The sequence below is a fragment of the Paenibacillus amylolyticus genome (assembly GCF_050990605.1).
Lineage (GTDB): Bacteria > Bacillota > Bacilli > Paenibacillales > Paenibacillaceae > Paenibacillus > Paenibacillus amylolyticus_H.
The window spans coordinates 1384116-1441786 of sequence record NZ_CP158832.1 but is presented as its reverse complement, the minus strand read 5'-3'; the positions used below and the strand labels follow the sequence as shown (position 1 = coordinate 1441786).

Below are 57671 nucleotides of genomic sequence, written 5' to 3'. Positions count from 1 at the left end.
CGGGATGATCCACGAGCGGCTGCAAAATATCCAATCCACGAAAGGAGTCAAACAATCGCTGTACCAGCGTATGACGCTCTCCTGAGGTCAGATCATCCAGCTTCGGGTCGGTGAGAACTTTGCGTTCTATCCCCTTCCACAGTTCATCATCTCCTGCTGAAGAGGTTAAATCGAGCCCAGCCCTGATTTCCCTGCGCATCATCTGAAACTGTTCTTCACGATCCAGTATTCTATGGGTTGAATCCGTCATAGTGCCCACCGATCCTGATTCTGAATTCGTCCCGTTTGCTTCAATTCTTCTTCGCCATCTTGTACCAGCATGGCACATAATCTCTTCACTTCACGTTGGAAAATCGGAGAACTAAGCATGACTTCTTCCTGACTAAGCTGCTTCCAGGAAGGGATATAGGGCAACACTGCATCCAGATGCAGACTAGGGCGCGGGAGTGCATTGACAACATTGTCCCGATATTTGTTAACCACAAAGCGTGAACGCTCCAACATACTTTCGTACAGATCTGGCTTCGTACGTTCAGCATGCTGTAACCATTGTCCCCATCGATGCATGGCGGATATATCATCCTCAACCAGCCACACAAATGCATCTGCTGTATCAAGCACCCCTTCACTACGCCCATCCCAACCGGAATCCCCATCCAGAATCAGCACGTCATATTGTCCACAATCCGTTAAATAACGAAGCAGATTCGATGTATCTTCACGAGTCATTTGCAACAGTTCTTTCCGATTCGATAATGGCCAGAACACATCGGCTTTCAGTGCTTCATGCCGGACCACATATTCATCCACGCCTTTCAATAGTGCCTGTAACTGCTTGCCGGATTCCTTTCTGCCCACCTTCAGATCGTATAACAGGCGTGACAATCCCGTCTCCGCATCAGGCTGGCGCTGCCCACTTCTAGTTAGTCCCTTTTCCAGAAAAGGGAGCGTACTGTCCAGCGTCTCCAGATTCAGATAAAGAACAGCATATCCTGCGAGTCCCAGTTGCTTCGCCATATGCAGGGCTACCGCTGTTTTGCCACTTCCACCCGAAGCGGATACTACACCGAGGGAGAGAGTTTCTTGGCCCGGATGGTGTACCTTCTTGCGGCGTGGTTGCCGGCAGGCATGCATCACAGCATCCAGTAAAGCAGGCAAGGGTTGGTATTTCATCAGCCGCTTGGCCTCTTCCACCTCTTCCATGCCTTCACTCAGCATTAGCCAAGGTACACCTGATCCTTCTCCCCCGTTATTAAGCCAGTCATTCAGAAACTCCGGTTCCGCAATAACCAGATCTGGTAATTCCCGACCTTCTCGCTCATTCATATGCTCCCGGAAGGAATCCCCCTGGGAGAATGCCGTGAAACGCACATGAAGACCAGACGAATTCCCCTGCACATAATCCAGCCATGCGCTAATGTAATCTCTATCCTTTGAAACCAGAACAACCTTCAGTACAATCAAATTCCCCTTCCCTCCCTGTCAAAAAGCACAAAAAAGCACCGTCCAATAACCGCATGAATATGCAGTATATGGACGGTGCTTCCGTCACGTGCTATGAATGTATGGATAATATAGCATACAATTTCTGGGGGAGCAAGGGATTTATTCTAACCTTTCATCCTTAGGATTCATAGGGTGAATCAAACTCAATAATGTTACGATCCGGATCAAGTACAAAAATCTGTGCGAATCCAGCCACACTGTCAGGTCTCGCTTCATACTCAATTCCCTGCTGCTCCAGCCATGCTATAGTCTCTGAATAACTGGTGACCCAGATCGCAAAGTGGCCGTCTGTAGTATCAATACCAGCTTCCCGCAACGTGTGACCCTCCGGGTGCTGTAACAGATGAAGCTGCTGGCTACCGATGGCATACCATGTACCTGTGGAGCGAAAAGCCGGACGTTCAATCTCCTGCATTCCCAGTAACCCCGAATAGAATTTTTTCGCAACTTCCAGATCACGTACAGCCAAACTAACATGGTGGATGTGTGCATATTCAATCATCTTGTATATCCCCTCTCTAATTATACATGACTATACTATAACACCTTGAACCTTGATCATAGTCTCCACTAAAAAGAAACACCCCTGACTCTGATCCGCTAAGCCTCACGGCTCACACAGATCCAGTTCAGAGGTGCTGCAAACGATATGCATTGATGCTCCCTTAGAGCATTGAGTTCATCTTCAACGTATCACTTGTCATAACCAAATTACTTAGCGCTATCCAATGCTTCTTGTGGAATCTTGATCTCTTCCACTTGATCATGGTTGGAGAACGTACTGGTCATCTTCATGTCCATCGTCATTTTCTGTTCATTCTGTTCCATCTCCATGACCATGGTTACATCCGTACCTGCCGGCAAATACGTTTCTTTGTTGATCATGTATTTCATCTTCATGCTGGTGATATTCATCTGATCCAGCATCGCTTGCATCTGAGCATCCGATCCATTTTGCTCCATTACGGCTTTGGCCAACTCTTTTACATTATCGCCGGATACGTCAGCGTTAATTACATAATTGTTGCCTTCTTCGGTTACTTCAGTATCTTCTTCGATCTTTTTGAATTGCTCTAATTCACCTTCCGGATTCATGCTTGCTTCCATCTGCTCAATCAATGCAGCAGTTTGAGCTTCAGGAATCGCAACCCATTGGTCCCCAACTTGGGAGTAGATTTTATCCGAAGTGATATACTGCTTCACGTTCTGAGCTTCCTGTCCCGACATTTCCATATTCATCTCTTGATAGATCATCATTGGATCTTTGATAATATCCATCTTGAGCGATGTTTTAACCTGTTGATCCTGGGACTGTTCACCAGCATCCAGTTTCAGATTCTGATCAATGTTTGCTTCAGTGGTGAAGCTTTTCATTTCTTTCGTTGCTGCATTGGTTTTGGTAATCAATTCGTCCAAGGTAGGGATCTTTGTTTCCTGCTCCGCAGGTGTATTGCCCTCGTTGGATGTTTCGTTGTTAGTGGCTGGCGGCGTTGCTGTATTGTCTGTGTCGTTACCGCATGCTGCCAAGCTTACTGCTAATAATGCCCCGATAAATAATGTAGTCCACTTCTTCAAATTGTTGTCCTCCCAAATTAGATATGATCTGTAGTCATTACCCAATTATTTCCGTTATTAATCATAAAAATCGATCTTTGATCTCCGGTGTAGGCAACATGCATGCTTCATCCTTGCCAAACCAGCGATAACGGTTGCGAGCAACCCAGTTATAGACTGCATTGCGAATAAATTTCGGTACAACAATGAACACATATAATAATGGATAAGGAAACTTCAGACCTTTAGCCAATCGCAGTGCGGCGGTTGAACGTGTATAGTATTTTCCATTTTCAATCAGAACAAAAGTATCCATACTGTCTGTTGACAGATTACCCTTCACTAGCAACGCCTTGGCTACATCCGATTGGAGCGAGGCAAAATGATATTTCCCTTCCGGGTCACGTTTGATAATCCATTTGGTTAAGCCCTGGCAGAAGTGACAGACGCCATCCACCAGTACGATGGGATGTCCCTGATGCACATCCGTTTGAATTGCTGTCATATTGGCTGCCTCCTAATTGTTGCGATTAGAGTAACTTACCCAATCTGAGCCTTTTTGTTCACTAATTCTAAATTTATTTCTAGAGGTAGTTCAAAAAGTCCGCTTTTGATTACGAAGGATGCCTGCTGGCATCATCAGCATCGAATATGGAATTCAGCCGAAATAAGCGGGAGGCTTACGAGGTATGTTTCCTTCGGAAACATTGTAGTTGCTCACGTAGTTCTCCCTACGCTCCGCTACTCCATTTCTAGCTTCATCCCATCTTCTCGGTACTGAAAACCGGTCTTTTTGAACACGCATTAATGGGAAATAAAAGAAAAAGAGCGCAGGCATTGTGCCCACGCTCGTATCTTGTCCGACAATTACTCAGCAATTGCCTTTTCCATCCATTGGTCATCGATCATTTGTTGGTGCAGGTCACTTGCCCACTGGTCCATACATTTGCAAATGAAATCTTTGCGACATACTGGACATGGCGTTTTCTGCAGACGGCTGATATTGGTCATCTTCCATTCCGGAGAACGGGAGTAGAATACACGGCATTTTGTACCGTCTACCAAATTCATTTTGAATTCGTACAATCCGTCTTCCTTGTTACCATAAGCTAGTTCTAAATCTGCAATACGCGGTCTATAAGACATGGATATCACCTGTTTAATTCAAATTTGGTTCATGCAATGACACTACTCAGTACTAAGTTATATTAAAGAAAATTCAGTTCAATGTCAACTCGCGCATGTCTACCCGCCAAACAGAATATCCAGAATCGTCCCTACCTGCCCTTGTTTTTTACCTTTCAAAACATCCGGATCAAATACTTCAACATAGCCGCAGGAAGCACAAGCCACAAACAGGTAGTGGTTATGCTGTATATCGAACATCTTGCTCAGACCTGCTCCTGACATGGAAACTTCCTTAATGTTACAATCCGTGCCCCTGCATTTCGTACACACAAATCGGCGCTCAATCATCTCTTCAATACTCATCTTCGTTCCCCCTTTATGGAATGTGTAGCATGAAGTGGGAGTGCAATTATGTAAAAAGTACGCGATCTGACATCTAATCCCCTGCATCCTGCCCTTATATTATAATCAACACAAAACCCTGCCGATAGCCAGCAGGGCTTTGTACTCAAACGAACATCAGGTATCTGGGATAACCTGCTCTATATGTTCTCTTTACTTACCAGGAGTCAAATCTTAGACTACGTTTAAAACAACATCAATGTTGCCACGTGTCGCTTTGGAATATGGACAGAACTCATGCGCCTTGCGGGCCAATTCCTCTGCTTGACTGTGATCTACACCAGGCATACTAACGTCTAGACGAACAGACAACTGGAAACCGTCATCCGCAGGGTCTTTACCAATGGATACGTTACTTGTAACGACCACATCCTCCAATTTCACACCTGCTTTGCGTGCTACATTGGCAAGGGCACTTTCATAACATGCTCCATATCCAGCGGCGAAGAGCTGCTCAGGGTTGGTACCTTCACCACCGGAGCCACCAAGCTCTTTTGGCATTTTCAGATCATGCTTAAGCACACCATCCGAAGAAGTTACTGAACCTGTACGTCCACCTTTAACTGTCGCTACTGCTGTATATAAAGCTTCCATTAAGAATCTCTCCCTTATCCATATAGTTTAACTGCCTTGCTTTCAATTTAAACTTCTGGCTCATTTTGAAACGCATTTTATATCTTTATAAGCTTTTACAACTTAATTATTTTCATGCATTTCAACGCCATGGCTGAATTTTCCCTAAGGTTGGGTAATAAACGAAGGGGCATCTTCAAATTAGAACCAAAATTTTGTGTCAATCCATAAAAGTTGCACTAGACAAAAATTATTGAAGGAGTACAATGTAACAATAAACATAAAAATTTAGATATATCATGCGCGGTTTGTCACGCATTAATATTCCAAAGTCAGGTGATTATCGTATGAGTAAAAAAAATCCGTTCAACGCTCCTTCAAGAGAATCAATGTCTACTGCGGGCATGGCCCCTTCCCTTGGAGAAGCACATCATTCCATGAAAGTTCCGCAGAATGCTGCGTGGTGGAAGAAATTCCTCGCCTTTGTAGGCCCAGGATACCTCGTGGCCGTAGGTTACATGGACCCCGGGAACTGGGCAACAGATATCGCAGGCGGCTCGCAGTTCGGGTATACCTTGTTATTCGTCATCCTGCTCTCGAACCTGATGGCCGTTGTACTTCAATCGTTGGCTGGAAAGCTCGGAATCGTCACTGGACGGGATCTGGCTCAAGCCTGTCGTGAACGCTTCAGCATGCCTGTTGTCATGATGTTATGGATTCTGTGCGAGCTTGCCATTGCAGCCACCGATCTGGCTGAGGTCATAGGTTCTGCCATCGCGCTAAAGCTGTTATTTAACATTCCCATGTTGTACGGCGTTATCATCACCGCCGTTGATGTACTCCTGATTCTTGTGCTGCAAAACAAAGGCTTCCGCGCCTTGGAAACTCTCGTCATTGTGCTGATGGCGACCATTGCCCTCTGCTTCGGGATTGACCTGTTCCTGGCGAAACCGGATATGGGTGGTGTTCTCCATGGTTTTGTACCCAATGTCGAGATTCTGCAAAACCCAGCGATGCTCTATATCGCCATTGGTATCATTGGAGCGACCGTGATGCCGCATAATCTGTACCTGCATTCCTCTATTGTGCAGACCCGTCAGATCGAACAGACACCACAGGGTAAAAAAGAAGCTATTCGGTACTCGACCATGGACTCTACAATCGCTCTGACACTGGCCCTGTTCATCAATGCAGCCATCCTGATTGTATCCGCTGCTGTATTTCACAGTGCAGGCATGACGCAGGTTGCCGAGATTGCAGATGCCTACCATCTGCTGACACCTCTATTGGGTACAACGGTTGCAAGCATCCTGTTCGGTGTGGCGCTGTTAGCATCAGGTCAGAATTCTACCCTTACAGGTACACTCGCTGGACAGATTGTTATGGAAGGTTTCCTGAACATTCGAATTCCAGCTTGGCTGCGCCGACTGGTCACACGTCTGATCGCCATCATCCCGGCAGTAATTGTCACAGCAATTGCAGGAGAACACGGCACAGAAGAACTGCTCATTTTGAGCCAGGTTGTGCTGTCGCTTCAATTGCCTTTTGCGGTAATTCCCCTCGTGATGTTCACAAGTGATAAAAAAAGCATGGGTGCATTCGCCAACAAATTGTGGCTCAACATCATCTCATGGGTCATTGCCGCGATTATCGTTGTGCTGAATGTATATCTGATCATTCAGACAATCCGGTTGTTCTAATCTCGTTCTCGATCTCTTCTAATGGACTAAATATTAAAATGGCTGATCAACCCCGGTATTCGATACCCAAGTTGATCAGCCTTATTGTTGCAATACAGCAACATGGTTCCTTCTATAGTTAAACTCTAATAAAGAATTATCTAATCCTGATTTGGCACCAGTAACGGCAGGAGTTGATCCAATGAATCCACAGTCCAATCCGCGCGTTCGTCATCCGATCGGTCTGGCTGGAATCTTCCGTAACCCTGCATAATTCGAATCGTGCGCATGCCCAGCTTCCGAGCAGGTAAAATATCGTTATCGATCCGATCGCCGATCATGACGGCTTCCTCCGGTTCACAACCGGCCTGCTTCAAGGCCACAGCGTATAACTCAGGGTCCGGCTTGGACACTCCTTCTTCAGCCGAACATGCCAGAACATCAACATACTTCCGCAAGCCGTAACTCTCCAGTCTCTCTTCCGTTCCAGGACTCTGATTGGCAATAATGCCAATGCGATAATACCGTGACAACTGCTGAAGAACGGAATCCGCTGAAGGAAAAGGACGTTCAAGATCTTTTTGAAACTTCAGCTTGTCCTGAATCTGTTTCTGGTGTCCCTCGTCTTCAACGAATGTGCGAATCGCCACTCTCATAGGCCATTGTTCATATTTCTGATAACAGTCGGCGAACAGTTCGCGCACCGCCTCAATCTTCACCGGATAGCCCAATGCACAGGCTTCGCGAACGAACTGTCCAATAATATCATCAACCGGCTCCCATTCATCCACCAGCGTATCTCCAACATCAAAAAACAACCATTTCAATCCACCTACATCCGGCACACCAATTCCTCCTTGTAAGCATAAAAAAGAAGACTCACCATCTTGCATGAGTCTCCTCAAACTTCCGTTTATCGATACATTCAATTATAACAGGCACCTTACACCTGAGCAATCACAAGCTATGGCATTAACCATTGAGGAGAAAGCCAACTTCCCCATTGAGCGAATATACAATCCGGTCTGCGCCCATGCCCCGATAGATGCCCTTTGGATGACTCTGTTCCGTAATGACGCACAGGGATTTCGATGTCCATGAACGGCAGATCTGTAAATAACGACAGGTCAGATTCAGGCTGTTCTCGAAAATAAACACGTTGCCTACGCTGCCCTGCGGCAAAAACCATTTTTGAGCTGCAGCCGTATTCATGCGAATGACATGCTCAACCCCGATTCTACGGAGTCTGCGCTCTTCCCCTGCACTGTTGGTTAGAACGGCAAACGGCATTTTTTTGTACATTAGCAATTTGATAAATTTGCGTCCTGCTTCATTTGGAGCAGTCACTAAGATCATCTCAGTATCCATCATTCGTTCCTCCCTTGGCGTGAAAAGACAACAAAAAAGAAGCGTGGGGGACCAAGGCCTCCCGAACGCTTCTTAAAGAACCCATGGCGAAAACGCCATGAACCAGCGTACGGCTTGTTGCCTCTCCCTTTAACGCTTACGAGGTTAGCTGACGGATTCGGGCGCGAGAGTCGCCCTATTTCCGGCTCTCACCGGAAAATTCACCCCATGAATGCCTACTGTCCTAGACAGCGCATTCCGTTGGTTCCCCCGTTTCCCACTCATGAATGAATGGAAACTCAGCGATTAAAACATCGTTCGTATATCTTAAGGTAAGATCGAGCGATATTATCGTTTGTTTCATTTTTCAAGTACAATTTAGTTTAATTTGAAATTACGTTATGAATCATACACCCGCGCCATGACGGTGTAAAGTCCGTACAGATCACCGAATCGACAGATTTCCGCCAATACCTGTACATAATAACGCTTACAATTAGATTTTACTCTATCTATCTCCTCTAGGCTATCTAATTCTCACTCTGGCAAAAATCTCTACACATTTCATTCACGTATTCTGCACAACTTGCCTGTTTTGATTCTTTTAACACCATATAAGTTTTGCATTAATTAATTGTAACCAATATAATAAGAGGTATCAGATGATATCACGGAGGCGATTAGATGACAGTTTACGATTACAAAGTGAATACCCTTCGCGGTCAAGAAGTTGAAATGTCCAACTACCGTGATAAAGTGTTACTGATTGTAAATACCGCAAGCTCATGTGGACTTACTCCTCAGTTCAAAGGACTGCAAGAACTGCAAGACAAGTTCCAGGATGCGCCGTTTGAAGTCCTTGGTTTTCCAAGCAACCAATTTGCACAGGAAAAAGGTTCTTCCGACGATATCGCCGAGTTCTGTCAGATGAATTATGGCGTAAGCTTCCCGATGTTTGAGAAGATTGATGTCAACGGCTCAAGCGCTCACCCTCTCTTCCAGCACCTTAGCAAAGAAGCACCCGGCCTGCTTGGCTCCAAAGCAATCAAATGGAATTTCACCAAATTCCTTGTGGATCAGAACGGACAGGTAGTGAAACGTTACGCTCCCAAAACAACACCTGACAAGATTGAAGAAGACATCAAGAACTTGCTGCAAAAATAGGACATCGGCCACCCGTAGCCGGAAGGTAGAGCACCATTACCCCCGGTAATGGATGGCCTTTTTTCTCAACCCTGGATACCCGACTGTTCAAAAAGACAAAAAAAGAAGCTTTCCATTAATGGAAAGCTTCTTCGTAATCGTTCATATGATGCGGTCGAGAGGACTCGAACCTCCACGGGCATACGCCCACTACCCCCTCAAGATAGCGTGTCTGCCATTCCACCACGACCGCATGTCGTAAATAATCGGCAACAGAATTGATTATACCGGGTTTAGAACTAAAAGTAAAGTATTTTTTAAACCTTATTTTTCAACTAGGCATTTTCCTCAAAAAACGCATATTCTCGTCATGTTTATCCATGAACTGCATATCATTAGATTTGATCCCCTCTTTTTCCGGCTCGAGCTGATCTTATTGTTTCATTTAAATATAGGCCTCCCTAAACTTCGCAGATATTTAACTTTAAGTGTTATATAAAATAACACATTAATTGAATTACAGATTTATTTTACTAAATTTCAGTGATACTATTGACAAAAAGCGGACATTTATGGGATGATAACTATCATATAATTCGGAATTTCAAACGTAAATCAATCAAAAAGGAATATAAATGTCATTTAACATGACATTTAACGAACACAGGAGGCGAATGATTGTGAACCGTGGGAATAAGCTGCTCGATTATGTCAAACTGCTTGATTCCTCTATTCAGGTTGGAGGGTTCACCCATTCCTTCGGCATGGATATCCATATCAAGGAGGGTACCATTCGTAATGCTGAAGATCTCGAATCATTCATGCGTTGTCAGTTGCATCCAAGCATCGTTCGTCTTGAAGGCATGGCCATCAAAGGTATCTATACCGCAGCAGATCAGAAGGATACATGGCGGATCGCTCTCATCGACAAGCTCGTCCATGTTCAGCGAACCCCTGGAGATCTCAGAGAACAAGCTGCTGCTATGGGTAAACGATTGATCAGACTCGCACGTGCTCTGCACCCCTGGATTGATTTCAGCCAACTCGAACAAATCTTTGCCAAATACGATTCGGTTGGCTGCCTCTCCACTGTTCACGCCTGGATCAACCACCATCTCGACATCCCGGCCCCGGAGGCGGTCCTTGGTTACCTGCATTCAGCCATGAATGCCTGCATAACCGAAGCCTCCAAAGTCATTCCCCTGAACAACGATACAACCAAAGATCTGATGGTCCGCCTGGCCACAGATCTGGAGAATGAATGGAAGACCGTCAGCGCCTCGGCTGCGGATGGACTGGCACAGCCAACCTCGATGTCCATGAAATCGTTTTTCCCCAGTTTCCATATGCTTGGAGCTGGACTTCATGCCTACAGGGCCTAATGCTCTTCCTCCTCATACCTGCTCCCCTTCATTCAGACAAACTAAAAAACACGCGGCAACCTCCTTGCCGACGTGTTTTTTGTCATTTTATTTGTTTTATTTACGTATTTACGCCATTTATGATCACAAAATACACTTTTTTCCGTCTTTTTTAATTGTTAGATGACGAATTTACGTATATAATGAAACAGACAGCTCGCATTTCTATATATTCTACATGAAGAAAGGGCGGCTGAATACTACATTCTAACCAGGGGTGAACCCTTTGAACAAGAAAAAACCAGTTACTCCGTTCGGATGGGCCATTAAACGACGGCTAACCGAACTTCAAGTGGACCAGAAGACCTTTTGTGAACAGCATGGCATCCCACCCTACCGTTTATCCAATCTCATTCACGGCACACGCAAAGCAACCCGATTCAGGCACCTGGTCGCTGATATTTTGGATATTCCAGATGAACTAAGATAAGATTTCTGCCAAAGGAGGGTCCCATCCATGAGACATGTTGCATCCGATCTGGAGAGGCTGTCATTCCAGTCCATACCTCACCAACTCATCATCGTTGATCACAATTGGATTATCCAAAGTTGTAACCGTGCCTGGCAACAGGGACTCGGTCAATGCTCACCAAACCCGGATACACACAGTAGTCATAGACATTACCTACATCTGACGGAAGCCTGGGCAATACGAGGCAAGAACGCTAACATGGCACTTGTCACACAGAATTTGAAAGAACGCGGAATACCCTTTAATCGAAATCATACATATGACATCTGCGTGTATACTGTATACAACGAAAAGAGGTGGTTTCGTGTAGAACTCACCCCTCTATCTTATGCAAATTCAATTCTGGATACCGATCTCGCTTTGATTGCACACATGGATATTACCGAACAGAGAAAGACAGAACATCAATTAAAGAAGGCATTGTCTGAAGTGCGCACCTTGCGCGGACTGCTGCCTATTTGCGCCGTCTGCAAACAAATCAAGGACGAAGAGGAACACTGGAACTCCGTTGAGAGTTATCTGGAGAAGCATACCCACGCCGAATTCACCCATGACATCTGTCCGGAATGCATCCGGCGGTTATATCCCAAATACTCGAATATCCTGGACAAGCGTTCCTGAAACCTCTCTCCACTCGCCACACTAACTAACCAACTAACTACAACTATACGGAGAGATGATGTTCAAACTGCGACATATCCAGTTCTTGCGGTGTCCCATGCAGGGTTATGCTTCCTTTGTCCATGATATAGATGTAGTCTGCGGCACTTCGTACAAAATCAATACTCTGTTCTACCAGCAGAACCGAGAGGTCACCCTTTGCCTTGAGCTGCAAAATAACCTGCCGAATGTCCTCCACGATAGAAGGCTGGATGCCTTCTGTCGGCTCATCAAGTAGCAACAACCCCGGGCGCGAAGCCAATGCCCGGGCGAATGCCAACTGTTGCTGCTGTCCACCACTCAGATCCCCGCCCTGCCGTCCATACATCGTAGCAAGCACTGGAAACATCGCCAGCACATCCTCCGGGAACGTTTTTACTCCCGGTGCACTTGTCTCCAGACCGAGCAATAAATTTTCTTTCACCGTAAGCTGCGGGAAAATCTCCCGCCCCTGCGGTACATAACCAATCCCTGCCCTTGCCCGCTTGGCTGTGTCCAAGGTGGATAACTCCTGATTCTGCCACTGAATACTGCCCTTGCGTGTTTTGAGCAACCCCATTAATGTTTTCATCAACGTTGTTTTACCTACACCGTTACGGCCCATCAGACACACCACCTGCCCAGGCTGTACATCCAGGTTCACTCCACGAAGCACATTGCTTTCCCCGTAGCCGGATTCAATTCGTTGCAGCGACAGCATGGTCATCCCTCCTTTTGCCCAGATACACTTCTGCCACTTTCGGATCTGCCTGTACCTCCGCCATCGTACCTTCCTTCAGCAGCTTCCCTTCATGCATTACTGTTACCTTGGCTGCGAACTCTCGCACAAACTCCATATCATGCTCCACCACCACAACCGAGCGTTCACGTGCAATCTCTTGCAGAAGTCGCCCGGTCTTGTGTGTTTCTTCATCCGTCATGCCTGCGGCTGGTTCGTCCAGCAACAACACCTGCGGCTCCTGCAGAAGCAACATGCCGATCTCCAGCCACTGCTTCTCCCCATGTGATAACGCCCCTGCACGAGCATCAATGCGGTCTTGCAGTCCAATCTGGAGGGTAACACGCTCCATGGCAGCACTCATTTTCCCATATCGACGAATACCGATGGCTTGCAAAGGGGAGCGGCGAGTCTCCGCCGCCAGCATCAGATTCTCCTGTACCGTCAGACCCGCAAAGATCGATGGCGCCTGGAATTTGCGTCCCACACCTTTACGAACAATCTGGTGCTCCTTCAGTCGTGTTAATTCCGTACCATCCGCCATCTTCACCGAGCCGGACATGGGTTTTGTTTTGCCACATATCACATCCAGCATCGTTGTTTTCCCTGCACCATTGGGTCCGATTAGAAAATGCAGGTCATGTTCATGCAGCTTCAGATTCATGCCTTTGACAGCAACGAACCCACCAAAGGCCACCGTAATATCCTCGGCCACCAACACCGCTGATTTCTCAGTAGACTTTAGGCTTTTCCCGAGTGACTTGGACATGCGCACTCTCTCCTCTCCGCTTCAGCAAGCGAACGACATGACGATATACACCTACAATACCGTTTGGCATGAACAAAACTACCGTTACAAAGAGCCCACCAATGACGAACAGCCACCCTTCGGGATAAGCCTCACTTATGCCTGTTTTGGCAGCATTCAGCACCACCGCTCCGATGACCGCTCCAATAAGCGTACCGCGACCACCCAATGCAACCCACAGGACCATCTCAATGGAAGGCACAATCCCCATCATCGATGGCGAGATAATACCCACCTGGAGAACAAACAACATGCCCGCGATGCCTGCAAGCGCACCGGAAAAAGCAAAAGCCAGCGTTTTATATCCTGCCGGATCATATCCAAGGAACCGCACCCGATTCTCTCCATCACGCGCAGCTTCGAGCACTTGGCCGAACCGACTGTTCACCATTCGACGACAGAGCACATACGCGATCACCAGAACAGCAAGCGTTATATAGTAGAGAACTATTGTTGTTCCAGCGGAATGAAGTGTAAAACCAAAGATTGAATTATATCCGGTAATGCCATTTGTTCCACCCGTCCATTCCTGTTTACCAACAAACAATGTTACCGTAATAAGAACCAAGGCTTGAGTCAGGATGGTAAAATAAACACCGGTGATCCGGTTACGGAACGTAAACCACCCCAGGGCAAAGGCGAGCAATGCCGGAAGGGCTATCCCCAATATCAGCGCCACCGGGAAAGAGCGAAACGGTTCCCAGAACCAGGGCAGACCACTGAGACCACTCCATCCCATGAAATCCGGAAGTGTTGCTCCGCTGGCCTGAAGTTTCAGATACATCGCCATCGCGTACCCACCCAGACCGAAGAACACACCATGCCCAAGACTCAGCACACCCCCGTATCCCCAGATCAGATCGAGACCGATGGCCAAGATCGCCAGCGCCAAAAACTTGGCTAACAGACTCAGACGAAACTCCGTGGAGATCAGTGGAGCAAGACACATCATGATGAGCACAACCGCCCAGATAATCCTCATTTTCAGACTGCCAGTCTTGAGTAAAGCGGACATGAACTAACCCCCTTCTTCACGTTAATCGAGACTCCGTGTGCGCATCGCGACCAAGCCACGTGGTTTCCATTGCAGAAAAGCAACGATACATACAAACACAAGCACCTTGCCAATGGAGGCCGAAGTATAGGTTTCGAACAGCGTGTTGAACATACCAATCCCCAGTGCACCACACACGGTTCCGACCAATTTCCCTACGCCGCCCAGAACAACGACCATGAATGCATCCACAATATAATACGTGCCAAGTGAAGGACCAATCGGACCAATTAGCGTTAATGCACAGCCAGCAATTCCGGCAATGCCCGAACCAATGGCAAAGGTCATACCATCCACCCGTCGGGTCGAGATCCCAAGACACCCCGCCATGCTCCGATTCTGCATTACAGCCCTCATTCGTCTTCCGGAAGATGTTCGATAGATATAGAGATACATACAGAGCAGCACAACCGCAACCAAGGCGATAATGAAAATCCGCTTGTACGGAAATACAATGCCATCCGAGACCGCAAATCCCCCATTAAGCCAAGCTGGACTGGATACTCCCACATTCGGTGCTCCGAATATCGTACGCGCCAGTTGCTGCAGCATCATGCCTACACCCCATGTCGCAAGCAGACTGTCCAGCGGCCTGCCATACAGATGCCTGATCAACACCACTTCAAGCAACCAGCCAATCAGAGCCGCTACGATGAACGCAATCGGCAGAGCCACAACAAAGTAGGCACCAAACCACGCTGCTGGAGCATAGGACATGAACAGATTTTGTGTTACATACGTTGCATATGCACCAATCATGATCAGTTCACCGTGTGCCATATTGATGACATTCATCAGCCCAAACGTTACTGCAAGTCCCAATGCAATCAACAACAGAATTGAACTGATACTCAGACCATTGAACATCTGCAGGATAAACATATCCATCGCTATCCCCTCCTCCATACCTGACTCTCGATATTTCAATTGACTTCAATTTGCACCAGCCTCACATTTCGCATCGCAGTAACGCTTTACCGTAATAAGGTTAGAGGATGTGTTATCACACCCTCGTCTATGATTCAGCTGCTTTGAAGCGAGTTGCCTTTGTTAATTTGCGAGGTTTCTATGTTATTTAGCGCTGAGGGAAGCTCCCCATTCATACGTTTTCAGATAAGGGTCCGGCTTGACAGGCTCACCAGAATTCCATAATTCCTTGAACTGCCCATCTTCCTGCACCTCACCGATGCGTACGGTTTTGTAGATATGCTGATTCTCTTCATCCACGGTCACCTTACCTTCCGGCGCATCAAACTCCAGACCCTTTGCAGCTGCCTTCACCTTCTCCACGTCGGTTGATCCTGCTTTTTCCACCGCCGCCTTCCAGAGATAAACTGCCACATATCCCGCTTCAATCGGATCAGCTGTCACTCGATCAGCACCGTATTTTTCTTTATACTTGGCAACAAATGTTGCATTTTCAGGTGTATCGGTTGTCTGATAATAATTCCACGAAGCCAGATGTCCCTTCAATACGTCTGCGCCAATACCACGGATTTCTTCCTCCGCCACACTTACCGAGAGGGTCGTCATCTGATCCGAGGAGATTCCGGCATCCTTCAATTGTTTGAAGAAGGCTACATTACTGTCTCCGTTCAGCGTATTGTATACAATATCCGGCTTCGCAGCCTTGATTTTGCTAATGATGGTACTGTAATCGGTATGGCCCAGCGGTGTGTATTCCTCACCCACCACTTCGCCACCCTCTGCTGCGAGTTGTGCCTTAATGACCTGATTGGCCGTTTTCGGAAATACATAATCTGAACCAAGCAGATAAAACGTCTTGCCCCTGTTCTCCAGTAACCAGGTTACGGATGGAACGATCTGCTGATTGGTTGTTGCTCCTGTATAAAAAATATTTGGCGACGATTCCAATCCTTCATATTGCACCGGGTAAAACAGTAGACCCTTGTTCTGTTCGAACACCGGGAGCATAGCCTTCCGACTTGCAGAGGTCCATCCGCCAAATACAGCAGCGACCTTATCTTGTTGCAGCAGTTTTCCAGCCTTCTCCGCAAAAGTAGGCCAATCCGAAGCGCCATCCTCAATTACCGGCTCGATCTGTTTACCCAAAACTCCGCCCGCGGCGTTAATCTCTTCAATAGCAAGCATCTCGGCATCTTTAACAGATACCTCACTGATTGCCATCGTTCCGCTGAGGGAGTGAAGAATACCCACTTTAATCGTATCACCGGATGCAGCCGGCTCTCCCGTACCACCCGAACCCGAGGCTTCAGGTGGTGCAGTGCCCTCCACACATCCTGTCATTACAATGACCGCACCGAGCAAAATACTCCATAACTTGACCGACCTCTTCTTCAATAGCCTACACTCCCTTTTTTTAGTCTATTGCCGAACATTAAGGTCATTTAAACCCGAAATGTTCGTTGATCCAAATTATGGAGTGTTACACTCTTCATGTCAATATAGCTCACATAATTTTATTTTATGCCTACTCGTTTCATGCATGCTGCTAATAAGCTTTGAAGCTTATTGACAAAGGATTCACCCTGTGTGAGTATATTTAACATACAATATAATCCATGAACATATTAGATTCTATAAGCGAAAGGTCGGATTGCCTTGCACTGGACTGAGCAGGAAAAGGAAAAACTCCTGATTACCGTGGCCGCTAACCTCGCCCGTGAACGAAGAGCACGCGGACTCAAGTTGAATGTTCCCGAAGCCATCGCCTTGTTGACCTCCGAACTCATGGAACGGGCACGAGATGGAATGAGTGTTGCCGAATTAATGAGATACGGAGGCACCATCCTGACACGCGAAGACTGTATGGATGGCGTTCCCGATATGATCCCTGAAGTACAGGTAGAAGCCACATTTCCTGACGGTACCAAACTGGTTACCGTACATGAACCTATACGCTGAGAAAGGCAGGAGAAGCCATGATTCCTGGTGAATATCGCTTGAAACCAGATGACGATATCATCTGTCATCCGGATCGTCCAACCATACGTCTGATTATCCTTAACCGCGGCGACCGCCCCGTTCAGGTTGGCTCTCACGTTCACTTCTATGAAGTTAATGCGGCACTGGACTTCGATCGCGCTTCGGCTTTTGGACATCGCCTGCATATTCCGGCAGGCACCGCAGTCCGTTTTGAACCCGGTGAAGAGAAACCGGTCGAACTCACGACCTTTGGCGGCAAACGCCAGATACACGGGTTCAACGGATTAACGGAAGGCTCTGCGGATCAGGCCCCTGATCCACAGAAACTGGAGGCATTCCTGAAGACATTCTCCCCTCCCTTACAGGATGGAGGTGAACCTTCATGAAACGAATGAGCCGCGAACAATACGCGTCGATGTTCGGTCCCACCACTGGTGACGCCGTAAGACTTGCGGATACTGAACTATGGGCAGAGATTGAACATGATTATGCCGTCTACGGCGATGAGAGCAAATTCGGGGGCGGCAAGGTTATCCGGGACGGGATGGGCCAGTCCACCTCTGCTCTGAGAAGTGACGGCACTCCTGATACGGTTATCACCAACGCCATCATTATCGATCATTGGGGCATTGTAAAAGCAGACATCGGTATTCGGGATGGGCATATCTGCGCCATTGGCAAATCCGGTAACCCGGATACAATGGATGGGGTTCACCCCGCGCTGGTCATCGGCGCTTCCACCGAAATCATTGCTGGTGAAGGCATGATTGTAACCGCTGGCGGTATAGATACCCATATTCATTTCATCTGTCCACAACAGATTCAGACTGCATTATCCTCCGGGGTAACAACCATGATCGGCGGAGGAACAGGACCAGCAACAGGAACCAAAGCCACCACCTGCACACCAGGGGCCTGGCACATTCACCGGATGCTGGAGTCCGCAGAAGCATTTCCCATGAACATCGGTTACCTCGGTAAAGGTAACAGCTCCAGTACTGCACCTTTAATCGAACAGATTGAAGCGGGTGTAATCGGTCTGAAGCTGCACGAGGATTGGGGCACTACGCCAAGCGCTATTGATGCCTGCCTGACTGCCGCTGGTGAACATGATGTTCAAGTCGCTATCCATACCGATACCCTGAACGAAACCGGATTTCTCGAAAACACGCTGGCCGCGATCAATGGCCGGACGATTCACACGTACCACACGGAAGGCGCTGGTGGCGGACACGCACCGGATATTATCCGGGCCGCTGGGGAGCCCTACGTTATCCCTTCGTCAACCAACCCAACACGACCGTACACACGCAACACTGTAGAAGAACATCTCGATATGTTGATGGTATGTCACCATCTGGACCCATCCATCCCGGAAGATGTGGCTTTTGCCGATTCGCGGATTCGTCCCGAAACCATCGCAGCCGAAGATATTTTGCATGATCTGGGCGTGTTCAGCATCATCAGTTCCGATTCACAGGCCATGGGCCGGGTGGGTGAAGTCATTATCCGTACCTGGCAGACAGCCGACAAAATGAAAAAACAGCGCGGCAAACTTGAACTCAACCTGAATTCTCCATCCGATAATGATCGGATCAAGCGATATGTCGCCAAATACACCATAAATCCCGCTATCGCACATGGAATTGGACACCTTGTCGGTTCGGTGGAAGTCGGTAAGCTGGCCGATCTAATCATATGGAACCCTGCCTACTTCGGTGTCAAACCGGAGATTGTCATCAAGGGGGGCATGATTACATTCGCCCAGATGGGTGATCCCAATGCGTCCATCCCGACACCTCAGCCCGTATTTGGCAGACCCATGTTCGGAGCTTATGGCAGCGCCATTGCCAGCGGATCGATCACCTTTGTCTCCCAAGCTGCAGCAGAGGCAGGAATCAAAGAGTCATTAGGCCTGAAGAAACGAGTCGAACCCGTCAAAGGCTGCCGCTCGGTAAGTAAAAAAGACATGATTCATAACGACGTCACCCCCGTTATTGAAGTCGATCCCGAGACCTATGAGGTACGCGCCGACGGCGAGCTTCTCACCTGCGAACCCGCAGACGAGTTACCTATGGCACAGCGGTACTTTATGTTCTGACATTTAATATAAAAAGCGAAATATAAGTTGAACCATTCCGGTTACACATGGGCACTCCGCTGGCAGAACAACCTTCCGATCGCTGTTATCCCCAGATTTCTTTGATCCCCTTTTGAAAGGGAGAAATCTTGTGATAAAGGCGAGCGCTGCGCTTCTCCAGGCTTTTTCTGCCCTCTCCGTTTTCGTGTAAACCGCTTGCTCATCTGATATTTCTAAATATTTTATATTAGATTTCGATTGTGAAATAAACACCAAGAGGAGGACACGGATCGTGATGAATAGCGGCACGAAGCTACTCCGTTACGTTCAGCTGCTGGATTCAGCCCTGCCCATCGGTGGTTTCTCCCATTCCTTCGGTCTGGAAGCTTACACGCATGATGGCACCGTGCGAAATACCGCGCAGCTTGAACAGTTTATTCGCAGCCAGCTTCATTCCAGTCTAGTGCGAATAGACGGTCTTGCCATCAAAGGCGTCTATCAGGCGATACAACAACAAGATGCCGCTCTACTTGCCCTGTATGACAAACGTGTCCACGCCCAGCGCTCCCCTCGGGAAATGAGGGAAAGTGGGCACAAGATGGGAAAGCGACTGCTCAAGCTCGCCCGCTCACTCTATCCATGGATGGACTTTTCCCTAATTGATGAGGCCATCCGGGAACATGGCGCGTATTGCGGCATCACGACCATTCACGGTTATATCAACTATCAATTGGAGATTGAATTGGATGAAGCCGTTACCGGGCATCTGTATACCTCAGTGAACGCTTATGTGAACAGCGCACTTCGCCTGCTGCCCATCGGACAAACCGAAGCGCAGATGTTGATTCAGAAACTGCTTGATAATATCGAAGCGGAATGGGCACTCATTCGGGAAAATGACCCGGAAGATATGCACAGCTTCGGAATCGCCCAGGAAATCTACGCCATGCGGCACGAGACCTTACCCGCGCGGCTGTTTATGTCTTAACTACAACTTTTATCTAACTAGGAGGAATTGTTATGTGTGGAGGAGCTAATCATACGCATCATCCGGAGTGGGAACGCAAGGCATTTGATCGGAGTCGTCCGATGCGAATTGGAATTGGCGGACCGGTAGGTTCAGGTAAAACTGCCCTTGTGGAGAAGTTGTCCAAGGCACTTCGGACACGTTATAGCCTTGCTGTCATCACCAATGACATTTATACGAAGGAAGATGCCGAGATTTTGCTGCGTCAGAACGCATTGGCACCAGAGCGTATTATCGGCGTAGAGACAGGCGGATGCCCGCACACAGCTATTCGCGAGGATGCCTCCATGAATTTCGAAGCAGTTGACGAGTTGATTGAACGTTTCCCGGATCTGCAACTGATCTTTATCGAGAGCGGCGGCGACAACCTCTCTGCCGCATTCAGTCCGGAACTCGCTGATGTATTCATATACATTATCGACGTCGCCCAAGGGGAGAAACTTCCTCGCAAAGGCGGTCCCGGCATCACGCGTTCAGATCTGCTGTTAATCAACAAAACCGACCTCGCCCCTTACGTTGGAGCAAGCCTGGAAGTGATGAAAAATGATACCGAACGGGTACGCGAAGGCCGTCCTTATGTCATGTCTAATCTAATGAGCGGTGAAGGTGTACCCGAGATTGTCCACTGGCTTGAACATCAATATATGGATGACGATGCTTCCGCTGCACATCTGCATTCACACAGCCATGAACATGGCACTCACTCACATTAATTCATCTTCTGTGTCCACCGGGACAGAGATGAATCGGAACGAAAGTACAGGTGAGCCCGTCACGCGCCGCAGCGAGCTTCGGGCCACCTTTGCCTTTCAAGGCGACCGGACGGTTATGACCGATCGTTATTACAGCGCACCACTCCGGTTTAGCCGATCCTTTCGACCTCCCGGAGGCGGAACCGAATTATGTGTGTACACGTCAGACGTCTCGCCCGGAGTCCTTAACGGGGATCATTATCATTCCGAGTGGGAATTAGGTGAAGGCACCCATGTCATGCTCAGCAGCACATCTGCTACCAGACTTCATCCTACACCTTCCATTCCCTCATCCGTTAATCATCACTTTCGGTTGGGAAAAGGGGCCACGCTGGAGTACTTTCCTGAATGCGTCATCCCCTTCAAGGGAAGTTCTTCTTCGCTCGCTGTAACCTTTGAGCTGGAAGAAGGGGCAATCCTGGCCTATGCAGATATCTGGTCTGCCGGACGGATTCATCGGGGAGAAGCTTTCCAATTCGAGCGTTATCGCAGCTTGACAGAGATATGGCAAGGTGAGCAACTGGCTGTCTGGGATCGATTTGGACTCGAACCGGATACCGATGATCCCAAACACTCCGCGTCTCTCCTTCACTATACCCATATCGCTGCGTTATGGATGATCGCCCCGGGGCTTGGTACTGCGGAGTTGGAACAAGTCAGATCCACGCTGCCACCAGATGGACGAATGCTCGGAGGTGCAAGTTTGCTGGCAACAGGTGGCATCGGCGTTCGACTCCTTGGTATGGCAGCTTGGGAGCTTCAGGAGCAGTGCCTTCAGATCTGGAACACACTCCGCCCCCATCTGCTGGGCAAAGAAACTCTTGTTTTTCGTAAATAAGGGCATGAAGCAGGCATAGTTAATTCAAAAAACCTCTGAACTGTCTCCGAGTGTGTTCGGATTAGTCCAGAGGTTTTTCTACATTCAGTTATGGATGCTGCTCATATCACTTACGCTTCGTTTTCCTCAGAATTGTTCCCTGATTTGTTCTCAGGTTTGTAGCGATAGTCGCCTCCATCCTTGCTTTCCTTGGATTTTCGGTAACGGGTGAACTCAATATATTCGCTGATAAAAGACTGTTCCACAGTCGATAATTCACTTTCCTGGCAATTCAATTGCCGCAAAACGCCAAAAAAATAATCCTCCCGTTTTTCCCGAACCATCGCTTCCTTCGATGGACGCCCAATCATGAGCCAGTCGAGGCTCACATCAAAAAACGAAGCAATCTCAATTAATTTATTCGTACTCGGAATAGACTTGCCACGTTTCCAGTCACCCAGATTGCCTGTGCTAATCTTCAGCTGTTGACAGAAAGCCTTCTTGGTCATTCCTCTTTCGGCAATCAGGTGTTCAATTCGCTCATAGATCGACTGCATACAAGAACCGCCTTCCAACCGTAATAATCAACTCATCTGCTTGAATTATACCACATTATTCCTGAATGCTCAGCCTTTATATGCCTGGAATAGGATGAGGTATATCGTATAACACAAAGATAGACCCCCATGAATGATCATGAAAGTCTATCCTATAACGTTGTTGCTATGATGCGGTCGAGAGGACTCGAACCTCCACGGGTATACACCCACTACCCCCTCAAGATAGCGTGTCTGCCATTCCACCACGACCGCATATTCAATTATAAAAATGGTGAGCCATGAAGGGCTCGAACCTTCGACACCCTGATTAAAAGTCAGGTGCTCTACCAACTGAGCTAATGGCTCTTGCTGTAAACTTCACCGGATGTGCCATGCTTCATTCATGTCTATAAGAGCAATGACTTTGAGGATTTCTCATCGAAAATATAGAATTTCATGAGGTAGTGAAGATATGACCCGTAGGGGATTCGAACCCCTGTTACCTCCGTGAAAGGGAGGTGTCTTAACCCCTTGACCAACGGGCCTTAATAACAAATTATCTTTCTTGGCGACAATAATGAGTATACCACAGGACAATTTGAACTTGCAATACTTTTTTTTCAAATTTATTTTTCAACCCTTTTTGTGCATTACATAATGCTCTTCAGAGCCATTATTAGCCACCTCCCCGTTCATGCCAATGTCACCCCCGTGCAGAGACAATGTAAATTATCTATTAAAACACTTAAAAAAACTTACGTTCACTTATAATATTGCAAATGACATTAAGAATACTTATAATTAAAGTATCAGTATAAGTACGGTCATCCATACACTCGGAGGTGACATGTTTGTTTCAAGAAGAACGAATGCAGCTCATTGTTGAACATCTACGCAAACACAATCGCATCTCAGCCGATGATATTGTCGCCTTGTTTGATGTATCACGGGATACTGCACGCAGGGATCTGATCAAGCTTGAGGAACAGGATGCCATTATTCGAACACGTGGCGGTGCGATTCTTCCCCCTCCTCCGCAAGAATTCAGATCCTACAAAGACCGTTTACTCGATGTATCTGAGGAAAAGAGGGCTATCGGGAAACTCGCTGCGGCCATTGTAAGGCAAGGCGAGATCATTATTCTGGACTCTTCCACGACTGTGCAAGCCTGTGCCGAGAACTTGAACGGTAAATCCTGTACCGTCATTACTAACTCGATTCATTCCGCTGATCTTCTCTCCAATCATACCGCTGTACAGATTCGTTTGCTCGGAGGCAAAGTAGATAAGGAACAACGTTATGTCTACGGTACCTCTGTGATCGAGACACTCTCCCATTATTATGTAGATAAAGCCTTTATCGGAATTGGCGGTATCACCATGGATGGCTTCAGTGCTTCCGAAGAGGAAGGGAAAATTAAACATCAAATGATGAAAGCTGCCAAGAAAGTTGTTGTTCTTGCAGATCAATCCAAGTTTGATAAACGTTATGGTTATCGTTTTGCCGACTGGTCATTGGTGGATGTATTGATTACGGATCAATGGCCAACCAAAGAATGGCTTGCTTTCCTAGCCGAACAACAGGTTGAAATTCTCATTCCTGAACCAACAGATGATAAGGAGTTGTAAATATATGAAATTATTTGCCACAGATTTAGATGGAACTTTGTTGAACAGAGATAGCCAGATTAGCCCGGAGAATGCCGCAGCCATCCAAAAGGCCCAGCAATCCGGTATGAAAGTTACCATTGCTACAGGACGCGTCTATTCCGATGTGGTGACCATCAGCCGCGAAGGCGGAATCAAAACCCCAATTATCGGATCCAACGGAGCGACGATTCATGATGCAGACGGTGAACGTTTATTCCATCTTCCGCTTGAGCGTGATACAGCAGCTTCCGTCATGCAGTGGCTGGAAGATCATGATGTCTATTATGAGGCTTCAACGCAACAAGGTATCTATGCCCCGCGTAGCAGTCATGAGACCTTGCTCGCCGAGATGGAACGTGTTCTTGGTTCGAACCCTGGTGAGGACATTGAACGCATGATTCGGGGCATCAAGAAACACTATGACAAAAAAGACTACCACCGCGTAAACAGCCACCTCGAAATTCCGGCAGAAGCCTATATCTATAATATTATGGCCTTCTCCATGAATCCGGACAAAGTAAAAACAGGACGAGAATACTTCGCTTCCCGATCCGATGTCGCTATGGTTGTATCCTTTGAGCATAACTTCGAAATGCAGCACCCGGACGTATCCAAAGGTAATGCCCTCACCAAACTGGCGGCTCACCTGAACATCTCGATGGAAGATACCGTAGCGATCGGCGATAACTTCAACGATGTCTCCATGTTAGAAATGGCAGGACTCGGCATCGCCATGGGTAATGGCGAACCCGAAATCCAGGCATTAGCCAAAGCCATAACGCTGACTAATGTCGAGAACGGTGTCGCTCATGCCATTGAGTGCCTGCTTGAAGGCAAACCGGTGTCCCGTCCGGAAACGATTGTTGGAGAAGGTCAGTAATCGAACCCGCACCGGAATTAAACACTGAAGCTGCATGGTCGCCTGTTGATCCATGCAGCTTCTCTTCATTTTAACTCAGCAGATCGAACGTGAGGCACGTCCTGTAACAAAATAGTCAGTTGCTCGCCCAGGTATGAACCCGGCAGTTGCAACCGTGAACTCAAGCACAGTCTCTTCCACGGAGTCTGTGCTTGTTTGCTGTTCAGTCTTAAATGCGATGACCGAGGTCTTCTCCTGTTACATAGGTTGAACTTCCACTCAGGTCAATTCTCTGACCTAAAATTGCTCCCTTGTCTCTCTCCCAATCCGTAATAATGTCTGAAATTATATATCAGCGGATGCCATTCCTCTGGATTAATCTTGTTCGGTCCAGATATTAGCCTGGTGTGCGCGTGCACCTTCAACGCTTTCACTTCAACAATCGCCATGAACGGTGTATGTTCGGGAATACGTATGTGTTGTACAGCCGCTTCAATCTGGAGTGGACATTCAACTATTTTATCTGGTGCCACCTGAACCGAGCATTCAGATGTCAGTCCAGCTACAGTGAATTTATCATGACAATATTCATAGCCCATCTGCCTTTTCTCCTCAGGAACCGGGTTAACTCCCGTATAACGACCCAATGCTTCAACCTGTTTCCATATAGATGCATCCGGCAAATTAATCACACACTCCGGATGTCGACTCAGATTTTCATAGGCTTTGCCCTGTGTACCTATACCCAGCACCAGACAGTCCCCCAGCGCCCAAGATGAAGACAGTGGAGACAGATTGGTTGACCCATCCTCATTTAATGTGCTTAGCAACAATACGGGCGTACCATAATATAAAATACTTGGATTAATCGTTTCATGTTGAATCACTGCTGGACGCTCGGACAACTGCTCTGTAGCAAAGTCCTGTTTCGTTATTTTTTTCATCCTGTACCTCTCCTGTTCCAATTCCAATGATTTATAAGCTCAATCTGACCCATCTGGGACGATACAACTGGATTGTAATACAGTAATAGTTCAGATATGATCGAAGTATGAATGTATATCCGAATATTACTGTTATTGCGTCGTTAATCGCTGATCCAAGCCGCGCTATTTTTCTGTCATCCTTACTGGATGGCCGTGCGTTGCCCGCAGGTGAGCTTGCTCATATGGCAGGCGTCACGCCCCAGACGGCAAGCAGCCATCTAGCCAAACTCGTAGAGGGAGGATTGTTGGAAGTTGAACAGCAAGGGCGCCACCGATACTACCGTCTTGCAAACAAAGAAATTGCTAATCTGATTGAAAGCATGGCCAGTATTGCTCCGCCTGTACAGATCCGCTCTCTCAAACAATCCAATCAGCTTCAACAACTGAGTTATGCACGGACCTGTTATGATCATCTGGCCGGGAAATTGGGAATCTCGCTCTGTGAAGCCTTAATACAGAAGGGTTATCTTGAAGAGCCCGAAGAAGCACTAAGCAAGGATTATCAAGTTACAGAGAAAGGAATGCAGTGGTTCAACACGTTCGGAATTGAACTTCAAGTGAAACCGGGGTCACGCCGGGCCATCGCTCGTAAATGTCTGGATTGGAGCGAACGCCGTCACCATCTCTCAGGTATGCTTGGGGAACAACTCAGACATCGATTATCGGAACTGGACTGGATTCGTCAAAAAACAGGAAGGCGCTCTGTCGAAGTAACGGAAGCAGGCAAGAAAGGTTTATACGAGGTGTTGGGCATTTCACTTTAAGCGGAAGCGTACACGAGGGATAACCAAAGATCAGTAAACGCAAAAAATCCTCTTCACACTTGACCGTTATCCGGTCAAATGTGAAGAGGATTTTATTGTTATTACAGAACGGAGAGAGAGGGGTACTCTCACTTCGTTCGAGACTGCGAAGTATTGCTAACGAAGCTTATGCTCCGACGAACCTTTAGGGTTCTCATCCCTTTGCAGAGAAGTTATTACAGAACGGAGAGAGAGGGATTCGAACCCTCGCACCGCTTACGCAGTCTAACCCCTTAGCAGAGGGTCCCCTTATAGCCACTTGGGTATCTCTCCAAGAAATGGCTCCCCGAACAGGGCTCGAACCTGTGACAACTCGATTAACAGTCGAGTGCTCTACCAACTGAGCTATCAGGGAAAATTAACTTGAATAAGATTAATTTATCATGATTAATAATCCAAGTCAACATGCCTTCCATCACTTTCTTTAATACATTGAACGATACACACATCAGATATTCAGAAGGCCCAGTTTTCCCGCGCAACGGCCACAAAGATAACGCTTCGGATCTATTTTCCGCTTGCGCAAATATTCCGTACCACAGCTCTTGCACACCAGCTTATAACGATATGGCAGCGGCTTTCTACCTTTGCCGCCAGGAAGCGATTGGCAGTAACGCGAGCCACCTACCTTCTGCAATAAGGCCTTGAATTCCGGATCACGATGCTGATAGCCGCGCCCACGAATATGCAGATGATAGTGACACAGCTCATGCTTGATGATTTTTTCAACCTCATCTCGTCCGTAGGCTTCGAGTTGATGCGGATTGATCTCAATCCGGTGACTTTTGAGCATATAACGTCCACCCGTCGTGGTCAGGCGACTGTTAAACAACGCTTCATGGGTGAACGGTACTCCGAAATGATCCAGTGATACCTGTTCAATCCATTGTTGCAATTCCTCATTTTCCATCGGTATCCTCTCCTTTGCACCCCCTCGGAGCATTTGTTTTTCCGGCATAATACTTGAATTTTAACCGTTTCGTAGGCTACACTGTCAAGTAGAATGTATGAGGGGAGATTATTACTCGCTATGCCTACAATGCGCTATGTCATCCTGCAGCAGGAACAACAATTGCAGTTCGTGGAAATGCCGGCAGATTACGCCTATCAACTCAGTGCGCTCAACCTGCGCCTGCACAAGGAAATTGAGAAACTCACGGCAGCAGATGTCCCTGTCCTGCCTTGGGCGATCGCCGAATGTGACAGCCTCGATCTCCTGAACGAAAATCTTACCATCATCGGCGGCCTTGATTATATCAATGCGCTTGAAGAATCTTTTGCAGCACTACGTGAAAGCCATTATCCTTTGATTTCTCTGCTTACTGAAATCCGGGCTCTCCAGGCCCAATTGGAACAATGGTATGAAGAAGAGATGGAAGCTCTCTAATTCACCGCAATTATCATTTTATAATGATGAGAACAAAAAGCACTTCTCCCTGAATTGGGATTTGTGCTTTTTTGTGTGAATTGAGATATTGATTTGCCGGAGGCCTCCACTTATCCCGCACAGTCCAGGCTATTGCCACATATGCTAACGTACAGATGAATTATGCAAGAGGAGGAGATACCCTTGCCTCAATGGCTTTGCAATCAACTGATGCGTGCATTTCACAAAAAGGACAGCCGGCAAATCAAGTTGCTGAACGAATGCTGGTTCTTTTATCGCAACAAACCTGCAAATGGCACACCACGCAGCGCGGAGAACGAACTTTAAAAGGTTGCTCGTAAATGTCTGCTTTGGATTACGAAGGATGGCCTTTTGAACATGCACTTTAAGAGAATGCACATTATTCCCACCGTACTTATTAGAGAAATCAGAACGGACAACGGGACTATTACTGTCGACAACAAACAGCCTTCCTGGTCAGGGAAGGCTGTTCTCCAATTCTATTACTTAAGAAGACTGTTGCGCAGAAGCAGGCTTCTTCATCGTAAGGCCGACACGGCCTTTTTTGGTATCCACATTCATTACCCAGACCGTTACATTATCCCCGACAGATACAACATCCATCGGATGTTTAACATATCCGTTGCTGAGCTGTGAGATATGGACAAGCCCATCACTCTTAATTCCAATATCAACAAAGGCACCAAAATCAATGACGTTCCGAACTGTACCTTGAAGCTCCATGCCTTCCACCAGATCCTCAATTTTCAATACATCCGTACGGAAGATTGGCAATGGCATCTCTTCACGTGGATCACGCCCCGGACGCTGCAAGCTGTCCAGAATGTCACGCAAAGTAGGCACACCTACGTCCAGTTTCACAGCCAGTTCCTCTGGCTGCTGCTCTGACAGTAATACCGACAGTTCCTTGCTGCCCAGCTTGTCCAGCGCAACCTGAAGCTCCTTGAACAGCTGATCCACAACCTTGTAGGACTCTGGGTGAATCGGTGTACGATCCAGTGGGTTCTCACCCTCACCGATCCGCATAAACCCTACGCACTGCTCATAAGTTTTGGCACCCAGACGTGGCACCTTCTGAAGCTGGCGGCGGTTCGTGAACCGGCCATTCTCTTCACGATACTTCACAATGTTTTTGGCAATCGTAGCGTTAACTCCGGCAACATATGACAGCAACGATGGTGAAGCCGTATTCACGTCCACACCTACATGGTTAACTGCGGATTCGACGACAGCCTTCAGGCTTTCTTCCAGAACCTTCTGGGAAACGTCATGCTGATATTGCCCCACACCAATGGCTTTTGGATCAATCTTAACCAACTCAGCCAGCGGATCTTGCACCCGGCGAGCAATCGAAGCCGCACTGCGCTCAGCTACATCGAGGTCCGGGAATTCGTCCTGGGCCAGCTTGGATGCAGAATAGACACTAGCTCCAGCTTCGTTAACAATCAGATACACCAGACTTTCATCACCGTTCTCCTGAATGATCTCGGCAACAAACTGCTCCGTTTCACGTGATCCGGTACCATTACCAATGACGATCAGTCCGATATCATATTGCTTGATCATCCGATGGAATACTTCCGCAGCTTCACGTTTCTTGTTGTGTGGTGGCGTTGGGTAGGTCACAGCCACTTCCAGTAGCTTGCCCGTATCATCCACGACAGCCAGTTTACAACCGGTACGATAGGCAGGATCGACACCCAGTACACGTTTGCCATGAATCGGCGGCTGAAGCAGCAGGTTACGCAGATTGGCCGAGAATACCGATATGGCCTGATTTTCACCTTTTTCCGTGAGTTCTCCACGAACTTCACGCTCGATGGAAGGCGCAATAAGCCGCTTGTAGGCATCTTCAATTACAGCACGCAGGACATCCTGTACAGCAGAAGCACCACGAATGATCTGTCCTTCCATGTGGCGATGGGCCGGCTCTGCCTGTACTTCGAGACCGACTTTCAGAATATTCTCCCGTTCACCACGATTAATCGCGAGAATACGGTGTGGAGGCATCTTTTTGGCTAGTTCGCGGTAATCATAATAATTTTCGTACACGGACTCCTCTTGAGCATCCTTCGCTTCGGAAGTCAACATGCCGTGATCCAAGGTGTACCGACGAATCCAGGCACGAATGGCAGCATCGTCTGCGATATTCTCCGCGAGAATGTCTTTCGCTCCCTGAAGTGCCGACTCCGCATCTTCTACACCCAGTTCAGCGTTGATATATTTCGCAGCTTCCTGGAGTGCATCGCCTTGCTTCGGTTGACCCCAGATCCATACAGCAAGGGGTTCAAGACCTTTTTCCTTAGCCACGCTGGCACGTGTTTTCCGCTTCTGACGGAACGGACGATACAAGTCTTCCACTTCCTGCAGCTTCACAGCCTGGGTAATGGAGTTCTTCAGTTCTCCGGTCAGCTTGCCCTGTTCCTCTATAATACGGATGACTTCCAATTTGCGATCCTCAAGATTGCGCAGATAAACAATGCGTTCTTCAATCGATCGCAGCTGGTTCTCATCCAGCTCTCCAGTCATTTCTTTACGGTAGCGGGCGATAAATGGAATCGTATTGCCTTCGTCCAGAAGCTCCGACGTTGTGCGGACCTGCTTCAAGGACAGTGACAGTTCCTTGGCTACCTGTTTGATGATTCGTTCATGGCGTTCTGCCTTTATTGTTTCTTCATTGGGTTCCAGAACCGTTTCCTGTTCAGACAAAATAAATCCCTCTTTCCTTCCTGAATCTGAATCGTTCGTTACAATCATTTCAGGGCAGCTTTGCTGCTGTAATTACAGTATTGTTGAACCATTTGTTTCTTCCACTCTACCCTATATTATCACAAAATCACGTCCAGATTTCCATCAATCCGCAACCATACAAGTTCTGACAGAATGATGTCATCCTCCAGCCTTCCCCATTACGGCAAAAAAAGACCGAAAAACGTCATCACGACGCTCCTCGGTCCTCCCTTTTTTAAAACTTTAAATACAATAGCAATCTAGACGCGTTCAAAGCGGAACAGCTCGCTCAGATAGTCTCCTGATGCACTGCCTACCGAAATACCGCCATACATGAGGGCATCACCGGTAAAGGTCTCTGACCCGCCTTTCAGACGATAATCCGCATTAGGGTCCAATCCTTTCAGCTTCAAGCGCTGAAGTGGCGCATTAGGCTCAGAGAGCACGCGGAAGTAGAATACAACAGCTTCGCTGCCGTCTGGTGCAATAAACATCCACGCGGTCTCATTGCCTTCAAACGGACTGAGCAAACGACGGAATGTTCCATATTGCACCGTTCCACGAATCTCCTTGTACAGCTCAACCTGGGCTTTCACGATGTCGTTCTCTTCCTCCGTGAATTTCGTCAGGTCCAGCTCATACCCGAAGTTGCCCGACATCGCAACATGTCCCCGAATCTCAAGAGAAGTGATCCGGTTCACCTGATGATTCGGTACCGCTGAGATATGTGATCCCATGGAGCTTACCGGGTACACAAGACTGGTACCGTACTGGATCCGCAGACGGGATATCGCATCCGTGTTATCACTTGTCCACGTCTGTGGCATGTAATAGAGCATACCTGGATCGAAGCGGCCACCACCCCCTGAACAACTCTCAAACAGAATATTCGGGAACGCCGAAGTGATACGTTCCATGACGTCATACAACCCCAACATGTAACGATGCGCGGTCTCACGCTGTCTGTCTGCCGGAAGCAACGCGGAACCCACTTCCGTCATATTCCGGTTCATATCCCATTTCACATAAGTAATTGGTGCAGAACCAAGTACATCTGTTAACATGCGCACGATCTCATCACGTACATCCTGACGAGAGAAATCGAGTACCAATTGTTGACGTCCTTCTGTCCGGCGACGATCAGGCACATGCAGACACCAGTCCGGATGCGCACGATATAACTCACTGTCTGGCGAGATCATCTCAGGCTCAAACCACAGTCCGAACTGCATGTCCAGACCTGTTACGCGATTAGCCAGATCATCCAGTCCCTGTGGCAATTTGTTTTTATCTACAATCCAGTCACCCAGCGAGGAATTGTCACTGTCCCGGTGTCCAAACCAACCATCATCCAAGACAAACAGCTCAATACCCAGCTTCTGTCCCGCTTGAGCAATCTGTTCAATCTTGTCCGCATTGAAACCAAAGTAAGTCGCTTCCCAGTTATTGACCAACACCGGACGCTCTGCATTGCGGAATTTGCCACGTGCCAGACGCTCCCGATACAATTCGTGGTAGGACTGTGACATGCCGTCCAAACCTGTAGACGAATACACCATAACGGTCTCAGGTGTCTGGAACGCTTCCTGGGGCTCCAGCTTCCAGCTGAACTCGAACGGGTTGATCCCAAGCGATACACGAGTGGTGTGAAACTGATCCACTTCGGCCTGTGCAGTGAAGCTGCCACTATAAACGAGACTGAATCCGTAGACTTCACCCTGATCTTCGTCCGTGCCTGGAGTCATCAGCGCAATAAATGGATTCTGCTGGTGACTGCTTGACCCGCGACGACTCTCAATCCCTTGCAAGCCTGACGCAAGCGGTCTGCGAACGATATCGCGTTCCCGTGTCCAAGCCCCTGACAATTGCAGCAGTTCATAATCCGCATGCGGGAAATCAACAGAAGAACTGAGTGCACGTACCACATTCACTGCGGTAGCGCTCTCATTAACGATACGCATGGAGCGTGTAATCGCATTAAATGCCGTAAAAGCTGTATAGGAAAGCTCTATTTTGATACCAGCTACGTTGTCTTCCAGCTCAATAACCAGCGTCTCTGCTTCGTCATCGGATTCAACGTATGTTGCTGGCAGTCCGGTAAGCGCCGCTTTTCCTTTGACCAGTCGATGGCCTGTATACGTAAACTCCGAAACGGTTGAGCCATTCTCAAGTTCCAGTTGGATTGCCGGATTACGAAAATCACTCGTGCCATACACTGGCAATTCCACTGGCAGAGTATCGAATGAGATCGTACGATCCTCTGGCACCGGGTTAGGGCTAAAGGACGCTCGTTCTGTCCGTACATGCAACCAGCTCAGATCGGTATTGCGTAATTTTTTGCCATAATACAAATGAACCAAATATCCTGAAGGCAGTACCTGAAATACGTAACTGGCCTCAAGGGTCTGTAAATGAAACTGAAGTTTCTCTTGATTGATGTAAATGCTCATATGTCTCCTCCACCTCTATATATAGGTCTTTCGGGTAAACGGTTTCTCAGGTTTCATTATAGCGAAAAGATCGCCAATGTTCTACGCTTTCATCAAGCTTTAATCAAAAGAGCGCATAACAGCCCGAAGGATGTCATACGCTCTTTTGGTTACAGTCTGAATTCAGTGTGTTCCCTTACAGGAACATCCATTGCCAACGGACGACAGGGCAGCGTACTAGACGCTGGTTGCTGCCTTAAAAATCGATTAAACCAAGGCTGATCTGTAAGGCTTCGTTGACCAATTTCATGGTCTCCTCGTCCAGATGGGTAATCTTGTCAGTCAGCCTCTGCTTATCGATCGTCCGTATTTGTTCGAGCAAAATAACCGAGTCCCGGTCAAAGCCGTGTGCCGCCGCATCAATTTCAACATGCGTTGGCAGCTTTGCCTTCTGGATTTGGGCGGTGATCGCCGCCACAATACAAGTTGGACTGAACCGGTTGCCGATATCATTCTGGATCACCAGAACCGGCCTGACTCCACCTTGCTCGGAACCGACAACGGGAGAAAGATCCGCAAAAAAAACGTCACCACGTTTTACGATCAATGTCTACACCCCGCTAACTAAGCGGTCCAGAGTGCTGTCCGCATCTTCCTCCGCATGAAAGGCTTCGGATGCCATGGTCAGATTAATTTTTGCCATCTCCATGTACCCTCGCTGCATCGTTTCACGGATGTAACGTTTCTTACGCTCCGTTAAATACAGCTTCATAGCCTGCCTAATCAATTCGCTGCGGTTGGAATTCTCCAGCGCTACGATGCCATCCACTTCCTGCAAAAGATAATCAGGTAAACTGATCATGATCCGCTTGGTGTTCTGCAAGTTGGCCACCTTTCTTCCACCCCCACAAACCTTTCGCCATTGTGAACCAGTATTACGTTTTTCCAGAACTTTTATACAAAGGAATATATATGCCCCGAGTATATCAAGTATGCTGTACTCCATTATAAACACGGGGAACAATATTCGTACAGACCAAACATCTCAATTCAGGAATTAAATCCTTACCGTCATACAACATTCGAGATGCTCCGACAGTTTTCCTTCTGTTCTGAAAAAAAGTTTATTGGGAATGACGTCCAGTTTACCTGTCAGGATGTCAAAAGTGGATTGATTCTGGCGACTACTGCTCCCCCGCGGGTATATACCCGCGGAATGCGGTGCGCCATCATGCAGATCACTTCATAAGCAATCGTACCGAGCTGGGATGCCACCTCGTCTGCGGTTATTACGCCACCAGACTGATGACCGATGAGGACAACCTCTTCGCCGACTTGAATTTCTTCCGCCTCTTCCGCGAAAGATTGTAACGACACCATACACTGATCCATGCAGATTGTACCCACGACAGGGACGCGGCGTCCGCGTACAAGCACTTGTGCTTTACTTGTCAGCATTCTGGAGAATCCGTCTGCATAGCCGATCGGCAGGGTCGCTATTCGTTCGTAACCTTGCGTAAAATAACGGGTTCCGTAACTGATCCCCCAATGGGGTGGCAGTGTTTTGACCAGAACCGCTTTTGTCTTCAGCGTCAATACCGGGGACAGCTTCACCACCTGATGATTCACTTCAGCCGAAGGATACAGTCCATACAGACTTATTCCCACACGTACCATGTCATAGGACAATTCCGGTGTATCAATGGCAGCGGCGCTGTTCGCCGTATGTATAATCGGGATGGAACATCCCTGATCCCTGAGCGCATGAACTACGCTTTGGAACCGTCTATACTGCTCCAGTGTATAGGTTTTGTCTTCTTCATCTGCTCTGGCAAAATGGGTAAACATGCCTTCCAGCATCACCTGATTGAGCGAGTCTACTTCCTGAATGAAAGCCAATGCCTCATCGCCAGGCAACAGACCTAATCGGCCCATGCCGCTGTCGACTTTAATATGAACCTTCAGTTGGTTAGCGAATGTGTTTGCATCCAGATGTCGAATAGCGTCAAGCACTTCCCTGCTGAACAGCGTGACGGTCACATCATGTTGCCATGCAACAGCGATCCCTTCAGGCGGCGTATAACCCAACACCAGGATTGGAATCGTAATCCCATGTTGTCGCAGTTCCAGAGCTTCGTCAAGAAAAGCCACACTTAAGTAATCCACACCCACTCGTTCCAGTTCTCTGGCCGTCTCCACCGCTCCGTGTCCATAGGCATTGGCCTTCACACAGGCGAGGAATTTCATGCCCTGAGGCAATGCCTCGCGGAAAGCTTCTACGTTAGTACACAAATGATCCAAATTGATGTCCGCTTGGGTCGGCCGATATTGTTCTTGCACGTTAAGTCACCTTCTCTAATCATCTTAATCCGGCTCACGTCAGACTCCATCGTAATGCTCCTGCATGTGACTGTCAAATGAACCGAAGTTTCGCATTCAAAAACAGATGTAAGGTGCGCCGTTTGAAGAACAAATGCGAACACAGAAGAAGACCGATAAGCGAGATTGGCAGGGCAAAATTCCACTTTCCACCCCAGCAAAACTCTGCTTATATCGATTATTTACCCGGTTCCCTCTGCGTAGAAGCGCGTTTTGCATTATTGAGTGTATCGAGTAAGAAAAACGGCGCCAGATGAATACCTGTCTTACACCAAAGCAAAGCACCGGAGAACAGGTCTCCGATGCTTCTTAGCATTCCTTATGTTTATGCTACTATTCGTTCATTCGTTCAAAAATCATTTGCCTGACTCTTCCTGCATCGATGTTGCAATACGTACCATTTCGTTCTGAGGCAGGTCTGCACTAGTGATCCGATATTCTATACCATCTGTCATCCATGTCAGTGTCTGCAACGCATCTCCGCTGATCATCCCCAGTGTGAATCCCAGATCCACTACACTGGATGGGGCAAGCGATACGGCTCGATCCTGCGGTCTGGCTTCGAATATCGTGTAATTATAGGTTCCTTCATAACGAAGCATAACCGAATAGTCTCCCGCCTCTTCCAGAATCTGATCATCCTTGAGCTGCACACCTTCAGGCACATAGGTCGGCTGAATTACGCCAAAGCTGTCTGAACCTTCGGGTTCTGCGAGTGTTGGCTCTTCGCCTTCCTGACCTGTTGCAGCACCTTCTGTACCTTGCTGCTCTGTGTCACTACCTACACCCGTCTGCCCATCAGTGACAGCTCCGTCAGGTTCAGGCGCAGTCTGAGGATTGGCAGGTTCTTTACCGCCCTCATTCCCGGTTTGCTCCACAGGAGTCACACCGGAGTCCGTTCCTGTTTTGCCGCCTTCTTCTGAAGCTGCTGTCATGTTACGTTGCATGTCAAAGGCATCTTTTTCAAATTCAGTCCCGAATTTGAAGGAGTCAAATTTCACATCGACCACCACATTGGCATTGGAGTCGGATACCTCCACCTGTTTAGGTGCGTAATCCGATTTGTTCAGCCAGATCTTCTGTCTGACGAGTGCATGTGTATTATAATTGGCAGCTACATCAAATACATAGCTTTCCTTCTCATCCGCAAACTGACGGGTTGTATCTCCCGTAATGCTCCGAATCAAAGTTTCATAGAGATACACCTGTCCTTGATTATCCGGCCAATTGCTTTGAAAACGGAAGCTTTTGTTCTGGCTCGGTGTCAAAACAAACACGCCTTCATCGTTACGCAGGACAATCTGAGTTACATCCTTTTTGGCATTGGTTAACGCAATACGATAATAGGAAGGCTTCTGATGCCACACCTCGACCTTGTACTGCTGCGGCGTATCTCCGGTATGCAGCGTCATCACGCCTGCCCCCTGGTAACTTTCCATCTCTCCTACGACTTCGTTCAGATCTTTGACCACAGCTGCCGCATCCTTCTTCCCGCAGGCGGCAAGTAAGGCCGATAAGACCAATACCATGGCAAGCATCCATGATATTCGGCGCATAACATCATCCCCTTTAGCACATGTTTTCACTTCAGGATTGTGCTTGCAGCAGAACCCCTACTTGATTAGTACATGTTATGAGGGACTTGTTCGATATATGCGGACTAGTTTGACAAGCAATCGGTGAAGTTCGTTAATACGGCAATGCTACGCTCGCCATAGTCCTACCACAACGGAATATACACCGGATAACTCGCATCCTCTTCAACGGCATCAGGGCTTCTCTTCACCCACAATCTGCGCAGATCAGGCAGACCATACCCCGCAAGACGATAATCTCGCAACGAATCATGATGAGCGTGTTCTTCCTTGAAGCTGTATGTGGGCAGAAGCAATGCCTCCCGAATCAGTCGATCTTCCAGCTGAATCAATCTTTTCAACCGCTCCGCAGGTTCCTGAATCATGACTACTTGTCCGCATTCCTGCTCCAGTTCATGTCTCCAGTAATCATTCATCGCAATCAGGAATAACGTGTTCTGGAAGGTATACATCGTCACGAGACTTAGCATGACATGGTCATTGAAAACTTCTCCTGTATAGATCAGATCACTATCCCCGAACCCATCTTGATAGACTGCATGGGCCGGATCTCCCGGCATAATGTTAATATGCACGCCAATCTGTTTACATCTCTCTGTAAACCAGACCATGTCTGCCTCCATCTTCTCTCCTTCCTCCACCCACAGACTTAAACTCTGCCCTTGGTAAGAGCTGCGACGCAATAATGCTGAGGCCCTCGTCAGTGACGTCTCGACGGAAAGTACTGTTTCAAGTGTGACCGAACCATCGGGTTGTTCCGAATGTTGCTGCACTCGTCCTCGAATCAGACTATAAGCAGCCTGTGTGTTTGTGCTCCCGAGCGCTTCCGACAGCTCCTGTGCATTCAATAACTGTTGAACAGCCCGGCGAAAATTCACATCATGCTGCGGCCCTTCCTTTTGCATATTAAACGTCATATACACACCGCCCTGCATCTCATGCTGTACTGCACGAGGCTCCGCATCCGGAAATAAATCATGCTTGATGATGGACTCCACCTTTGCCGAGTGAGGGAGCTGCCACACTTCAACACGATCCACATAAGCCCGCCCTCTGAAGTAGGCAAGGAACACTTCAAGCACAAGCAACTTCGAATCATGACGCGTCAACCGATAAGGTCCTGTTCCAATCGGATGGAGCGGATTCATCTCCACATCTCTCGGCAAGATAGATGCAGACATACTGCTCATCAGATCCGGGAACAAGAAGTTTGGTTTATTTAACAGAAAACGTACAGTCAACTGATCATACGCCTCTATGCTCTCAATGGACCCAAACAGAGGCCTGCACGGGTTACTCTTGTCAGAGATAATGCGATCAAAGGTAAACTTCACGTCCTCTGCATCCAGTATTCTTCCATGATGAAAAGGTATGCCTTTGTGCAGATAAAAGGTCCACTCCCTTCCATCCGAATGACTCTCCCATGCCATGGCCAGACTTGGCTCGCAGACTTGGCGTTCAGCATTATAACGAACCAAACGATCAAAGACCTCTGCGATGATGAAAACTTCTCCCCAGATTCCCGTCTGCGTTGGGTCGAGAGTCTTAAAAGGTGTATTCTGAGGAATCCGCAATGTATCCACTCGCCCTTTGTCCCCTTCATTCGAACGAAGACCAAATTGATGCTGCACTTGCTGCATCAGATGTTCTCGCATCATAATGGGCAAGGTGGCGGCCAGTTCATAGGCGTCCTCCATCCTGTTCCCGTTCAGGAGGTGGTTAAACCGTTCACGCGCCACCTCAAGCAACGGGACACAAAATACCAGCACCGATTTTTTGCCCCTGCCACGCTGCGGATTCCACCTAACCCATTCGTTCTCCTTGAATTTGTTCATAATGAGGTTCATGTTACGCATGGTACAACATAAAAAATCAGCGAGTTCACCTACCGTTGTATGTACTTCTTGTTCATCATTCACATGTGGAAAGTTTAATCGCAGTTGAATGTAATGTTCTGATACGTCCATATATGCCCTACCCTACCTTCTACTAAAATACGAAATCCATCCGGATGCTTATACAGTTTTTCTTCAGGTTTTTCTCCATTATACTCAATAACATCAACATGACCAGTGGGAAGGAAGAAGAACGACTTATGAAATACGCCGATTTGCACTCCAATATCAGGATACGGATCATTACTGATTTTTTCACCGATCTGACCCAGAAGTCCATCATTCCATTCATGGCGATCTATCTGAGTATTCAGATTGGCGCAGGTTTAGCCGGGTTATTGCTGACTGTCAATATTGTGGCTTCCATGATTGTGGGATTGTGGGCAGGATATTGGTCTGATCGAATTGGACGGAAGAAATTAATGGTGATTGCTCAAACTCTGCAGGTCGTGGCTCTACTTTGCTTGGCCATCGCCAATTCGCCGTGGATGGATTCGATCACTGTCACTTGTCTCATGTTTCTGCTCAGCAGTCTAAGTTCAGGGATCACCGTGCCGATTGCCAATGCCATGATTGTTGATGTAAGCAGTGAACATGAACGTCATTATGTATATGGATTGCAATATTGGACAACAAACGTTGCTGTAACTTTTGGTGCACTGATGGGCGGGCTATTTTTCGAATCATTTCGTTTCCTATTGTTCAGTCTGGTATGCCTTGAAAGCCTAGCTACCCTGTTTATTTTGATCTTTATGATTCGTGAAACAATGGATAAACGTGTGTTTGGTTGTGGCGATGCTCCCATCCAGAGGAACATACTGAAAACGTACCGGGCGGTCTTTCAGGACAAACGTTTCATGATATTTTTCACGGCTACTGTACTTGCAGTCTCCCTGGAATTTCAGTTGGATAAATACATCGCTGTTCGTCTAAAAAGTGAATTCACCGCCCAACTGTTCGGCTCAGATATCTCAGGTCTGCGTATGTTCAGCCTGATTATGATCATCAACACTGTACTGGTTGCATTGGTTGCAATCCCATTCTCCAGATGGATGGGCCGCTTCCAGTCCCGAGCGATCATGACTGTCGGTATGTGCCTGTATACCGCAGGTTTCGCCGTTCTTGCTTTCAGCAACTGGGCTTGGCTACTTATATCATCCGCTATATTGCTGACCATTGGAGAATTGATGTACGCCCCTGTTCGTCAGGTCATGCTAGCCGGTTTGATCCCAGATTCGGACCGGGCTGCCTACATGGCTGCTGACGGATTGAGCTATAACGTGGCTGCACTACTCGGAAGTATCGGGTTAACTTTTGGAGCCTTCCTGCCCTCATACGTAATGGCTGTTCTGTATGTACTTATGGGGCTTGCAGCGCTCGTCTTTTTCCGAATGTCACTTCGTAAGGCAGAGGAACAGAATCAACAGCTGGCGTGTGCAGATGCATTCTGATTTCAATTTTTCGGCAACAACATAATCAGCTAAGAGAGCCATGGCAGGCTCTCTTTTTCATGTCTGAACTCAACGCATACAGGTAAATTATTTTTAACATTTTGTATATTATAGTTTACATTTAGTTAAATATCATGTACATTTTCTTCATGGAGGTGAGCACGTGGAAGAATTGCACAATCACGTTCGGGAGTTACGAGCCAGAGACCGACTATCCCAAGCGGAACTAGCCAAACTCATCGGCGCATCCCGACAAACCATTGCCCTGATTGAACGTGGAGATTACTCTCCGTCGGTCGTTCTGGCATTAAAAATAGCCCATGTATTTCATGAACCTGTCGAAAAAATTTTTGAATTGAAAGGTGGAGATTAAGATGAACAGAACAACTTCCCCGTCCAAAAAGAACAAGATGCGCCTTCCATTGTATGCGGCAGGTGGTGCTGTCGTCGGTTTTCTCGGAGCCAGCGGAATCAACAAAATTCCATCTAATTTGAACTGGACGCTGTCCGTTTACTATGACTATGATCTTTTATTTGCATTACTGGCTGCTTCAGTGGTGGTTATGATGTTGTGGAACACGCTCAGTCTTGTTCGTACGCCATCTGTGCCTCCAACGGAAGATGAGGTGTATGGAGATTCTGACTCACTCACCTCTCCCGCTGATCGTTCCCTCGGAAAAGCGATGATCCTCAGTGGATTGAGCGTTATTGTTGCGTTTACCTGGGTGGCACTTGCTCTGTCCTTAAACGCTTCCAACAGAAACATGCCGAATTTTCCCGAACTGTTTAACCTCTTGAATCTCTTTGCTGCGTGTATCTCTATTATCATCGTCGTTGTACTGCAAACACTGACTGTGAAGCGATACAATCGCTATTACCCTGATCGCGCACTGGATCTGAATTCACGCAACATGAAAAAGGATCACTTTGAGAAACTGGATGAAGGTGAGAAATGGATCGTATACCGTGCAGCCTATCGTTCTTTCCTGACGATGAACATTTTGCTTGGGATCGGCATGGTCTCCATGGTGTTATATTCAGCACTCTTTAGCTTTGCTCCATTTCCAATTGTAATGCTCTCTGTGATCTGGATTGCCAACATCGGAATCTATTATCGTGAAACCTATCGTGCGAGTAATCAGTAATACATGGGGAAGTAACTTTTTTGTAAATATTTTCATGAAGGAGTGTTTGTATGCATTTATCCAAACGAAAGACCCGTTTCAGGTTCACCTCCCTAACAGGAGCTTTCATGGCTGTCGTTCTGTCTCTCAGTCTGTGGATACCCGCAGTTCAGGCGGAGACTGCGACTCCAGTAGCTGCTGAACAAGAGAAGACGAAAGCGCTGACAACCGAATCAGCTACAGCATTTCTCGATTCATTCTTTGATTCACCTGAGGCAAAAGCCCATTATGTGGGAGCCTCCGTTGTTGTTGTGAAGGATGGCAAAGTTCTGGCTGAAAAAGGATACGGGTATGCTGATCAGGAGAACAAAACGCCTATCAATCCGAAAAATACCGCCTTCCGTGTAGCCTCTGTCTCCAAAACGTTCACGTCAGCAGCCGTCATGCAGCTGGTCGAACAAGGCAAGGTTGATCTGCAAGCTGATTTTCAGACCTATGTGAAAGGGCTCGAATTCGATAATCCTTTTGACAAACCTGTAACTGTGGAGAACCTGCTCACACACACGACCGGATTCGAGATCCGAGACCCGCAGCAGGAAGACATCCATACTGATTTCGACAAGTACATAGCGATGGAGGATTACGCACAGCAACACATGCCTCCTGTCGTTCGAGAGCCTGGCAGCGCCTACATGTACGATAACTTCTCTTTTTTGCTTCTTGGCATGATTGTGGAGAATGTTAGCGGAGAGCCCTTTGAATCGTATATGCAGCAGCATATCTTCAAACCCCTAGGCATGGACAACAGCAGTTTCATGCTGGACAAAAAGTTCCAAAAGCAGCTAGCTACAGGCTATGATGCTGCACATAACCCGCTTGATCTGTACACCCTCTCTCCAACACCAATGCCTCAGGGTGGCATGTTGTCTACCGCAGAGGATATCGGAAAATTCATGATTGCGTTCCTGAATGATGGCGTGAAGGACAACAAGCGTATTCTCAAGGAATCCACTGTGAAAAGTATGGAACAGTACCGTTCTTCCATTCATCCACTGTTACCAAACACCACGTATGGATTCGAAGCTGCATTTCAGCTTCCCGGAGCAGGAAGTAGTCCAAGTATCATTACAAAAGGAGGCGACCTGACCGGATTCAGTTCTTATCTCTTCCTTATTCCCGAGCAAAATACAGGCGTTTTCCTGACGTATAATCAAAATGGAGCTCTTCGTAATCTGTTCTACTCTGCATTCATTCAGAATTTCTTCCCGCAATATGCAGAGCCTGTACAGTTCAAGGAATACACGCCGCAATCCGCAGCTGAGCTGCAACGCTTCACCGGATTGTACGCGGATCTACGAATTAGCACGATCGTCAGCTCCCTGAAAAATGGCGGTACAGAGCCTGGACAACTGAGCATTTCGGACGTTTTTCTGGGGCAACGTAACCTGATTCAAGTGGAAGATCATCTCTTCAAAGATGAATTGACCGGTCAATTCACAGCATTCAAGAAAAATGCTGATGGAACCATCTACATGAAAGAACCTTACCTCAACCCTATGGGTTATGAGAAAAAAGGACAACAGCCGATGGGCTTCCGGGATGTTCGTGAGAACAGTCCTTATGCTGAAGCTATCTATGCCATACAATCTCTTGGATATTATGAGAATGATGCTAACAAGTCTTTCCAACCGAAATCAGCTGTAACACGTGCTGAATTTATTGAGAATACACTTAAACTGAGTGGATTGAAGCCCAGCAAAACAACACCTCCTGCAGGCACCGACTGGGCAGACCATGCAGCAGCCGGATATATCCAACTCGGATATGAAATGGGTATGATTACGGGCACGGACGAACAGCAGTTTAAGCCGGGTCAAGTCATTATCCGACAGGAAGCCATGGTCATGATATGGAGAATTCTGCAACTGCAATATCCTAGTGAACTGTTCACGGATGTCAAACTTGCGGGACATACGGACCCATGGGCTGTACCAGCCGTTCAGATGATGGCGAAGCTTGGTATCCATGGACCTGAGGTAAAAGTCCTGGAAGATGGATCCATTGATTTACTTTCCCGCAAACCTCTGATTCGTCAGGAAGAGGCTGCGATTATGTATGCGTTGCTTACCCAACCAACAGATCAAATCGTCGCTGAACTGATGGCTGCCCAGCAGCCGCAAGCAGAACCTGCTGAACAAGCCGAAGCTGCAGAGGAGACGTCTGAAACTGCACCGGTTCCATCACCAGCGACGGTCCCTTCTGCGACTTCAGCACAATAGAAATAAAACATCTTCATACCGATAGACATATCATGCTTATGATGCAAGAAAAAAACAGGCTTGTGCAGAAGGGAATGATCCTTCATGAACAAGCCTGTTTTTTTACTTTCCTTATGTTATTATAGCTATCTGTTACATGTTACGGAGTTATATCATCTCTATTGGATCAACGAAGATACATGGCTGTTCCCGTTGCGCTGATCAAACTTGGCTGCAACGGTCTGAGCATGCTCCGCAAAGTAATCGGCCAGCTTGAGCAAATCGCCCGGCTCACCCTCATACGGGAAGGAAGCTGGCAGACGCAAGCGATACCCTTCCGACTCTTTCTCTTCAGCCCAGCGCCGCAATAACGGAGCTGCCTTCGCATAATACAACATTTTGGCGTAAGCATCTTCATGATCGGCTGCGAGCATCAGTGTTTCTTCCAACACATCAATGCCTTTCGCCGGATTCGTAAGTGTAAGATACTCCATCTGCTCGGAAAAACTCTGCACAAAATCATTCTCACCCTTGATCAAGCGGTATCCCTTGACCTGATATTTATCGGCTTCCTCCGTCCGCCCCAGACGATATAGCGGCATCAGAATTTCCGACAACGTTAGATGCGGAATCTCCGCACAGCTCATGCGTCCTTTGAGAATAGGCTTGGCCACTTCCAGCACCTTCTCATCGTCTCCTTTTAACATAAAATAACGCATAATCTCATCCTGCTCACACGCCTCGCAGTCACTCATGAAGTCGCGGTCTAATGTTCTGAACTTGTCATAGCTGCGTCCTGATTCCTCCAGCTCTCCGAAATCCATAAAGATGCGGAAACGATAGTACCAGTAAGAACGCTCACTGTAACCATAAGACTTGAACCGTGCTCCGAAGTCCTCCAACAGCTCCATGATCTTCTCACGTGAGATTTCAGGGAAATCGGGCATTTTGCCGAGAATCCATTTATAAGACCACAATAACGTCTCTTCATCATACAGCTCTGGTTGCTGATCAAACTTGCCAAGTTGCCAGGAAAAAGCGATCAAAGCTTTCATCGGATATCCACAGAAGGTGGCTACATCCACAATCTCGGAGCGTGCTTCGTACGCCTCCTCAACCATACCATTCACATCGGCTACCCGCGCTGCTTCCTCCAAAAAACCGAGCTTTGCAGGACCATTAGGCAGTTGATAGGCCTCTTCCATCAAATCTTCAAAATCCATCTCTGTCTTCATCAGGCATCTCCCTCATGGTTCATATTTGCGCGTAAACCCCAATCAATAAACCTTACAATTCCCTGGTTCAACACTTCAAGTTCCTGCTTGTTCATGGCGTAATGCCCCATCATCAGTGCGTTAACATACAACATTTCAATAGCAATCGGTGTCATCTGATTATCTGGTGAAGTCAACACCCGTTTAATGATGGGATTGTTCACATTCAGATACAACGTCGAGTACCCTGCTGAATTAATGCCTGACGACAACGAACCGAGAACAGAAGAGAATAAGTCTGTGCTCTCTTCGCTTGCTTTTTCCAGCGCACGCAGCGTGGATGATTCCTGCGAAAGGGTAAACAAGACCGGCAGATCTGATGGCTTGAATCCTTTCACCTCTGCCCGGCAGCGGAAACGTTGTAATGCCGAATCTGCCAAACGCAGCGCATCATAATACTGGTTACGTTCAGCTGGTGCAACATCCGTGAATGTCATCGATACTTCATCTGGCTCAATTCGCTCGGTCTCTACATTATTCATTATGACAGGCAGCATCGCCATCAGTTCTTTATCGTAAATGTAACCTGCGTTAACGACCAGCATGGACTGCGCGGAAGCCACATGGTGAATCTGGCGGTATTCATCAATGGATCCGGTGTAATACAGCGTCTCGCCCTCATCGATCAGTTCACCCAGCTCCCGATGTCCTCTCGTCGTATCAAAGGGCAACCAGCGATGAATCATCGCATAAAATTCCTGATCCTGAACGGCCAGTGCCTTCATCGAAAGGGCATGCAGACGAATCAGCTTTTGCAGTCGTTCAGTCTGCTGTTCAGCCATTTCGGTCAGTCCCAACCGCAGCGCGTCTCCGAGCTCGGAGCGAACTTCCTCCAGCTTCTCATTTTCATAAAAATGTTCCCGTGATGCCGTCGGTTGCAGCTCATCTGTCCAAATCAAACATTTCACGAAGAACGCCCACTCTGGCAAAATGTTCTCAGCCTTCTCCGAAATCAGCATCCGCTTCAGGTACACCCGGTGAGAACGCTTGGCATTCAGATTCACCGCATGTGGCAACACATAAGCAATGCCTCCCGTACGGCCCGAAGCCGTTGTCAGCGGGATGAAATCCTGGAACTTCTCCCCAAGCAGACGTTCACCAAAAGCAAGCACTTCCGCTCGGCAAGAACGGGCCAGCTCCGGACGTGTTAACCAAATCGGAGAATCCTGATTCACAACAGATTGCACCCCATCATGAATCAACGTGACCGGATAAGGCAACAACGCACCATAATAAAATAAAGCTTCTTTCACATACTCCGCTTCAAAATAATGTGCTGCATCCGGCGTACAACGAAGATATACTTTCGTTCCGGGAGACAATTGTGTATCCAACTGTCTAATCGTATATGTACCATCCGGCTTACCTCTCCATTCCATCGAAGGGCCGCCCTTCACCGATTGAGTCAGCATGACGATCTCATGACTTACCATGAAACAACTCAACAAACCAATACCGAAACGCCCAATAAACGATGTCTCGCCATCCAGCAGTGCCTGTTGCCCCCGCTTCGAGGATTGTCCAATCATCGCCAGAAACTCATGGATGTCCGCTTCGGTCAGACCAACCCCGTTGTCCTCCACCATCATCGTCAATTGATCACCGGTTCCTGTCAGCTCGATCCGTGCTCCTCCCTGATATCCCGGCTCCACTTCCTTGCGTGCCGTGATCGCATCGGTCGCATTCTGCATCAGTTCACGCAAGAACACCTTAGGACTGCTATATAGATGGTTGGATAAAATCTGGATCATCCCGCTCAGGTTCACTTGAAAACGATATTCATTGGATGCTGTCATGACTCACTCACCTTCCTCTACGTCCAAACACAATATGTACCCATACGATGTATTCATATGGATGTGTTAGACGAATTCATTATGTAATCGATAGAAACGGATGTTCTACCCTAAAATAAGGATACATGTTACAAGCCATAGTGAAAACAAACCTGAGACCCGATTTCAGACAGACTTCAGGGTAAATATGCATCCTATAATCGGGACTATTGAAGGAGAAATAACTTTTTTTTTCGTCCATTTGAACGATATCAGTCTACCGCACGTATAATCTCCAAACTCAGATCGGACGGTGAATATACATGATCGAAGTACGCAACATATCCAAGCAATTCAAGGTGCATCAAGCACTGCATGATGTCAGTTTCACAGTTAAACAAGGCAGTGTCACCGGGTTGATTGGGCCCAACGGTTCAGGCAAAACCACACTAATCCGCATCATGAATGGGGTCTTGGGTGCTTCCGGTGGACAGGTAACGATTAACGGATTGGATGCCGCTCGCGAGGCGAAGAAAGTACTGGCCATGTGCGGCACCCTTACCGAACAAAGTGGATTATATGAAAATATGAGCGGGCGAGATAATCTGACTTTCTTTGCAGATGTTTTTGGCCTGAAGCATGCCAAGAAACGAATCGACGAGCTTGTAACTTTGTTCGAGTTGCAGGATTATCAGCATCGAAAAGTCGGCACCTATAGCACAGGCATGAAGAAACGCTTAGGCCTTGCACGAGTACTCTTGCATCGTCCTTCCATCCTGTTTCTGGATGAGCCCACCAATGGCCTGGACCCGGATGGAATTCAGATGGTGCTGCGCATTATCCGTCAGTTAAATAAGGAAGAAAAGATGACAATTCTGGTCTCATCCCACGTGCTGTCCCAACTATCAGCCGTCTGTGATCATTATATTTTCATGGAAAAGGGGCGCATCGTTGAGGAAGGCACGGAAAAGGAGATTGTTAGCCGGTACCTGTCCACTCCGAAACTCGAAGTCGAAGCCGACATGCCCGATGGATGGAACACGGCAACCGACTTTACGCCTGAAATAATCTCCGCACATAAAGCGACGTTTCAGCTTACATCGCGTGAAGATATTCCATTACTGCTAAGGCAATTAACGGAGCATGGTCAAGTCTATCAGGCCCGCATCACGGGCAGTGATCTGGAAAGTATCTATTTTGCCATAAGGGAGGCACACCACCATGAATAACCGTCAAGCCATACGTGCACTGGTACGCAAAGATATTCGGTCCGTCACAGCCAGCATTCAGCTCTGGTTGCCCATGTTAATCGTTCCACTGATTATCGGAATCATCATGCCGTCTGCTCTACTGTGGGCGGCCTCCAGAATGGAACTTCGTTCTCTGGGCAATATCAGCTTTCTGCTCGAATCATTAGATGCGTTAACACATAGCGGACAGATCCCACAACTCGCTTCCATGCCTACAGATAATCATCGAATTGTCTATTATTTGGCCATGTATATGTTCGCTCCCTTGTTTCTCATCATTCCGGTGATGGCCTCCAGTATTCTGACGGCCAATAGTTTCGCTGGTGAGAAGGAACGCAAGACACTCGAAGGATTGTTGTTCACACCAATCAGCATGGACACTCTTTTTAAAGGCAAAGTATTGGCTGCCCTGATCCCGTCCCTTCTATTATCCTGGGTCACGTTCCTGATCTACGGAATCATTGCCAATATTCTGATGTACCCTATGTTTGGAACGTTGATGTTTCCCAATCTCAACTGGATCATACTTGTGGTGTGGGTTGTTCCCGCTTGCAGTCTTATGGTCATTTTATTAAACGTACTGATTTCGGCCAAGGTCCGCGGGTTCCAGGAAGCCTATCAGCTTGGCGGATTAATTGTCCTTCCCCTGATCGCTTTAGTCGCTGGTCAGGCCAGTGGCATGCTGCTGATCAGTCCTTGGATGTTACTCATGATTGGAGCCGTGCTCCTTCTCATTAGTATGGTTCTTCTTCGTTTCGTCACCCTATGGAATAGTCGTCAGCAACTGGCGGAAAGTCAGATCTGATTCTACAGCCCATGAACTGGCTCAGCAGACCTATACAAGCTCATCTACCATTGTTCGTCTATGCAAAAAGCTGGGTACCAAGGGGTACCCAGACTTTCAGTTAAAGCTTGCTCTTGAATATCAACAGATGCCTTCCACGATGCAGACGAAGGATCATGCAATTGCAGAACAAGGGAACGTGCTGGCTACCATCGACTCCTTACCTGTACCAGCAGGCGCGGGAAGATACCATGTTATACATGGGCAGCATTAGCGATACGTATTAAAAGGCCTGTTCGTAGTGCATGCTGTTTGGGGAAGCAATATATACGAGATCTACATTTGTATCTGAAAATAGGGATTCCAGGTCCCTATAGATGGTACTTACCCCATGTTTACCCGCAAGTTCCTGGGCTGTTTCTCTCTTCCGGGAGTACATCGCTGTACATGTAACATCTTCCAGTTCATTGATCGCGGACAAAATGCCATCCACAATGGATCCTGTACCAATCGTTGCTATGTTCATCATATTGTTTCACTCCTGTCGTTGGATTGTCAATTGGCCTCTGCTCTGGTTGAGTGTAATGTTATCACGATCATGTCAGGCAGAGAACGCTTTGGGAGGGGATTGGCAGCATCATGCGCAATTTTGATTTCAGGTGTGAATGAATATGAAATTCAATTTCATCCTCTTCTTTTTTCATATTTGAGATCTAACATATCTTCCATAGTTTACCGATATAACATAAGGAATTAACGACATACATATAGAAGAACGAAGGGGACGATGAACGAATGAAAACAGGGTATACATACTTACAACGCACCATCTGTACATTGCTGTTATTTACACTCATTGCAGCAGTGACATTGGGAGGTGGAACCGCAGCCCAGGCAGCTTCACTTAGCCAATCCACAGTCTATTATGAATCCGACGGCGTTTTGTACAAAGTATCCGCGGATGGCAGCAATACAACAGAAGTATTAATTGATTTCCAAGGTGTGGACTTGCTCGCAGCAGGCTCTTATCTCTACTACACGCAGACTGCTTCTTCCACAACCTTGCTTCGGGTTCCGAATGACGGGTCCAGCGATGCGGCAGAGACATTTGCTACAGATGTACTCAGCTATTATACGGATAATGGATTCATCTATTATCTGGATGCTACAGGTACAATTTATCGCGCGAATGGTAATAGTGACGCTTCAGCTGTGACCAAGATCGCTGACAAGGCCGATACCGATTTTCCGTTTCTTGTCGTAGCCAAAGGACGTGCTTACTATAACGCACTGGTTAATGGAAACACGTGGATCGTGTCCAAAACGTCCAACGGTTCTGGAGCTGTGCAGCGGATTGCCGCAGGCGCAGTGGAAGGACGTTATTTTACGAATCAAGCCAAAAACGAACTGCAACTGATGGTAAATACAGATCCCTACGAGGATTTCTATTCCACCAATGCTGTTGTCATGTATAAGGTGAACTACAACACTGGCAAAGCAACTGCGGTTAATCCCAAAGCCAAACTGGATGTGAATGCTGTATATTCCGGTGGTTGGGGAAACAATCTTTACGTGTATAACAAGGGAATCGTTCTCGACAGCAATAAGGATTACAATTATGCCAAAGGCAAAGCGTTTGCGTTAACAACTTCAGCCAAAACGCTTCAGCTTCATAACAAAAGTGTTCGGGAAGTAAGTGCCTTAGGTACAGACAAGGTTGTCCTTATTGATGCAGACAAAAAGGCGTATGCCAAAACGGTCTCCGGCAACAAAGTAACCAAGTCCGCCAACCTGAACCTGACAAATGTGACGTATGTGGCAAATCAATTGACCAACGGCACACCTACCGCTGCTTACATCTCGGGCAACAACGGTCTCTATTCGATCAATACTGCTCTCAAGGTAACCAAACTTACCAGTGACGAATGGGATGCATTCCATATCAGAGATGATGTTGCCGGCCTGTTCTACATCAATGCCAAAGATCAGTATCGCTTGTATCATGTGCAAACGGGTGGAACAGGGAAAAAAGTAATGAGTGACGTTTTCCTCGACAATATTCTATTGGTGACACCGTACTAACATACCCTGTTGATTCAGCCGATAGCCCATTCAACGGACTTGTCCATAACAAAAAGGATTACTTTGCAGCCATAATGGCTCTTGGTAGTCCTTTTTTGGTTGTCGAAAACTATTTTTTAAAAACACCTTCCATATGAGAATGATAATTGTTATCATTAAGAAAATAAGACAAAAGGATGGTCCGTATGACTGAACAGTTTCCCTTCATTGCTGAAACCTCATCTCTACCGCTCCTCTCCTCCATGTGCCGTGTGCGTCGTGGGGAGAATTTCCGTGTGCAAGGCAAGACGGTGTCACGGCCCATGCTCTGTCTTATTTTGCAAGGAGACGGTGTTCTGGTCCTGAATGATACAGTTTACACGGCTGAAGCGGGCAGCTTGTTTGTACTGAAGCCAGGAACAACCATCGAGGCTGCTGCACGCTCGAATGTGACCGAATGCATATTGCTAAGTATGGATACGGTTCGTTTGCAGCAAGTACGCGGTGAATGGAAAATGACCTCTTCACCCGCCTTTCCGCTGGATTGGCAGACAGGAAGATTACTCGTCCGTCACGAGCAGCAGGCTGTATTACGTTTGGAACAACTGTATGAAACCTATCGTGGTCTTCAACCGGATCACTTTATCAGCATACATAGCCAGCTGCATGAACTGTTGCAATTTCTCTCAGAGAACCGGCTGGAAGCCAATCACGAGAAGGTAGACCCTGCCTTGGAACGCAGTATTATGTATATGCGACGCTACATGAGTGAAGGAATCAGCATGGATCAGCTTGCCAAGATTGCGGGACTTACACCCAGCTCTTATTCACGCAGTTTCAAGAAGGCCAAAGGCATGTCACCGACCGATTACCTGAATCGTTTACGTATAAACGAAGCGAAAAAACAGCTGACAGAGGAATCAAGTGTCCTCAAAGACGTCGCGGTATCTGTCGGGTATGGCAATGAGTATTATTTTAGCCGCAAATTCAAACAAACCTTGGGCATTGCTCCCAGCGTATATATGAAAAGAGATCAACTTCGCGTAGCTACGGCATCCATTATGGGATTCCATGAGAACTTGGCCTCGCTTGAACTGCGCCCGGTAGCTGTGCTGGAAGGAGTGCTTGACCGAGAATCGGATGAATATGAACAAGAACGCCGATTAAGCAGACAATTAGATCAACTCCGGCAGGCGAAGCCAGACTTGATCATCGGTGACTTTTACCACAAGCCCTATTACGATCACCTGAAAAGTATTGCACCCACCATCATATTGGAGTCCACTGATGACTGGAAAGAGAACCATATTCGCATAGCCGAACTGGTCGGACGTGAGAAGCAGGCGTTGCTTAATTTCAAGGAACTTGCGTTCCGCAAGCTAGAAGTAAGCCTGAACCTACAACCCTATTTCGGACAAAAACGGTTGGCTCTGATGGAGATTACGAATCAGTTCATTCGCTTACAAGGGACTGCCGAGCATCCATTAAATCACTTATTGTATTCTGAATTGGGATTCCAGCCTGCTCAGATTGTATCTCCCGAAAGTTCCAGACATGAGTATGTAGCGGATAGTATCCCCGTGCTGGACACGGATTATCTGTTGATCCATCGTGCTTCGCTTCAGCCTGCCAGTGAAAAGGTGTTCCGACGCATGAAACAAACGGCATCATGGAATCGATCTCCTGCTGTATTGTATGGTAACGTTCACGATATTTCGAATTGGCATCGGTTATGCTGGACTCCGGCTGGACGTATGCAGATTCTAAATGAACTGGAACAGATTGCCCAGCAGTCTGTGGTCTTTCCTCATGCAGGTCTGATCGGACATTAGACGGTGAACATAAGTCGATACGTTGGACAAGGTTATCTTTTACATTGCACAAGCCAAAGGGCCCTCTCCAATATCGGAAAGGGCCCTTTGCATGTAATTATGAATGTTCCTTAATCTCTTCCTTCGGAACCAGCTTGTATATCTCTTCATCTTCCATGGTATCTATCAACCGATCCAACCATTTGTAATATGCTTCCGCTTGCAAAACCTTGTGTTTGTCTTCCATCAGAATGTGAATAAGTTCAGCATCTGCCTGCTCATCCAGATCCTCGATTAAGCGATTCATTTCGTCAATGGATTTCCGCAGAATCTGAAGGTTACTCTCCACGGCTTTTCTCCACTTAATCGCAAAATAATCCGTAAATGTCTGATGCCAGTCATATTCCACTTCATATAGGTCTTTCCTGGAGCCCTTGCTCCATACTTTGTTTACCATTTTCAAATCCAGCAGTGTTCGTACACCTGTACTCATACTCGTTTTGCTCATTTCCATTTCCCGTCCCATATCGTCAAGGGTCATAGGTTTGTCTGCAAAAAAAAGCAATCCATATAAGTGTCCCGTCGACAGCGTAACGCCGTAAAGATCCATATTACGTCCAATGGCTTCAATGACGCGTTTACGAATCTTCAGCACGGTTGCCTGCTGTTCCTCTTGTAAATGGTCCAAGCTCATGCTTGCAACCTCCATTCTGAACATTCCACAGTCTTTGGCGAAATCATTGCAACACTTTAAAAGTCCTGCTTACATGGGAAAGCACTCGGCCGGACATCATATATGCCAGAGGGCTATCATTCACCCAATGTATGAAAATGGGAACTTTACCAGGCTACAATTGCCTATGACTATCTTTTAACCAAATAATTCAGCTTCAATTCAGCTCATTTTCTATTGTAGGAAAAGCAATGTCAAATGTAAAGCTGCCTTATTAGCCAGAATAAGGAGAATGACGGAGTATTTGGACGAAAAACTTTGTACAGTTTTTACTGTACAAACATTATGTACTGTTTATTCGGTTGATATACTGGTTAAGTATTGTTAGTATTAAACTCGTTACCCAGAAAGACGGGAAGCGAAGCAACAACTACCGGATTTCGTGGCTGGGCGCATAAGTGTATGGGCTTATGGATGCTGAAAGCCGTTCGAAGTGCACAACACATCAGAAGGGGTGAAAACATGACCATACTTGAAGTGAAAAACGTAAGTAAATTGTTTGGACCCCAAACCGAGCAAGGTCTGCAATTACTGGAGCAAGGTTGGGGAAAAGAAAAGTTGGCCAAAGAAAAACAGATAACGGTTGGTGTCAACCGGGTCAACATGGATATTAAGGAAGGCGAGATTTTCGTTATTATGGGACTGTCCGGGAGTGGTAAATCCACACTGGTTCGGATGTTCAATCGTCTGATTGAACCAACATCCGGAGAAATTCTGGTCCATGGTAAGGATCTACGCAAGATGAACAAAGAACAATTGCGCGAAGTGCGCCGGAAAACGATTAGCATGGTCTTCCAGAAGTTTGCGTTATTCCCGCACCGTACCGTTCTTGATAATGTGGAGTATGGATTGGAAATACAAAAAGTAGATAAGGAAGTACGCCGGGAGAAGGCAAAAACCTCACTTGAGCTGGTTGGCCTGAAAGGCTGGGAAGACAAAATGCCAGATGAACTCAGTGGCGGGATGCAGCAACGTGTCGGCTTGGCCCGTGCACTTGCCAATGATCCGGAAGTACTACTAATGGATGAAGCTTTCAGTGCACTTGATCCATTGATTCGTCGTGATATGCAGGATGAGTTGATCGAGCTTCAGGATAAAATGAAAAAGACGATTATTTTCATTACCCATGACTTGGACGAAGCGCTGCGCATCGGCGATCGTATTGCCCTCATGAAAGACGGCGCAGTTGTGCAGATCGGTACACCGGAAGAAATCATGATTCAACCGGCCAACTCATATGTGGCCCGCTTCGTCGAAGACGTGGATCTGTCCAAGGTCCTTACAGCATCTCACGTAATGCGTCGCCCTGAAACAATCACGCTTGACCGCGGACCTCGTGTTGCCCTCGAATTAATGCGCGAAAGTGGCGTTTCCAACCTGTTTGTCATTGACCGTTCGAAGAAGCTGCTTGGTGTCATTACAGCAGAAGACGCTTCCCGTGCGATGCGTGAAAACAAAGTATTAAAAGACATTCTGATCACGGACGGGCCAACTGTGTCGCCTGAGACCCTGATTCATGAATTGTTCGAAATTGTAAGTTCAGCCCATGTGCCGCTCGCTGTTGTTGGTGAGAATGGCCGTCTGCAAGGTGTTATCGTCCGCGGTGCCCTGCTGGGTGCACTTAGCGGTGAAGTTGCAGTAAAGGAGGAACTTGTGAATGATTCCCAAAATACCACTAGCGTCATGGATTGAATCCATCGTTGACTGGATGAGCTCCTCGCTCTCCGGATTGTTTAATGTAATTTCCACCGTTATTCAAGCGGTTGTCGGATATTTCTCCGGGCTGTTTATGTTGCCCCATCCACTCCTGTTCATTGCCATATTGGGTGTTCTTGCATTCCTCGTAGGACGACTCCCACTAACACTATTTACGGTTATTGGATTCTTGCTCGTAGATAACTTGGGATACTGGTCCCAATCGATGGACACACTCGGTCTGGTTATCACTTCTGGATTGGTTTCGATCCTGCTTGGTGTACCTGTCGGAATCTGGCTCGCATACAGTAAAACTGCGGCGCGTATTATTACTCCGCTGCTTGACTTCATGCAGACGATGCCTGCATTTGTCTACTTGCTGCCTGCGGTTACATTCTTTAGTCTAGGTGTCGTTCCAGGTGTTATCGCATCTGTTATATTTGCGATTCCGCCAACGATTCGTCTGACTCACTTGGGTATCAGACAGGTATCTGGCGAATTGGTTGAAGCAGCCGATGCATTCGGCTCAACTTCCATGCAAAAGTTGTTCAAAGTACAACTTCCACTCGCTTTGCCTACCGTGATGTCCGGTATTAACCAGACAATCATGTTGTCACTGTCCATGGTTGTTATTGCATCCATGATCGGTGCACAAGGTATTGGTGCGGAAGTCTATCGTGCCGTAACACAGCTTCAAATCGGTAAAGGTTTCGAAGCCGGTCTGGCCGTTGTTGTACTCGCTATTGTTCTGGACCGTTTTACACAAAATGTGTTTATGCCAGGTCGCAAAAAAACCTCACGCATTACAGCCAAGCAAAAAGCATGGATCACTGCTGCGGCAACATTCCTTGTGCTTGTAGCTGGTTTCTCACAATACTTCGTTGGTGGCACAACTTCCGCTGGTAGCAACAATTCAGCAGCCAACGCTGTAGGTCAAGAAGTGAACTATCAGATTATCGGTATCGATCCAGGGGCTGGTATCATGAAGTCTGCTGCAAAAGCGATCGAAGACTATAAATTAACGGACTGGACTCTGATTGAAGGCTCTGGTGCAGCCATGACGGCCACACTGGACAAAGCGATCAAAAATGAAGATCCAATCATTATTACAGGTTGGACTCCGCACTGGATGTTCAACAAATATGACCTAAAATATTTGGAAGATCCAGAGAAATCTTTTGGTGATGCTGAAGAAATTCATACCATCGCCCGTAAAGGTCTGAAAGAAGATCACCCTGTTGCGTATGAATTCCTGTCCCGATTTAAGTGGACTTCCGATGAAATGGGTGAAATGATGACTGCCATTCAGGAAGGTACCTCTCCTGAAGAAGCAGCTAAAGCATATGCCGAGAAGCATGCTGATCAGGTTGCTGAGTGGACCAAAGGTCTGACTCCAGTGAATGGTGATGCATTGAAACTTAGCTATGTGGCTTGGGATTCCGAAATCGCAAGTACCAACTTGCTGAAATATGTGATGGAAAACAACTTGGGTTATAAAGTTAATGCTCTGCAAGTTGAAGCTGGACCCATGTGGACGGGTGTTGCCTCAGGCGATGTTGATGCCTCTCCAGCAGCTTGGCTGCCATTGACACACGCTGACTACTGGAATCGTTATAAAGACCAGATCGATGATCTGGGTGCCAATATGACAGGTGTACGTACAGGCCTCGTGGTTCCTAATTATATGACAGAAGTAAACTCGATTGCAGATCTGGAGACAGGTGCCGCTTCTTCCGCTCCATCGGCAAGTGCTAATGTGGGCGAAGAGGTTAATCATCAGATTGTTGGTATTGACCCGGGTGCAGGTCTGATGAAAGCAACCAAAAATGCGATTGAAAATTATGAACTGTCCAACTGGAATCTGATTGAAGGCTCTGGGGCAGCGATGACTGCATCGCTGGACAAAGCCTACAAAAACGAAGAGCCGATTATTGTTACAGGCTGGACGCCTCACTGGATGTTCAATAAGTATGATCTGAAATATCTGGATGATCCCGACTTAATCTTCGGGGATGCAGAAGAAGTTCACACGGTTGGACGCAAAGGAATCAAGGAAGCTCATCCGGTTGCCTACGAATTCCTCTCTCGCTTCAAATGGAATTCAGATCAAATGAGTGAGATCATGATTGACATCC

General features: G+C 47.3%; 56 protein-coding genes, 6 tRNA genes and 1 riboswitch (2 of these 63 cut by a window edge). Of the genes, 27 read left to right on the top strand and 35 right to left on the bottom strand.

Annotated elements, in window-relative coordinates; translation table 11 throughout:
• The 8 genes from ABTV53_RS06445 to ABTV53_RS06410 form a co-directional block, all read right to left on the bottom strand.
• A protein-coding gene (locus ABTV53_RS06445; protein ID WP_433751730.1) for a CpaF family protein crosses the window boundary here: on the bottom strand, positions 1-250 show its 5' portion. 1055 nt of this gene lie to the left of the window's left edge; only the first 250 of its 1305 coding nucleotides appear in the window; its start codon is at positions 248-250; its stop codon lies off the left edge, out of view.
• Positions 247-1464: a ParA family protein gene (locus ABTV53_RS06440; RefSeq protein ID WP_433751728.1), complete on the bottom strand. Its 1218-nt coding sequence runs from the start codon at positions 1462-1464 to the stop codon at positions 247-249. Before ABTV53_RS06440 ends, ABTV53_RS06445 begins: the two co-directional genes overlap by 4 nt.
• 160 nt (positions 1465-1624) lie before the next feature.
• Positions 1625-2008: a VOC family protein gene (locus ABTV53_RS06435; RefSeq protein WP_433751726.1), complete on the bottom strand. Its 384-nt coding sequence runs from the start codon at positions 2006-2008 to the stop codon at positions 1625-1627.
• Between the two features lie 209 nt (positions 2009-2217).
• The gene (locus ABTV53_RS06430; protein WP_433751724.1) at positions 2218-3081 is read right to left on the bottom strand and encodes a DUF6612 family protein; all 864 of its coding nucleotides are present in this window, start codon (positions 3079-3081) and stop codon (positions 2218-2220) included.
• A gap of 61 nt (positions 3082-3142) precedes the next feature.
• Entirely contained in the window at positions 3143-3565 is a 423-nt protein-coding gene (locus ABTV53_RS06425) for a thiol-disulfide oxidoreductase DCC family protein (RefSeq protein ID WP_433751722.1), read from the bottom strand.
• A 362-nt stretch (positions 3566-3927) separates the two neighbouring features.
• Positions 3928-4206 (bottom strand): hypothetical protein, encoded by a 279-nt coding sequence (locus tag ABTV53_RS06420; RefSeq protein WP_253431871.1) that lies wholly within the window; start codon positions 4204-4206, stop codon positions 3928-3930.
• Positions 4207-4305: 99 nt separating this feature from the next.
• On the bottom strand, positions 4306-4551 hold the full coding sequence (locus ABTV53_RS06415; RefSeq protein WP_036610816.1) for a zinc ribbon domain-containing protein: 246 nt from the start codon (positions 4549-4551) through the stop codon (positions 4306-4308).
• 213 nt (positions 4552-4764) lie between these two features.
• Entirely contained in the window at positions 4765-5184 is a 420-nt protein-coding gene (locus ABTV53_RS06410; RefSeq protein ID WP_433751720.1) for an organic hydroperoxide resistance protein, read from the bottom strand.
• Positions 5185-5567: 383 nt separating this feature from the next.
• Here ABTV53_RS06410 and ABTV53_RS06405 point away from each other — a divergent pair, with 383 nt between their 5' ends.
• A complete protein-coding gene (locus tag ABTV53_RS06405; RefSeq protein ID WP_433754090.1) occupies positions 5568-6863 on the top strand; it encodes an Nramp family divalent metal transporter in 1296 nt (431 codons plus the stop codon).
• Positions 6864-7003: 140 nt separating this feature from the next.
• On the opposite strand, the gene ABTV53_RS06400 is transcribed toward ABTV53_RS06405, so the two are convergent.
• Positions 7004-7687: an HAD family hydrolase gene (locus ABTV53_RS06400; protein WP_433751718.1), complete on the bottom strand. Its 684-nt coding sequence runs from the start codon at positions 7685-7687 to the stop codon at positions 7004-7006.
• A gap of 127 nt (positions 7688-7814) precedes the next feature.
• Positions 7815-8213, bottom strand: coding sequence for a hypothetical protein (locus tag ABTV53_RS06395; RefSeq protein ID WP_235193755.1), 399 nt, complete (start codon positions 8211-8213; stop codon positions 7815-7817).
• 115 nt (positions 8214-8328) lie between these two features.
• Positions 8329-8504, bottom strand: a riboswitch (cyclic di-AMP (ydaO/yuaA leader).
• 369 nt (positions 8505-8873) lie between these two features.
• On the opposite strand from ABTV53_RS06395, the gene ABTV53_RS06390 reads away from it, so the two are divergent.
• On the top strand, positions 8874-9353 hold the full coding sequence (locus tag ABTV53_RS06390; protein ID WP_433751716.1) for a glutathione peroxidase: 480 nt from the start codon (positions 8874-8876) through the stop codon (positions 9351-9353).
• Positions 9354-9502: 149 nt separating this feature from the next.
• Here the strand turns inward: ABTV53_RS06390 and ABTV53_RS06385 are convergent.
• Positions 9503-9585 (bottom strand) — tRNA-Leu (locus ABTV53_RS06385).
• 427 nt (positions 9586-10012) lie between these two features.
• Here ABTV53_RS06385 and ABTV53_RS06380 point away from each other — a divergent pair.
• The 3 genes from ABTV53_RS06380 to ABTV53_RS06370 all read left to right on the top strand — a co-directional run bounded on the left by ABTV53_RS06380 (position 10013) and on the right by ABTV53_RS06370 (position 11846).
• Positions 10013-10714 carry an urease accessory protein UreF gene (locus tag ABTV53_RS06380; RefSeq protein ID WP_433751714.1) on the top strand — a complete coding sequence of 234 codons (702 nt, stop codon included), beginning with the start codon at positions 10013-10015 and terminating at the stop codon, positions 10712-10714.
• Positions 10715-10979: 265 nt separating this feature from the next.
• A complete protein-coding gene (locus ABTV53_RS06375) occupies positions 10980-11183 on the top strand; it encodes a hypothetical protein (RefSeq protein ID WP_017690011.1) in 204 nt (67 codons plus the stop codon).
• Between the two features lie 27 nt (positions 11184-11210).
• Positions 11211-11846 (top strand): hypothetical protein, encoded by a 636-nt coding sequence (locus ABTV53_RS06370; protein ID WP_433751712.1) that lies wholly within the window; start codon positions 11211-11213, stop codon positions 11844-11846.
• A gap of 43 nt (positions 11847-11889) precedes the next feature.
• Here the strand turns inward: ABTV53_RS06370 and urtE are convergent, their stop codons facing one another.
• The 5 genes from urtE to urtA form a co-directional block, all read right to left on the bottom strand.
• Positions 11890-12585, bottom strand: a complete 696-nt coding sequence (gene urtE / locus ABTV53_RS06365) for an urea ABC transporter ATP-binding subunit UrtE (protein ID WP_433751710.1) — start codon at positions 12583-12585, stop codon at positions 11890-11892.
• Entirely contained in the window at positions 12563-13372 is an 810-nt protein-coding gene (gene urtD, locus ABTV53_RS06360; RefSeq protein WP_433751708.1) for an urea ABC transporter ATP-binding protein UrtD, read from the bottom strand. The genes urtE and urtD overlap by 23 nt, the downstream gene beginning before the upstream one ends.
• The gene (urtC, locus tag ABTV53_RS06355) at positions 13335-14426 is read right to left on the bottom strand and encodes an urea ABC transporter permease subunit UrtC (RefSeq protein WP_433751706.1); all 1092 of its coding nucleotides are present in this window, start codon (positions 14424-14426) and stop codon (positions 13335-13337) included. Before urtC ends, urtD begins: the two co-directional genes overlap by 38 nt.
• A 21-nt stretch (positions 14427-14447) precedes the next feature.
• Positions 14448-15353 (bottom strand): urea ABC transporter permease subunit UrtB, encoded by a 906-nt coding sequence (gene urtB / locus ABTV53_RS06350; RefSeq protein WP_433751704.1) that lies wholly within the window; start codon positions 15351-15353, stop codon positions 14448-14450.
• 183 nt (positions 15354-15536) lie between these two features.
• Positions 15537-16787, bottom strand: coding sequence for an urea ABC transporter substrate-binding protein (gene urtA, locus ABTV53_RS06345; protein ID WP_433751702.1), 1251 nt, complete (start codon positions 16785-16787; stop codon positions 15537-15539).
• Between the two features lie 261 nt (positions 16788-17048).
• Here urtA and ABTV53_RS06340 point away from each other — a divergent pair, with 261 nt between their 5' ends.
• From ABTV53_RS06340 to ABTV53_RS06315, 6 genes are all read left to right on the top strand, one after another.
• On the top strand, positions 17049-17351 hold the full coding sequence (locus tag ABTV53_RS06340) for an urease subunit gamma (protein ID WP_076209470.1): 303 nt from the start codon (positions 17049-17051) through the stop codon (positions 17349-17351).
• 17 nt (positions 17352-17368) lie between these two features.
• Entirely contained in the window at positions 17369-17758 is a 390-nt protein-coding gene (locus ABTV53_RS06335) for an urease subunit beta (RefSeq protein ID WP_433751700.1), read from the top strand.
• On the top strand, positions 17755-19473 hold the full coding sequence (gene ureC, locus ABTV53_RS06330) for an urease subunit alpha (RefSeq protein ID WP_433751699.1): 1719 nt from the start codon (positions 17755-17757) through the stop codon (positions 19471-19473). The genes ABTV53_RS06335 and ureC overlap by 4 nt, the downstream gene beginning before the upstream one ends.
• A gap of 274 nt (positions 19474-19747) precedes the next feature.
• On the top strand, positions 19748-20440 hold the full coding sequence (locus ABTV53_RS06325) for an urease accessory protein UreF (protein WP_433754088.1): 693 nt from the start codon (positions 19748-19750) through the stop codon (positions 20438-20440).
• Between the two features lie 32 nt (positions 20441-20472).
• A complete protein-coding gene (ureG, locus tag ABTV53_RS06320; RefSeq protein WP_433751698.1) occupies positions 20473-21192 on the top strand; it encodes an urease accessory protein UreG in 720 nt (239 codons plus the stop codon).
• Complete coding sequence (locus ABTV53_RS06315) at positions 21098-22069, top strand: urease accessory protein UreD (protein WP_433751697.1); 972 nt, start codon at positions 21098-21100, stop codon at positions 22067-22069. The genes ureG and ABTV53_RS06315 overlap by 95 nt, the downstream gene beginning before the upstream one ends.
• Before the next feature lie 110 nt (positions 22070-22179).
• Here the strand turns inward: ABTV53_RS06315 and ABTV53_RS06310 are convergent, their stop codons facing one another.
• From ABTV53_RS06310 to ABTV53_RS06295, 4 genes are all read right to left on the bottom strand, one after another.
• Positions 22180-22605 (bottom strand): helix-turn-helix domain-containing protein, encoded by a 426-nt coding sequence (locus ABTV53_RS06310; protein WP_433751695.1) that lies wholly within the window; start codon positions 22603-22605, stop codon positions 22180-22182.
• 172 nt (positions 22606-22777) lie between these two features.
• A tRNA-Leu gene (locus ABTV53_RS06305) sits at positions 22778-22860 on the bottom strand.
• A gap of 17 nt (positions 22861-22877) precedes the next feature.
• Positions 22878-22953 (bottom strand) — tRNA-Lys (locus tag ABTV53_RS06300).
• A 107-nt stretch (positions 22954-23060) separates the two neighbouring features.
• Positions 23061-23132, bottom strand: a tRNA-Glu gene (locus ABTV53_RS06295).
• 306 nt (positions 23133-23438) lie between these two features.
• Between ABTV53_RS06295 and ABTV53_RS06290 the strand changes: the two genes are divergently transcribed.
• Both ABTV53_RS06290 and ABTV53_RS06285 read left to right on the top strand, forming a co-directional pair.
• The gene (locus tag ABTV53_RS06290) at positions 23439-24215 is read left to right on the top strand and encodes a DeoR/GlpR family DNA-binding transcription regulator (protein ID WP_433751693.1); all 777 of its coding nucleotides are present in this window, start codon (positions 23439-23441) and stop codon (positions 24213-24215) included.
• 4 nt (positions 24216-24219) lie between these two features.
• A complete protein-coding gene (locus ABTV53_RS06285; RefSeq protein WP_433751691.1) occupies positions 24220-25116 on the top strand; it encodes a Cof-type HAD-IIB family hydrolase in 897 nt (298 codons plus the stop codon).
• A 263-nt stretch (positions 25117-25379) separates the two neighbouring features.
• Here ABTV53_RS06285 and ABTV53_RS06280 read toward each other — a convergent pair whose 3' ends face one another.
• Positions 25380-26039: a flavin reductase family protein gene (locus ABTV53_RS06280; protein ID WP_433751690.1), complete on the bottom strand. Its 660-nt coding sequence runs from the start codon at positions 26037-26039 to the stop codon at positions 25380-25382.
• 107 nt (positions 26040-26146) lie between these two features.
• On the opposite strand from ABTV53_RS06280, the gene ABTV53_RS06275 reads away from it, so the two are divergent.
• Positions 26147-26845, top strand: a complete 699-nt coding sequence (locus ABTV53_RS06275) for an ArsR/SmtB family transcription factor (RefSeq protein ID WP_433751688.1) — start codon at positions 26147-26149, stop codon at positions 26843-26845.
• A gap of 223 nt (positions 26846-27068) precedes the next feature.
• On the opposite strand, the gene ABTV53_RS06270 is transcribed toward ABTV53_RS06275, so the two are convergent.
• The 3 genes from ABTV53_RS06270 to ABTV53_RS06260 all read right to left on the bottom strand — a co-directional run bounded on the left by ABTV53_RS06270 (position 27069) and on the right by ABTV53_RS06260 (position 27794).
• Positions 27069-27157, bottom strand: a tRNA-Ser gene (locus ABTV53_RS06270).
• A gap of 6 nt (positions 27158-27163) precedes the next feature.
• A tRNA-Asn gene (locus ABTV53_RS06265) sits at positions 27164-27239 on the bottom strand.
• 93 nt (positions 27240-27332) lie between these two features.
• Positions 27333-27794 (bottom strand): SprT family protein, encoded by a 462-nt coding sequence (locus ABTV53_RS06260; protein WP_433751686.1) that lies wholly within the window; start codon positions 27792-27794, stop codon positions 27333-27335.
• 120 nt (positions 27795-27914) lie between these two features.
• Here ABTV53_RS06260 and ABTV53_RS06255 point away from each other — a divergent pair, with 120 nt between their 5' ends.
• Positions 27915-28271, top strand: a complete 357-nt coding sequence (locus ABTV53_RS06255) for a hydrolase/acyltransferase (RefSeq protein ID WP_433751684.1) — start codon at positions 27915-27917, stop codon at positions 28269-28271.
• A gap of 183 nt (positions 28272-28454) precedes the next feature.
• Entirely contained in the window at positions 28455-28598 is a 144-nt protein-coding gene (gene cmpA, locus ABTV53_RS06250) for a cortex morphogenetic protein CmpA (protein WP_017690033.1), read from the top strand.
• Positions 28599-28778: 180 nt separating this feature from the next.
• On the opposite strand, the gene ABTV53_RS06245 is transcribed toward cmpA, so the two are convergent.
• The 7 genes from ABTV53_RS06245 to ABTV53_RS06215 all read right to left on the bottom strand — a co-directional run bounded on the left by ABTV53_RS06245 (position 28779) and on the right by ABTV53_RS06215 (position 39392).
• A complete protein-coding gene (locus tag ABTV53_RS06245) occupies positions 28779-31001 on the bottom strand; it encodes a Tex family protein (RefSeq protein WP_433751683.1) in 2223 nt (740 codons plus the stop codon).
• 281 nt (positions 31002-31282) lie between these two features.
• Entirely contained in the window at positions 31283-33472 is a 2190-nt protein-coding gene (locus tag ABTV53_RS06240) for an alpha-galactosidase (protein ID WP_433751682.1), read from the bottom strand.
• A 235-nt stretch (positions 33473-33707) separates the two neighbouring features.
• Entirely contained in the window at positions 33708-34058 is a 351-nt protein-coding gene (locus ABTV53_RS06235) for a type II toxin-antitoxin system PemK/MazF family toxin (RefSeq protein WP_024630714.1), read from the bottom strand.
• Positions 34059-34061: 3 nt separating this feature from the next.
• On the bottom strand, positions 34062-34343 hold the full coding sequence (locus ABTV53_RS06230; RefSeq protein ID WP_017690037.1) for a CopG family ribbon-helix-helix protein: 282 nt from the start codon (positions 34341-34343) through the stop codon (positions 34062-34064).
• A gap of 260 nt (positions 34344-34603) precedes the next feature.
• The gene (gene alr, locus ABTV53_RS06225; protein ID WP_433751680.1) at positions 34604-35791 is read right to left on the bottom strand and encodes an alanine racemase; all 1188 of its coding nucleotides are present in this window, start codon (positions 35789-35791) and stop codon (positions 34604-34606) included.
• A 395-nt stretch (positions 35792-36186) separates the two neighbouring features.
• On the bottom strand, positions 36187-37386 hold the full coding sequence (locus ABTV53_RS06220; protein ID WP_433751679.1) for a DUF4367 domain-containing protein: 1200 nt from the start codon (positions 37384-37386) through the stop codon (positions 36187-36189).
• A 164-nt stretch (positions 37387-37550) separates the two neighbouring features.
• Entirely contained in the window at positions 37551-39392 is a 1842-nt protein-coding gene (locus ABTV53_RS06215; protein ID WP_433751678.1) for an ABC transporter substrate-binding protein, read from the bottom strand.
• Positions 39393-39520: 128 nt separating this feature from the next.
• Here ABTV53_RS06215 and ABTV53_RS06210 point away from each other — a divergent pair, with 128 nt between their 5' ends.
• From ABTV53_RS06210 to ABTV53_RS06195, 4 genes are all read left to right on the top strand, one after another.
• Positions 39521-40771 carry an MDR family MFS transporter gene (locus ABTV53_RS06210; RefSeq protein ID WP_433751676.1) on the top strand — a complete coding sequence of 417 codons (1251 nt, stop codon included), beginning with the start codon at positions 39521-39523 and terminating at the stop codon, positions 40769-40771.
• Between the two features lie 163 nt (positions 40772-40934).
• Positions 40935-41144, top strand: a complete 210-nt coding sequence (locus ABTV53_RS06205) for a helix-turn-helix transcriptional regulator (RefSeq protein ID WP_433751674.1) — start codon at positions 40935-40937, stop codon at positions 41142-41144.
• A gap of 1 nt (position 41145) precedes the next feature.
• Positions 41146-41916, top strand: coding sequence for a DUF3169 family protein (locus ABTV53_RS06200; RefSeq protein ID WP_433751673.1), 771 nt, complete (start codon positions 41146-41148; stop codon positions 41914-41916).
• A 107-nt stretch (positions 41917-42023) separates the two neighbouring features.
• Positions 42024-44174 carry a serine hydrolase gene (locus ABTV53_RS06195; RefSeq protein ID WP_433751671.1) on the top strand — a complete coding sequence of 717 codons (2151 nt, stop codon included), beginning with the start codon at positions 42024-42026 and terminating at the stop codon, positions 44172-44174.
• Between the two features lie 158 nt (positions 44175-44332).
• Here ABTV53_RS06195 and ABTV53_RS06190 read toward each other — a convergent pair whose 3' ends face one another.
• Together ABTV53_RS06190 and ABTV53_RS06185 are read right to left on the bottom strand one after the other, a co-directional pair.
• On the bottom strand, positions 44333-45388 hold the full coding sequence (locus ABTV53_RS06190; RefSeq protein WP_433751669.1) for a hypothetical protein: 1056 nt from the start codon (positions 45386-45388) through the stop codon (positions 44333-44335).
• Positions 45388-47223, bottom strand: a complete 1836-nt coding sequence (locus tag ABTV53_RS06185) for an HSP90 family protein (protein ID WP_433751667.1) — start codon at positions 47221-47223, stop codon at positions 45388-45390. Before ABTV53_RS06185 ends, ABTV53_RS06190 begins: the two co-directional genes overlap by 1 nt.
• A gap of 302 nt (positions 47224-47525) precedes the next feature.
• Between ABTV53_RS06185 and ABTV53_RS06180 the strand changes: the two genes are divergently transcribed.
• The 3 genes from ABTV53_RS06180 to ABTV53_RS06170 are packed head-to-tail and all read left to right on the top strand — an operon-like array spanning position 47526 to position 49510.
• A complete protein-coding gene (locus tag ABTV53_RS06180) occupies positions 47526-48431 on the top strand; it encodes an ABC transporter ATP-binding protein (RefSeq protein WP_433751665.1) in 906 nt (301 codons plus the stop codon).
• The gene (locus tag ABTV53_RS06175) at positions 48424-49257 is read left to right on the top strand and encodes an ABC transporter permease subunit (protein ID WP_433751664.1); all 834 of its coding nucleotides are present in this window, start codon (positions 48424-48426) and stop codon (positions 49255-49257) included. Before ABTV53_RS06180 ends, ABTV53_RS06175 begins: the two co-directional genes overlap by 8 nt.
• Positions 49166-49510 (top strand): MurR/RpiR family transcriptional regulator, encoded by a 345-nt coding sequence (locus ABTV53_RS06170; RefSeq protein ID WP_433751662.1) that lies wholly within the window; start codon positions 49166-49168, stop codon positions 49508-49510. Before ABTV53_RS06175 ends, ABTV53_RS06170 begins: the two co-directional genes overlap by 92 nt.
• 9 nt (positions 49511-49519) lie before the next feature.
• Here ABTV53_RS06170 and ABTV53_RS06165 read toward each other — a convergent pair whose 3' ends face one another.
• Positions 49520-49765, bottom strand: coding sequence for a Gfo/Idh/MocA family protein (locus ABTV53_RS06165; protein ID WP_433751660.1), 246 nt, complete (start codon positions 49763-49765; stop codon positions 49520-49522).
• A gap of 266 nt (positions 49766-50031) precedes the next feature.
• Between ABTV53_RS06165 and ABTV53_RS06160 the strand changes: the two genes are divergently transcribed.
• Both ABTV53_RS06160 and ABTV53_RS06155 read left to right on the top strand, forming a co-directional pair.
• The gene (locus ABTV53_RS06160) at positions 50032-51318 is read left to right on the top strand and encodes a DUF5050 domain-containing protein (RefSeq protein WP_433751658.1); all 1287 of its coding nucleotides are present in this window, start codon (positions 50032-50034) and stop codon (positions 51316-51318) included.
• Between the two features lie 185 nt (positions 51319-51503).
• Positions 51504-53129: an AraC family transcriptional regulator gene (locus tag ABTV53_RS06155; RefSeq protein WP_433751656.1), complete on the top strand. Its 1626-nt coding sequence runs from the start codon at positions 51504-51506 to the stop codon at positions 53127-53129.
• A gap of 97 nt (positions 53130-53226) precedes the next feature.
• On the opposite strand, the gene ABTV53_RS06150 is transcribed toward ABTV53_RS06155, so the two are convergent.
• On the bottom strand, positions 53227-53802 hold the full coding sequence (locus ABTV53_RS06150; RefSeq protein ID WP_433751655.1) for a GbsR/MarR family transcriptional regulator: 576 nt from the start codon (positions 53800-53802) through the stop codon (positions 53227-53229).
• 501 nt (positions 53803-54303) lie between these two features.
• Between ABTV53_RS06150 and ABTV53_RS06145 the strand changes: the two genes are divergently transcribed.
• Both ABTV53_RS06145 and ABTV53_RS06140 read left to right on the top strand, forming a co-directional pair.
• Complete coding sequence (locus ABTV53_RS06145; RefSeq protein ID WP_433751653.1) at positions 54304-55533, top strand: quaternary amine ABC transporter ATP-binding protein; 1230 nt, start codon at positions 54304-54306, stop codon at positions 55531-55533.
• Positions 55499-57671: the 5' portion of a glycine betaine ABC transporter substrate-binding protein gene (locus ABTV53_RS06140; RefSeq protein WP_433751652.1), read on the top strand. It continues 416 nt past the right edge of the window; the window shows 2173 of its 2589 coding nt (coding positions 1-2173); it begins with the start codon at positions 55499-55501; its stop codon lies off the right edge, out of view. Before ABTV53_RS06145 ends, ABTV53_RS06140 begins: the two co-directional genes overlap by 35 nt.

Coding starts and splice junctions, on each gene's coding strand:
- ABTV53_RS06285 (WP_433751691.1), top strand. CDS start 24,220: ATGAAATTATTTGCCACAGATTTAGATGGAACTTTGTTGAACAGAGAT.
- ABTV53_RS06220 (WP_433751679.1), bottom strand. CDS start 37,386: ATGCGCCGAATATCATGGATGCTTGCCATGGTATTGGTCTTATCGGCC.
- ABTV53_RS06395 (WP_235193755.1), bottom strand. CDS start 8,213: ATGATGGATACTGAGATGATCTTAGTGACTGCTCCAAATGAAGCAGGA.
- urtC (WP_433751706.1), bottom strand. CDS start 14,426: ATGTCCGCTTTACTCAAGACTGGCAGTCTGAAAATGAGGATTATCTGG.
- ABTV53_RS06185 (WP_433751667.1), bottom strand. CDS start 47,223: ATGACAGCATCCAATGAATATCGTTTTCAAGTGAACCTGAGCGGGATG.
- ABTV53_RS06275 (WP_433751688.1), top strand. CDS start 26,147: ATGAATGTATATCCGAATATTACTGTTATTGCGTCGTTAATCGCTGAT.
- ABTV53_RS06280 (WP_433751690.1), bottom strand. CDS start 26,039: ATGAAAAAAATAACGAAACAGGACTTTGCTACAGAGCAGTTGTCCGAG.
- ABTV53_RS06175 (WP_433751664.1), top strand. CDS start 48,424: ATGAATAACCGTCAAGCCATACGTGCACTGGTACGCAAAGATATTCGG.
- ABTV53_RS06415 (WP_036610816.1), bottom strand. CDS start 4,551: ATGAGTATTGAAGAGATGATTGAGCGCCGATTTGTGTGTACGAAATGC.
- ABTV53_RS06390 (WP_433751716.1), top strand. CDS start 8,874: ATGACAGTTTACGATTACAAAGTGAATACCCTTCGCGGTCAAGAAGTT.
- ABTV53_RS06210 (WP_433751676.1), top strand. CDS start 39,521: ATGAAATACGCCGATTTGCACTCCAATATCAGGATACGGATCATTACT.
- ABTV53_RS06160 (WP_433751658.1), top strand. CDS start 50,032: ATGAAAACAGGGTATACATACTTACAACGCACCATCTGTACATTGCTG.
- ABTV53_RS06180 (WP_433751665.1), top strand. CDS start 47,526: ATGATCGAAGTACGCAACATATCCAAGCAATTCAAGGTGCATCAAGCA.
- ureC (WP_433751699.1), top strand. CDS start 17,755: ATGAAACGAATGAGCCGCGAACAATACGCGTCGATGTTCGGTCCCACC.
- ABTV53_RS06200 (WP_433751673.1), top strand. CDS start 41,146: ATGAACAGAACAACTTCCCCGTCCAAAAAGAACAAGATGCGCCTTCCA.
- ABTV53_RS06155 (WP_433751656.1), top strand. CDS start 51,504: ATGACTGAACAGTTTCCCTTCATTGCTGAAACCTCATCTCTACCGCTC.
- ABTV53_RS06405 (WP_433754090.1), top strand. CDS start 5,568: ATGGCCCCTTCCCTTGGAGAAGCACATCATTCCATGAAAGTTCCGCAG.
- ABTV53_RS06150 (WP_433751655.1), bottom strand. CDS start 53,802: ATGAGCTTGGACCATTTACAAGAGGAACAGCAGGCAACCGTGCTGAAG.
- ABTV53_RS06240 (WP_433751682.1), bottom strand. CDS start 33,472: ATGAGCATTTACATCAATCAAGAGAAACTTCAGTTTCATTTACAGACC.
- ABTV53_RS06325 (WP_433754088.1), top strand. CDS start 19,748: ATGAATAGCGGCACGAAGCTACTCCGTTACGTTCAGCTGCTGGATTCA.
- ABTV53_RS06190 (WP_433751669.1), bottom strand. CDS start 45,388: ATGAAGACAGAGATGGATTTTGAAGATTTGATGGAAGAGGCCTATCAA.
- ABTV53_RS06435 (WP_433751726.1), bottom strand. CDS start 2,008: ATGATTGAATATGCACACATCCACCATGTTAGTTTGGCTGTACGTGAT.
- ABTV53_RS06145 (WP_433751653.1), top strand. CDS start 54,304: ATGACCATACTTGAAGTGAAAAACGTAAGTAAATTGTTTGGACCCCAA.
- urtE (WP_433751710.1), bottom strand. CDS start 12,585: ATGCTGTCGCTGCAACGAATTGAATCCGGCTACGGGGAAAGCAATGTG.
- ABTV53_RS06410 (WP_433751720.1), bottom strand. CDS start 5,184: ATGGAAGCTTTATATACAGCAGTAGCGACAGTTAAAGGTGGACGTACA.
- urtD (WP_433751708.1), bottom strand. CDS start 13,372: ATGTCCAAGTCACTCGGGAAAAGCCTAAAGTCTACTGAGAAATCAGCG.
- ABTV53_RS06370 (WP_433751712.1), top strand. CDS start 11,211: ATGAGACATGTTGCATCCGATCTGGAGAGGCTGTCATTCCAGTCCATA.
- ABTV53_RS06260 (WP_433751686.1), bottom strand. CDS start 27,794: ATGGAAAATGAGGAATTGCAACAATGGATTGAACAGGTATCACTGGAT.
- ABTV53_RS06310 (WP_433751695.1), bottom strand. CDS start 22,605: ATGCAGTCGATCTATGAGCGAATTGAACACCTGATTGCCGAAAGAGGA.
- ABTV53_RS06420 (WP_253431871.1), bottom strand. CDS start 4,206: ATGTCTTATAGACCGCGTATTGCAGATTTAGAACTAGCTTATGGTAAC.
- ABTV53_RS06215 (WP_433751678.1), bottom strand. CDS start 39,392: ATGGACGTATCAGAACATTACATTCAACTGCGATTAAACTTTCCACAT.
- ABTV53_RS06425 (WP_433751722.1), bottom strand. CDS start 3,565: ATGACAGCAATTCAAACGGATGTGCATCAGGGACATCCCATCGTACTG.
- urtB (WP_433751704.1), bottom strand. CDS start 15,353: ATGGATATGTTTATCCTGCAGATGTTCAATGGTCTGAGTATCAGTTCA.
- ABTV53_RS06335 (WP_433751700.1), top strand. CDS start 17,369: ATGATTCCTGGTGAATATCGCTTGAAACCAGATGACGATATCATCTGT.
- ABTV53_RS06165 (WP_433751660.1), bottom strand. CDS start 49,765: ATGATGAACATAGCAACGATTGGTACAGGATCCATTGTGGATGGCATT.
- ABTV53_RS06195 (WP_433751671.1), top strand. CDS start 42,024: ATGGCTGTCGTTCTGTCTCTCAGTCTGTGGATACCCGCAGTTCAGGCG.
- ureG (WP_433751698.1), top strand. CDS start 20,473: ATGTGTGGAGGAGCTAATCATACGCATCATCCGGAGTGGGAACGCAAG.
- ABTV53_RS06255 (WP_433751684.1), top strand. CDS start 27,915: ATGCCTACAATGCGCTATGTCATCCTGCAGCAGGAACAACAATTGCAG.